Origin of the sequence: Dyella nitratireducens, assembly GCF_014642835.1 — a bacterium.
Lineage (GTDB): Bacteria > Pseudomonadota > Gammaproteobacteria > Xanthomonadales > Rhodanobacteraceae > Dyella_B > Dyella_B nitratireducens.
This window is the reverse complement of the sequence record NZ_BMJA01000007.1, coordinates 113,389-171,059: the sequence shown is the minus strand read 5'-3', so window position 1 is coordinate 171,059 and position 57,671 is coordinate 113,389. Positions and strand designations below refer to the sequence as shown.

Here is a 57,671-nt window from a genome sequence, read left to right as displayed (position 1 = left end):
GAGTGCTATTGAGCAAGATCAAGCCCAACAGCCCCCAGGGGAGGTTGCGCAGGCGCAATCCGTGATTTTAGGGGCAGTTCCTGGCGTTGGAGACATACAAAGTATTCATGATGCTTATCAAGATCCGACAGGCATCAATATATCGGCAGCGATTATTGGACTTGTACCTGATGGCGGAGCTTTGGTCGGTAAGGTCCTGAAAGAGGTAAAAGTAGCAAAGGAGGCGGCACCTCTGATTAAAGCGGGTGCTGCTGGTGGAGATACGGCAGGAAAAGCTTTTCCGCGAGCTGTGAAGAATGCAGCTAAAGCAGAAAACCCAACTGCAACATGCGTTTTTTGTCGCCGAGAAGGGACAGCAACGCAAGTTGATCATGCGATCCCGAAAGCCCGAGGTGGGAATGCGACATTAGAAAATGCGCAGCTTGCATGTTCACATTGTAATGCATCGAAGGGAGCCAGGGATTTACCAGTAAATCCTCCACCGGATTATAAAGGCCCATGGCCTCCTTCGTCACCGCCGCCGCCGCATCAGTAAGGCGAATTATGAAAGCGAAAACTGGTGAATATATTGCAGTGCACCGGGAGCCGGTTTGGCATGAATCAGCGAATTTTGTGTTTCATGCGCATATGGGCGAGGAAGCAGGCAAGAACGAGTGGGAGCAGCTTTGGGGGAAAGCTACTGCTCCTAATCGTGTTGTACTTTGTTGCATCCCGTTTTTCTTGTATGACGTTGCATTGGGCGACGAAGTATTACTGACGCCGGATAATGTGTTGGCAGAGGTGGTTCATCGCTCAGGTCAAGTAACCTTCCGTGTATGGTTTGGTGAACGAGATCAGGCGAATCGAAAAGACAGTATCAGAGAAATCGAGGCGATGAAGCCGCTGATGGAATGGTCATCGGAGAACCTCCTTGCGCTCAGTGTGCCAGAAGAAGAAGCGCAGCGAATGGCGGATTACTTGCAGCTACGTGAGAATGAAGGAGTGCTGCAGTACGAAGCTGGCCGTAGTTGAATCGTCCCGACTTCATCGGAGGCTATTTGGTTTTAATCACGCTGCCCGCTCCGAGATGTTCTGGTGTTCTTCCACCTCGACCACCCGGGTGAGACCAAGCACCTCTTCGATCGCCTTCGAACCACTGGTGTACTGCGCGCGGTGAATCGGCATGGCGGCGACGCGTCTTGCAAATCTTCCCTCAACAGCTCAAGCACTAAGGTGCGCGCTAGATAGAGATCATCTTCACAAGCGACGGATTTCCTTTTCTAAGTCCGTGGTGTACTGGCGTGTCATGGTGTACGTCGGCGCAAAGATGGGGCGATCAGCATCTTCGTGTCGTACTGGTGCGCGCAAGCATTTTGAGGCGGTCGACAACAACCGGAAATGACTTTTATCGAGCGTTATCACACGCGTCTTGCGCCACCGCGTTGCTCAAAATCGTGTGGGTAGATGTGCGGGTAATTCGAGCGCTGGAAACAAAAAAGCCAAGGCTGTTCAGCGCCTTGGCCTTTGCATTTGGTGCCCAGGAGAGGACTCGAACCTCCACGGTTTTACCCGCTAGTACCTGAAACTAGTGCGTCTACCAATTCCGCCACCTGGGCAGGTGTCGCGTTGCCTTTAGGGCTGTGCGAGCCGCGTAGAGTAGGGGTGGGAGCACACATTGTCAACTATTTCTTCATCTTCTACAGCTGCAGTCGGCTATGGCGCACGCAACCATTTATCGAAGACGTACATCGAGGCGATACTAGGGTGTGACCAAGACAAAGAAACCCAAGGAAAAGGTGCCGCGCAAGGCGGCCAAGGCCCCGAAAGTCCGTGCGGGAGTGCCCAAGCAGGGGCGTCGCCGCGGAGCGGAAACGGGTGACATCACAGCGCCCAAGCGGCAGCACGATCCGTTCGCGGAGCGTGAAGCGCAACGCTACGAGAAGCCGATTCCCAGCCGCGAAGCCATCCTCGCGCTGCTGGAAGAACGTGGCGAACTGCTTACCCAGGCGCGCATTGCCGAAGCGCTGCAGCTCTACGACGAATACAGCATCGCAGCCCTCACCAAGCGCCTCACGGCGATGGTGCGCGATGGCCAGTTGCTGCTCGGCCGCCGCGGCGGCTATGCACCGGTCCGCAAGCTGGATCTGATTCCCGGTGTGGTGCTGGCCAATGCCGAAGGCTACGGCTTCCTGCGTCCGGATGAGGGCGGCGACGATCTCTACCTTTCGCCCTACCAGATGCGCAGCGTGCTGCACGGCGACCGTGTGCTGGCCAGCGTCGTTGGCATCGATCGGCGTGGGCGGCGACAGGGTTCCATTGTGGAGGTGCTGCAGCGGCGCTCGTCGCGGCTGGTCGGCCGGGTGGTGATCGAAAACGGCGTCACCCTAGTGGTGCCGGACGATCGCCGCCTGCACCAGGACATCATGATTGCGCCGGGTCAGGAACGTGGTGCGCGCTCCGGGCAGATCGTGGTCGCCGAGATCACCGATCCGCCCACCGCTTATCGTGGGCCGCTGGGCACCATCCGCAGCGTGTTGGGCGAGCGGCTGCAACCGTCGCTGCTGGTGGACATGGCCATCGCCAGTTATGACCTGCCGCACGAATGGCCACCGCAAGTGCTGCGCGAAGCCGAGGAGGTGGAGCCGGAAGTCACCGCCACCGAACGCGAAGGCCGCGTCGACCTGCGCAAGCTGCCGCTGGTGACCATCGACGGTGCCGATGCGCGCGACTTCGACGATGCCGTGTACGCCGAACCGAAACGCGGCGGCGGCTGGCGATTGATCGTGGCGATTGCCGACGTGTCGCACTACGTGCCGGTCGACAGCGCGCTGGACAAGGAAGCCTACGAACGCAGCACGTCCACCTACTTCCCCGGCTTCGTCGTGCCGATGCTGCCGGAGACGTTGTCCAACGGCATCTGCTCGCTCAATCCGAAAGTGGAACGCCTGTGCATGGTCTGCGACATGCAGGTGAGCGAGGATGGTGAAGTCAGCAAGGCCAAGTTCTACGACGCCGTCATGCGATCGCACGCACGCCTTACCTACGACAAGGTGTGGCAGGCGATCGGCCTGAAGCAGGCTGATGCGCGGCATGAAGTGGCGGATGTTTTGCCGCAGTTGGAAAACCTGCACGCGCTGTACAAGGCCCTGGCTGAGCAACGCCGCCGCCGCGGCGCGATCGACTTCGAAACGGCCGAGGTGAAATTCCGCCTCGATGCGACCGGCGAAGTGCAGGCCGTCGGCGCGGTGGAGCGCAACGATGCGCACAAGCTGATCGAGGAATGCATGATTGCCGCCAACGTGCAGGCGGCCATGTTCCTCAGCAAGCGCAAGATTCCCGCGCTGTACCGTGCACATGAGTCGCCGCCGGCGGAGAAATACGAAGATCTGCAGCAGTTCCTGCGCGAATTCAAACTGCGCATGCCGCCGGTAGAAGACGTGACACCCAGCGATTTTTCAGACGTGCTGCGCATGGTGAAGGATCGACCCGAGCGCGAGCTGATCCAGTCCGTGTTGCTGCGTGCGCAGAGTCTGGCGGCCTACCAGCCGGATAATCGTGGCCATTTCGGCCTGGCGCTGGAAGCGTATGCGCACTTCACCTCACCGATCCGCCGCTATCCGGATCTGCTGGTGCATCGTGCGATCCGCTACGCCTTGAAGGGTGGTAAGCCTTCCGCTTATTACTACAGCGAAGCGGCGATGGCAGCGATGGCTGTGCATTGTTCGCAACGCGAACGTCGCGCCGAGGAAGCCGAGCGCGACGTGGATGAACGTTTCCGTTGTGCATGGATGGCCAAGCACATCGGTGAAGAGTTTGATGGTGTGGTGACTGGCGTTACCTCGTTCGGCCTGTTTGTGGAATTGGATGAGTCCAAGGTTTCTGGCCTGGTGCATATCAGCCAGTTGTCCAACGACTATTACCACTTCGATCCCATCCGCCATCTGCTGAAGGGTGAGCGCACCGGTTTGCAGTTCCGGCTTGGCGACCACGTGCGCATCCAAGTGCTGCGTGCAAGCCTGGAGGATCGCAAGATCGACTTCCGCATGGTGCAGCCGAAGAAGAAAAAGGAACCGGAGCCAGCACCGCAGGCCTTTGTGCCGCCGACTACGCCGCGTGCTTACGATTACGCCGCGGCGGGCGAGCGTTATTCGCTGCCCTCAGGACGCAAACCGCTTCCTACGCTTCCACCGTTGCCAGGGCTTGATAAAGCTGGCGAAAAGAAACGCGGCGCGGCCAAGCCGGGCAAGAAAGCGGCGATGGATAAGACTGCGGATAAGCGTAAAACCAAGGTTGGCGGTAAATCGCCAAGCAAGCGCACTACCAAGGCGCCGAAGTCGAAAGGTAAACGATGAGTAAGAGTCTGTCTTCATATTCCAGATACCCCGCGTTGCATCTGAGTAGTTGTCAGGTGGCAGCGCGTGGCGCAGCGCCAGACTGGTTGTCTGGTCAAGCCGCAGGCTGTCGCATGGCGGCTACTCAGATGCAACGCGGGGTATCTGGGGTATGAAGGCAGACTCTGGCAGTTGGATCGTCGGGATCAACCCCGTGGAAGGCGCGTTGAACAACGACGCCGAACGCGTGCGCGAAGTGTTGGTGGAAAATGGTCAGCGCAATCCGCGTGTGCATGAATTGGCGGAAAAAGCGAAGGCCTTGAAGATCCCAGTGCATCATCGCCCGCGTGAGCAGCTCGATCGCGTGGCGGGCGAAGCGCGTCATCAAGGTGTGGTGGCGCTTTACCAGGCACCGGCGCTGGCTGGCGAACAGGATTTGCCCGAGTTGATCGAGGCGGCGGGGAGTAATGCTCTGGTGCTGGTACTGGATGGCGTCACCGATCCGCACAACCTCGGCGCCTGCCTGCGTAGCGCTGCGGCCGCAAACGTGACGGCGGTGATCGTGCCAAAAGATCGTGCTGTCGGCATCACGCCGGTGGTGCGCCGTGCCTCTGCGGGCGGCGCGGATCGTGTGCCGCTGGTGGCCGCCACCAATCTTGCGCGTGCCCTGCGCGTACTGAAGGATGCTGGCGTGTGGATCACCGGCCTGGCCGGCGACACCGATCAGTCCATCTACGATATCGATCTCAAAGGCCCGGTTGCCTTGGTGCTAGGCAGTGAGGGCGAAGGCATGCGCCGACTGACGCGCGAGACCTGCGATTTCACAGCAAAGATTCCCATGCCAGGTACCATGGAAAGCCTCAACGTATCGGTGGCTACCGGTATCGTCTTGTTCGAAGCGTTGCGTCAAAGGAGTGTGCGATGACGTTGCATTGGCATGATTGGACAGGCTACATCGGTGTAGCCTTGATGCTGCTGGCCTATTTGCTGCTGCAGGCTCACAAGCTGCACGGCAATGGCTTGATCTACCAGTTGATGAATGTGCTGGGCGCGCTTGGCGTGATGCTGTCGCTGCTGTTTGGTGCGTTCAACGCTTCGGCGTTTTTTATGGAAGTGGCGTGGCTGTTGATTGGCATCTACGGTATTGCGCGTAGTGCGCGGGTGCGTAAGCAGGCGCGCGAGGCTGGGCATAAGGTGGGGCTCGATTAATCCGTGTGGATTATTGGGAGTGGATGCGACGAACGTCATAAGTTGCCGTTGACGGATTGAAGGTCACCACGATCCGATCACCCAACGAATGCTTCCGGTCGCTATCCGTCCCATCAGACAATGTCGCCGGCGTGTCGATCGCTGCCGGGGTCGCCCGCAAAAACACAAACGCGCTCGGCGCCGGTTTCCAGCGTAGCCAGCTCAAATCGTAGGTCACGAATTCCTGTATCACCACTTGATGGTTGGCGATGCCTGGCTGGCTTACGAATTGTTTGGCCAGCGCCAACGCGCGTTCTTCGTCGGATAAATCGTGCAATACCCAGCCGAGCACGGGGCAGGGGCTATCCGTCTGCAAGGCTTGGGCCGCTTGCTTCAACCAGTCGTCCGGAAAGTAGGCATAAGGCCGATAGGTGGGCGGCAGGTAGTAGCCGTAGTAATTGCGCTCGATCATCGCGTGCACACCAGGGTTCATCCCCAGGCCATAGGTGCCGGGATAAGCGATAACCGGTAACGTGGCGTCAGCGCAGCCTGGCAATCCCTTTACGTAAGCTGCCGAAGCGCGCCAAGGTTCATTGGAAGGCAGCAAGCGGCCGCGCATCAGTGCGATCTGTTGCGAACCAAGCAGCACAACGATGGCTGCTGCAGCGATGGCATCCAAGCGGGTTGTGGCATGTGGGCTGGCCGCGTCATACAACCGCGCGAGCAGAAACCAGCCGAATGGTGCGCACACCAGCACATTGCGATAAGAGAACGATGGCACCACCAGCAATGACACGGCAATGCCACTGACGATCACACCCACGCATACGAAGCCGCAGAGCTTGGTTGCCCAGCCAGTCAGTGGTGGTGCGTCGACACGCGTTGGAGCCGCACGCGAACGGCGCAGCCACAGCACCAAAAGCATCACTACCACCACCAATAGCGCCTGCCGGCTCATGAAATGAAAGACGACGCGGCGCAGATGGGAACCGAAAAATTTCGCGCTGTTAACGAACCATGCACCGTGGAAATTTTGCTTGCCGGCATGCGTCATCAACCACAGCAGGCCTACATAAAGCCCCAGCACGATCAGTCCTGATACGCCTACCGCGATACGCTGTGGCCAGGTACGCGACGTGATCAGCAAAAACAGCAGCAGCATGCCTACCGTGAGCAACATGTAGGGATGGGATTGGCTGCCGGCGATACCGAGCAGCGTGAGTCCCACCCATTCAGCGACGGGCACGCGTCCACTGGATTGCATGCGCTGATGGAACGCGATGGCCGTCACCAGCAACGCCGAGGAGAAAGTAATAGCCAGCGGGTAATCGCGCGCGTTCTGCGATTGCGAATACCAGAACAGCGAAGTGGTGGCCACGGCGCAGGCGAAAGCGATGGCAGTGGGAGTGAGTCGGCGACGCGAACCCAGCGCGAAGATAATGACGCTCAGTACTGCCAGGATCGCGCTGAGCAGGCGTACTGCTCCTTCGCTCGTGCCGAACAGTTCAATCCAGCCGTAGAGCAGAAAGTCATACAGCGGCGGATGCACGTCGGCCAGTACGCGGTGGAACACTTCGCCCAGGCCAAGATGGTGATCCACCACCTGCATGGTGAACAACTCGTCGGCCCAGAAGCTGTTGGTGGAGAGGCCGACGAAGGCGAACAGGCAGGCGGCGAAGGCGATGAGGGCGTAGAGCTTGCCGGGCCAGCCGAAGGTGGCGCTGTTGGGGATGCTTGGTCCGGTAGCGTGGGGCGCAGGCGTCACTCAGAGGGTCCGTGCGGATGGCGTAGGCGGTGAGCGTACGCGAACCTTTGCACGGAATGCACGTGTGCAGGTTGGGGTGTAAACCCCAACATGGCATGTCGATCAAGGATGGCGGCGTTGGGGTTTACACCCCAACCTACGGCTTCCGGCGGATTTTGACCCTGGACGAAATCAATCCGGCCGATTGCCCAACTTCACCGGCTCCGGGCTGGACGTCAGGTCACGCTTGTCGCGCTGCCCTGTCAGCGGCTCGCCCTTCACCAGGAACCACACGTTCTCGGCGATGTTGGTGGCATGGTCGCCGATGCGCTCGATGTTCTTGGCCATGAACAACAGATGCGTGCAGGGCGTGATCACGCGCGGATCTTCCATCATGTACGTGAGCAGTTCGCGGAAGTAAGCCGTGTAGGCTTCGTCCAGCTCCACATCGTCCTGCCATACCTTGTAGGCCAGTTCGGCATCGCGGTCGCGATAGGCGCGCAGTACGCCACGCACTTCCTCAGCCGCAAGTTCAGCGAGGTGGGCAAGGCCGCTGGTCGGTTTCAGCGGGGCAGCCATCGATAGCGGAATCGAGCGCTTGGCTACGTTGGCAGCGTAGTCGCCGATACGTTCGATATCCGCGGCAATGCGCAGCGCGGCAAACACATGGCGCAGGTCGCCAGCGATCGGCGCACGCAGGGCCAGCAGGCGCACCACGTCGTGGCTGATTTCCTGCTCTAGCTGGTCGATGGCGTCGTCGTTGTTGACGACGTGCTGGGCGGCGCGCTCGTCACGACGGTCGACCACGTCGATGGCCGCTTCCAACTGGCTGACCGCCAGCTCGCCCATGCGAACCAACTCGCCGGTCAGGCGCAGCAGTTCGTCGTCGTAGCTCTTGATGATGTGTTCCTTGCTGCTGCCGCTCATGGGATGGCCTCTGCTGTTCTGTAGTGGGGACGGGGACTCGGCAGGTTTTCCGCGAGGTTGGCCCTGACCCTGCCTCTGCCCCGTTTACCAAATGTGTTTACGGGGAAGAGGGGAATTAAGTGGGGCGTTCCGCCCCGGTTATCCGAAACGACCGGTGATGTAATCCTCGGTCTGCTTCTTGCCAGGTTTGGTGAAGATCTTTTCGGTGTTGTCGAACTCGATCAGGTCGCCCATGTACATGAAGGCGGTGCGGTCGGACACGCGTGCCGCCTGCTGCATGTTGTGGGTAACGATCACGATCGTGTACTCGTGCTTGAGCTCTTCCACCAACTGCTCAATACGGCCGGTGGCGATGGGGTCGAGTGCGGAGGTCGGCTCGTCGAGCAGCAACACCTCCGGGCGCAACGCAATGCCGCGTGCAATGCACAAGCGCTGCTGCTGGCCGCCGGAGAGACCCAGCGCGCTCTGCTTGAGCTTGTCCTTTGCCTCATCCCACAAGGCGGCGCTGCGCAGCGCTTGTTCCACACGGATTTCCATGTCCGCACGCGACAGCCGCTCGTGATGGCGAATGCCGTAGGCGACGTTCTCGAAGATCGTCATCGGGAATGGCACCGGCTTCTGGAACACCATGCCGACCTTGGTGCGCAAGCGGTTCATCGAGTAGCTGGGGTCGAGGATGTTCTCGCCGTCCAGCTCGATCGAGCCTTTCGCTTCCAGCTTGGGATAGATCGCATAGATGCGATTGAAGATGCGCAGCAGGGTGGACTTGCCGCAACCGGATGGACCGATGATGGCAGTGACCTGCTTCTCCGGAATATCCATGTTGATGCCTTTCAGCGCATGGTATCCGTTGTAGTAGAAGTGCACGTCGCGCACTTTCAGCTTGGCAGGCGCGTTGGCGCCGGTCAGGGGAGCCGCGGTAGCGGCGGCGAGGTCATTCATAACTCACCTTCTTGCGCGAAAACATGATGCGGGTCAGCAGGCTCAACGCCAGCACGAACAGGGTGATCAACAGCGCACCGGCCCAGGCGATCGCATGCAGCGTCGGATTCGGATCGTTGGTGTACTGATAGATGGTGACCGGCATGCTGGCCATCTTGTCCAGCGGATGCGCGGTCATGAAGTTGTTGCCGAACGCGGTGAACAACAACGGTGCGGTTTCGCCAGCCAGGCGGGCGAGCGCGAGCAGCACGCCGGTGAGAATGCCGGAGAACGCCGCGCGCATCAGCACCTGCATGGTGAGCTTCCACTGCGGGATGCCGAGCGACAGCGCCGCTTCGCGCAACGTGCCGGGCACCAGCTGCAGCATTTCATCGGTGGTACGCACGATCACCGGCAGGCCGATCAGCGCGAGCGCCACGCTGCCGGCGAAGCCGGAGAAGCTGATGCGACCGTCAGTGAGTTCCGTGGTAGGTATCACCACGATCACGTAGACGAACAGACCGAGCACGATCGAGGGTGCCGACAGCAGAATATCGTTGAGGAAGCGGATCGTTGCGCCCAAGCGCGTGGAACTGGCGTACTCGGCCAGATACGTACCGGCCAGCACGCCGATTGGCGCGCAAATCAGCAACGCCATCAGATCCATGATCAAGCTGCCGACGATCGCATTCGACAAACCACCTTGGTCGGCATACGCCGTGATCTTGGTGAATAGCGAGAGCTTGATGGCGCCCAATCCGTTCTGCGCGGTGACCCACAGAATCCATACGAGGAAGATCAGGCCGATCAGCGTGGCCAATCCGCTGAGTGTCAACGCAACGATGTTGACGACGGAGCGGCGTGCGTAGACGGCAGACATCAGCGACCCTCCTTGCGTTGCAACTGGCGCAACATGAAACGCGCGATCAACAGCACGATGAAGGTCACGACGAACAGCAGGAAGCCGAGCGCGATCAGCGCAGAACGGTGCATGCCGACCGCTTCATTGAATTCGTTGGCGATGCTGGAGGAAATCGACGTTCCCGGCATCAGCAGCGATGCCGTGAGGTTGTACGAATTGCCCAGCACGAAGGTCACTGCCATGGTTTCGCCGAGCGCGCGCCCTAAGCCCAAGAAGATACCGCCGATCACCGCCGAGCGGGTATACGGCAACACGATGTCCCACACCACTTCCCACGTGGTGGAGCCCAGCGCATACGAGGATTCTTTCAATCGCGCCGGTACGGTCTGGAACACTTCACGCATCACCGAGGAAATGAACGGCAGGATCATCACGGCCAGCACGATGCCTGCGGTCAAAAGGCCAAGGCCCAGTGGCGGTCCTTGGAACAGCGCACCGATCACCGGAATGTTGCCGAGCGTGTCGCTGAGCGTTGGCTCGATGCTGGCCATGAACGGCACGAACACGAATAAGCCCCACATGCCGTAGATGATCGAGGGAATCGCCGCCAGCAGTTCAATGGCGGCACTAACCGGACCGCGCATCCAGCGTGGCGCAATCTCGGTAAGGAAGAGGGCGATGCCGAAGCTCACCGGCACCGCAAGAAGCAGCGCGATCAGCGACGTGACCAGCGTGCCGACGATGGGGGCAAGTGCACCGAATTGGTTCTCGACCGGATTCCAGTCCGAGCTGAACAAAAAGCGGAAGCCATCCTTGAACAGCACCTCGCGTCCACCCCACAGCGTGGAGAGGGCCGCGCCAAGCAGCGCCGCCAGCACCAGCATGGCGCAAAAGCGCAGGAGGAAACGGAAGAAAAGATCGTGGCGGGCATCGGTGCGCGAACGATGTTCAGTATCGCGGGGGATCGGTTCGGCACTTGTGGCTGACATGTCTGGCGTGATTTTTTGCGATGGTTTCAGTCAGCACGACGCGCGCAACGTAAGACGTTGCGCGCGTCGCAAGAGTCGCTTGAGCTGCGCATCCTTGCGACAGTACTTAAGCTTACTGCTTGTATTCGCTGGACCAGTAGGCTTCGATCTGCTGCACCAGCGAGGCGGGCAGGGGCACGTAGTCCAGTGCACGCGCGGCGTCCTGGCCTTGTTCATAAGCGTACTTGAAGAAGTCGAAGGCAACCTTGGTGTTGGCGGCGTTCTTCGGCGTCTTGTACATGATCACCCACGAGGTAGCGGTGATCGGCCATGCGTCAGCGCCGGGAGCGTTAGTCATCAGCAGGTTGAAGTCTTTGGCGTTCTTCCAATCCGCCGTGTTGGCAGCAGCCTGGAAGCTGGCGATGGTGGGTTCCACCACGGTGCCGGCCGCGTTCTTCATCTTGGCGTAGCCGAGCTTGTTCTGCACCGCATAGGCATATTCCACATAGCCCAGCGAGTTCGGGATCTGCTTGATGTAAGCGGATACGCCTTCGTTGCCCTTGCCGCCGATACCGGTCGGCCACTGCACGGCGGTGCCTTCACCGACCTTCGATTTCCAATCCGTGCTCACCTTCGAGAGGTAGTCGGTGAAGTTGAAGGTGGTGCCCGAACCATCCGAACGATGCACCACGAAAATCTTGGAGGACGGCAGGTGCACGCTGGGGTTGAGCTTGACGATGGCAGGATCGTTCCACATGGTGATTTTGCCCAGGTAGATGTCGGCCAGGGTGGGGCCGTCCAGCACCAGCGAACCCGCTGCAACGCCGGACACGTTGAACGCCGGCACGATACCGCCGATCACGTCAGGGAACTGGCCCAGGCCGAACTTGGCGAGATCTTCTGCCTTCAACGGCATGTCGGAGGCACCGAAATCCACCGTGCCGGCCTTGATCTGCGCGATACCGCCACCGGAACCAATCGACTGATAGTTGATGTGATTGCCGGTTTTTTCCGCATAAGCGGCCGACCATTTGGAAATGACCGGATAGACGAAGCTGGAGCCCGCACCAGTGATATCGGTGGCCTGGGCCGTCATGCCAAACAGGGACGCGGCAACCGCGAAGGCGAGCGTGCCGAGGCGAGACGGAAGTTTCAGTGAGGTCAACACAGTGGCTCCTTGAGGGAAGTGGCTAGGAAATGCCTACGACCCGCGTATTGCAGAGGGAAGGTGTTGCAATGAGATGAGACAAATGTGTCAGCTTGATGACAATCGTAAAATCTTGTGGATAAACGCGATCGTAGGTTGGGGCGCAAACCCCAACTGCTCTATGTGCACACACGTCTCAATGTCGGGGTTTGCACCCCAACCTACGGCAGGGCCGTGCCCACTCGCTCAAGCTCCAGCACTTCCAGCGAACGCAAGCGATTCACAATGCGACAAAACAACAAGGCAGTGCGCTCGGCGTCATACACCGCTGAATGTGCTTCGCGCGAATCGAAGCTGTAGCCGGCAGCCAGTACTGCCTTGCTCAACACGGTTTGTCCGTACAGCAGGCCACTCAGGCTGGCGGTGTCGAAGCAGCTGAAAGGGTGAAAAGGGTTGCGCTTGTGGCCAACGCGGTGCACCGCGGCATTGAGAAACCCCAGATCGAATGCGGCGTTATGCCCTACCAGGACCGCACGCTGACATTCGTTGGCACGCACTGCTGTGCGCACTGCCTGAAAGATATGGTCCAGCGCAGCGCGCTCTTCCAATGCGGCGCGCAGTGGATTGTCCGGATCGATGCCGGTGATCTCCAAAGCGCGCGGATCGATGTTTGCGCCTAGAAAGGGTTCCACATGGGTGGACACCACCGGGTGCGGGTAGAGGTTGCCCTCCTGATCCATGCCTACTGCAACGGCCGCGATTTCCAGCAAGGCATCACGGTTGGCATCGAAACCACCGGTCTCTACGTCCACGATCACCGGCAGGAAGCCGCGGAAACGGTCGGCCATGCGGACCGCCAAGCTGTTGTTGAGTTGCTCCATCGGACAAGCATATCAGCCGGATACCGGTACTGCCGTTTGCCGGAGCGTCTTGCCTCATCAAGAAGATAATGGGTTATTCAATAAGCATCTTCGTCAGCTAGAAGCAGGGTAAGGCGCCTACGGTTGTAAGTTTTGCCGTCAAGAATCGCGCCACCCTGGACGGCAAACCGTACGGTTCGTCATCGTTTTGTCACATAACATCCATCTAACGGTAAAGCTGCCGCTCGATCATGCCGCCAGCCCGCAGGCCGCTCCAGGGGAAGGACTGTGATGCCGCGCGGTTTCTATTGATCTAGCGGAGATAACAATATGCGTTCCAAGATGCTCACGGTGGCCATCGCTGCCGGTTTGGGCCTGACCAGCGTTACGGCGCCGGTGTCAGCTCAGTCGTCGAACAAGAAGGTGACTGTCAGCGCCTCTGAACTGGCGCAGATGAAGGCAGAGATCCAAGCACTGGAGCAGAAGGTTCAGGACCTGGAGTCGCAGCAGCAGGCTCAGCAGCAGGCCCAGGTCGAGACGGCGCAGTCCGTGCAGGCGACACAGGCTCAGGTTCAGGCCACGCAAAAGCAGGTTGCTGCCACCACGACGATGGTGCAGGAACACAAGGGTGACATCCTGGGCGGCACCGGTGGTGTGAAGTGGACCTTCGGCGGCTTCCTGGCGGCTGAAACGGCGTACCGCTCGCGCGATACCGCGGATGATATCGCCACCAAGTTCACCGCCATTCCGTTCATGGGTGGTACGAGCACCGCGCCGATCAATACGAGCAGCGGCGCCACCACCACCTATCCGGTCACCAATGCCCGCAACAACCAGTTTGTGTACAGCGCGCGCCAGAGCCGCCTGTCGATCAAGGCCGAAGGCGACATCAACGACTCGACCCATGTGACCGGCTACTACGAGACGGACTTCCTCGGTGGCGCCCAGACGGCGAACATGAACGAGAGCAACTCGTTCAACATGCGTATCCGCCAGTTGTGGACCAGCATCGACTGGAACGACTACGGTCTGCATGCATTGGCAGGTCAGGCTTGGTCGTTGATGACCCTCGACAGCGTGGGTATCACGCCAGGCAAGGAAGTGCTGCCGCCGACCATCGACGCGCAGTACGGCGCGGGCTTCAACTGGGCTCGCCAAACGCAGCTGCGCCTCGTGAAGGATTGGGACAAGAAGTGGTGGTTGGGCGTGTCGGTGGAAAACCCGCAGACGGCCGGTATCGGCGCCACGGCGGGTACGGGCACCAAGGGCTATGCGACGACGACCGCCACGGTTGGTGCCGGCTCGCTGTATGACACCCTGAACTCGGTGTCGCTCAACCAGATTCCGGACATCCTCGTGAAGTTTGCGGCTGATCCGGGTTGGGGCCACTACGAACTGTTCGGCATTTCGCGCGAGTTCACCACCCGCGTGACGCCGACGACTGCCAACGGCGGTCCGGGCGGCACCACCAACCAGACCGCACATGGTGGCGGCTTTGGCTTCGGCATGGTGCTGCCGCTGGTTCCGAAGGTCCTGGACCTCCAGGTTTCGGGCATGAGCGGCAAGGGTATTGGCCGTTACGGCACGGCCGGCCTCAACGACATCACCTACACGACCAGCGGCGCTCCGCATCCGCTGAAGGAAAACATGGCGCTGGGCACGCTGACCTGGCATGCCTCCGATACGTTTGACCTGTACGTCGAAGGTGGTCGTGAGCAGCAGGACAGCTACCAGACCGTGGGCGTGAACGGCTTGCCGCTCGGTTATGGTGCTGCCGCCCTCGGCTACAACAACGCCAACTGCGGCATCTATGGTGCGGCCACCGGTTGTACGGGCCAGAACCGCGCCGTCTCCGAACAGACGCTCGGCTTCTTCTGGAAGTTCTACCAGGGCAAGTTCGGCCGCGTGCAGTTCGGTACACAGTTCTCGCATCTCTCGCGTCAGCTGTTCACCGACAGCAAGGGCAATGCGCCGACCGCGTCGGACAACATGTTCTTCACCAGCATCCGCTACTACCCGTTCTAATCGGTGGGAAACGGATAGCTGTAAGGGTTATCGGAAAGGAGTTCGACCCAGGGATGGAAAAACGGCGGGCCTTGCCCGCCGTTTTGCTTTTTGTGGACATGCCATGCACGCCCGCAAACGAGCGATATGGTTCGCGCATATGAACTTGTATTTAGCTAACGACTTGCGATGCATGTGCGCGATCCGATATTTTTTGCATCATGCTTCGCGTTCACCGCTATCGTTTGCTTCTGTTGGCGTTTTGCGCATTCGCTCTGTTGTTGCTGACTAGCATCAACGTGGCGGTTGATTCGCATCTTCGTCACGGGCTTTCTGCACACGGCGCGGCTTCCTCGTCGATGAGGTTTGCGGGTGATGACCTCGCCGTGGCGCTTGGCGCGCAAAGTCATTTGAGTTCCACGACGGACGACTTAGCTAGCAGTGGCAACCCATTGCAAGACGACTGCGACATGGACGAGGAATTCCTCACGCCGGAACTCGTGCATGTCATGCCAGACCCGAGGCGCTCGGGCGTTCCTTTAGACAGCACATCTTTGCTGCGGTCGGCTCCTCCCGCCGAGCTGTTGCGGCCACCACGCGCCGCCTGATCGCATCCTCTGCGGCGTGTCCGCCGCATGCATCCCTTGAGTTTTTCTTTGGCTTCGGAAGCGCTTGTTCGCGAGCGTAGGCGTGTGTCGATTCCGTATGCCTGCCGATGCCCTACGTGCCTGTTCAATTATCTCATGGAGCATCCCCATGCAACGTCTGATCGAAGGTTTCCAGTACTTCCGCCAAGAGGTTTTCCCTGCGCAGCGCGCCCTGTTCAAGCAACTGGCCGCAGGTCAAAGTCCCAGCACCATGTTCATCACTTGCGCTGACTCGCGCGTGATGCCTGAAATGATGTTCAACACACAGCCGGGCGAATTGTTCGTCTATCGCAATATCGGCAACATCGTGCCGCCGTACGCACAGCACGTAAGCGGCGTGGTCGCGGCGATCGAGTACGCGGTGCGCGTGCTCAAGGTGAAGCACATCGTGATATGCGGTCACTCCGACTGCGGTGCGATGAAGGCGCTGCAGAAGCCGGAGCTGATGAAGGAGATGCCATCCGTTGCGGCGTGGATGAAGCATGGTGACGTGGCCCGGTACGTGGTCGCGCAAAACAACCAGGGACTGACCGAACACGAAACACTGGCCTGTCTGACGCGCGAGAACGTGGTTGGCTCAGCTTGAGCATCTGCGCACCTTGCCGGTGGTGGCCGCAGGCATGGCGCGCGGCGATCTCAGCATTCACGGCTGGGTGTATGACATTGCGCATGCAGAGATCGAGACGTTCGATGCCGAGCGTGGCTGTTTCGTGAAACTCGATCCGAGTGCCGGCAAGGTACCCGATGCAACACCGCACGTGCGCTTTGCCACGATGGCGGCAGCCTGAGGAGCGAATCATGCGATCTTATTTTTCTCAAGGATTATTCGGCCGGGATCTGCTCGGTTCGATCGTCGTGTTCCTGGTGGCGTTGCCGTTGTGCATGGGTATTGCCATCGCATCGGGCATGCCACCTGCGGCGGGCCTGATTACCGGTATTGTCGGCGGCATCGTAGTTGGCGCCATGGCCGGTTCGCCCTTGCAGGTGAGCGGCCCTGCAGCAGGCTTGGCCGTGCTGGTATTCGAGCTGGTGCGCGAGTACGGCGTGGTTGCATTGGGGCCGGTGGTGATGCTTGCCGGTTTGATCCAGGTGATAGCCGGGCTTGGCCGTACGGGCGTGTGGTTCCGCGTGATTTCGCCGGCGGTGGTCGCGGGCATGTTGTCGGGCATCGGCATCCTGATCGTGGCTTCGCAGTTGCACGTGTTGATCGATGCCTTGCCCAAGGCCCGAGGTTTGGAAAATTTCGCGGCCTTGCCGGGTGCGTTGATCAGCGCCTTCAAGGGCGAAACCGGTAGCGTGGCTGCGTTGATGGTTGGTTTGTCCACCATCGCCATCATGCTTGGCTGGGAAAAACTCCGGCCGCAAGCCTTGCGTTTCGTGCCGGGTGCTTTGTTAGCCGTAGTGATCGTTACGGCCACCGTCGGCGTGCTCGGCACGCCGGTGAACAAAGTGGATATCCAGGGAAATCTGTTTGCGACGTTGGAGCTGCCGACGTTTGGCGGTCTGGCTTCATTGGCACAGCCGCCGTTGCTCGTTGCCGCACTCACTTTCGCGCTGATCGCCAGCGCAGAAACGTTGCTATCCGCTGCAGCGGTGGATCGCATGCACAACGGCGTGCGCACCAACTACAACCGCGAGCTGACTGCGCAAGGCGTGGGCAACATGCTATGCGGCATGCTGGGTGCCTTGCCGATGACCGGCGTGATCGTGCGCAGTGCCGCCAACGTGCAAGCGGGTTCCGCCACACGCATGGCGACGATCCTTCACGGCGGCTGGCTGCTGGTGTTCGCGATGCTGCTGCCGTGGTTGATCCGCATGACGCCGGTGGCGTGCTTGGCGGGCATCCTGGTGTTTACTGGCGTGAAGATGGTCAACGTCAAGCAGATGAAATCGCTGGCGGAATATGGCCGGGGTAATTTCGTGGTGTACGCTGCGACGACGCTTGCTATCGTGGCGACCGATCTTCTGACCGGCGTGTTGGTGGGCTTCGCTTTGTCGGTACTCAAACTTGCACTGCAGTCTTCGCGTCTGCAGGTGGACCTTGCCGATCACGAAGAACCTGGCATGACCACGCTGGAACTCGACGGTTCAGCCACCTTCTTCAAGGTGCCTGTACTCGCACGCACGTTGGAACAGGTACCGCCAAATACCCGCGTGCTGCTGAACGTGGATCGTCTGCGCCATGTCGACCAGGCGTGTCTGGAATTGCTAACCGAGTGGGGACGCAATGCCAAGGCGCGTGGTTGCGAATTGGTGGTGGATTGGAAGGCGCTGCATACGCGTGTGGAAGGATTGCGCCGGGCAGCGTGATAGCGATCGTTAGCTCGTCGCCCCGGCGTTCGCCGGGACGGCGAATCCTAACGCAGTCGTGTAGGTTGGGGTGCAAACCCCAACATCGCCATGCTTGGACACTTGTCATGTTGGAGTTTGCTACGCACGCGTCTGTACCTTCACCCTTAGCGTAAGCGCTGCCGCAATCAGCAACATTCCCCCCGCAAGCCGAATCACATTTTCCGGATTGCTTGCCAAAACGCGTTCGTACATCAGCGGCACAGTAAGAATCTGCAGCAGCATCGGCAACACAATGAACACGTTGAACAAACCCATATACACACCCGCACGTTCCGGTGGAATGCTGCTTGCGAGCATCGCATAGGGATTGCCCATCATGCTTGCCCAGGCGAGGCCGACACCGAGCATCGGCACCAGCAACATGGCACGCGAATGCATGCCCGGCAGCAACAGCATGCCGGCGCCGCCGCACAGCAGGCACACGACGTGAATGGGTTTTGCACCGAGCTGGCGGGCCAGCGGCATCATCGCAAAGGCAGCGAGCATTGCGACGAAGTTATAGAAGCCGCCCATCTGCCCGCTGATCAGCGCAGACTGCGCGAACGCAGGATTGGCCGAATCCGTGGTCCGAAAGAGCGTGCGCGCAATCGACAGCGTGATGTATTCCCAGTAGCAGAACATCGCGTACCACTGGAACAGCATCATGACCGCGAGCTGCCGCATGGTGGCTGGCATGTCGCGGATGGCATCGACTATTTCGCCCAGCGTGGCGCCCAGGTTGCGTGGCGCATGGCGCATGCGGTCTTTTTCCTGCTCCGACAGCGGCAGCTCCGGTGTGGTCCATGCCGACCATGCCACGCTGGTGATCGAGCACACCGCGCCGATGATGAAGGCAATCAGCACGACATCCGGAATGCCATGAGTGTTGACGGCACCGGCTTGCATGCCCAAGCCCACCAGGATGGATGGCGTGAGGTAGGCCAGCGTTTGCGACAAACCTGTAAACGCGCTTTGCGCCAGATAGCCAACCGCGTGTTGCGTGGTATCCAGGCGGTCGCCGACGAACGCACGATACGGTTCCATCGTAATGTTGTTGGCGGCATCCAGAATCCACAACAGGCTGGCTGCAATCCACAGTGCGGGACTCAACGGCATGGCGAACAAACACACGCTGCAGATCAGTGCGCCGATCAAAAAATACGGCGTGCGACGGCCAAGGCGGCTTACCGTGCGATCGCTCAAGGCACCGATCAATGGTTGCACGATCAGCCCGGTGATCGGGCCGGCCAACCACAAATACGGCAGGCTGGCGTCATGGGCTCCCAGGTATTTGTAGATGGGGCTCATATTGCTTTGCTGCAGGCCGAAACTGAACTGGATGCCGAAGAAACCGACGTTCATGTTGAGGATCTGCCAGAACGACAGACGCGGCTTGCGCCCAGAAGGCGCTGCGCCTTCCGCATGGCCGGCCTGGACTGCTGCGTGCATGCCTGTCACGGTTTCTTCCGCCATACCATCGCCCATGCCGGCAACATGCCTGTGTCGTCGCCGGCATCGTCGGCCGTTTGCAACAGCGTTGTCCAGCCGTCGCCGGCATGCAGTCGGCTCCAGTCGACAGACTGCGGTTTATCGCTGAAGTTGAACACCGCCATGAAGCGTTCGCCGCGCCGAATGGCCAGGAGTGCCTCGTTATCGCAGGCAAGCGTTTCGACCGATGCCTGGGGATCAAACGCTGGATCGTGGCGGGCCGCAATCAAGGCTTTGATGGCCGCATTGGCTTTGCCGGCGATCGTGCTCGGATCGAGCTGTTGCTGGAGGCGTGCCAGATCCAGCCGAGGACGTTGCACCCAGCGGCTATCGAGTGCGATCAAGGCGGCATCTTCATCCGCTTCATTGTTGGGCTGGGCCAGTTCGTCGCCCATGTAAAGCAATGGCACGGTGCCCACCGCGAACGCCAATCCGTACATCAACGCAAAGCGGCGCAAGGCGACAGCGTTGCCGGCTGAATCCAGACCTACGAGTGCGGATGCCATGCCATTGGTGCCATGGACTGCATGGCCGTCGGCCGATTGAAACGCAACGCCGTGCCCGAAACTGCCGGGCCGGCGTCCTTCCAGAAATGCGGCGGCAGCACCGATGCGCTGAGTAAAGTCATCGCCGGCCGCTTCGACGTCGGAACGCAACACGCCCCACACAATGTCGTCGTGGCAACGCACGTACGTCATCCAGCCTGTGTGCGCGGGCAGGGGAGGCGTACTGTCCAACAGTTGCCGCAGCAGCGTCGTGCGCCCTTCGCTGAGAGCTGTCCAGCTCGCCGCCATCAGTCCGCTGTGATAAGCCAGATGGCATTCGCTGCCCAGCGTTTCGCCCACGCCGAGGTAAGGCAACAGATCCGTCGATGCAACGATGGCCTCCGCCTTCAGCAAGACGCCCGGTGCAACCAGATCCACCATGGCACGCAGCGCCGACAGGATCTGATGTACTTCCGGCAGGTTCGTGCACGACGTGCCCAAACGTTTCCACAAAAACGGTGCCGAATCCAGACGGAAGATTTCCACGCCGCGATTGGCAAGTTGCAGCAAGGCGGAAGCGATGGAGGCGAAGACCGGCGGGTAGGCGTAATTCAGATCCCACTGATAGGGATAGAACGTAGTCCATACCCAGCTGCGCAATACATCGTTATGCGTGAAATTGCCGGGCGCGGTTTGCGGGAAAATCTGGGCGACCGTTTGTTCGTAGCGATTGGGCACGCGACGGTCGGAAAACAGGTAGAAATACGAACGGTAATGCTGATCACCCTGTGTGGCGGCGAGGGCCCATGGGTGCTGATCGGCCACGTGGTTGAGTACCAGGTCCGCGCACAGGCTGATGCGCGCTTCGCGCAAACGTGCTGCCAGCCGTTCCAGATCACCCATGCTGCCGAGCGCGGGTTCCACTTCCTCGAAGCTGGCTACGGCAAATCCGCCGTCGCTGTCGCCGCTACGTGCACGCAGAAACGGCAGCAAGTGCAGATAGCCGACACCCAGGTTTTCAAGATAATCCACGCGATCAGCGACGCCGTTGAGATCGCCACCGAAGCGATCGACGTAAGCGCAATAACCGACCCGCTTTTCATGGATAAACCAGTCGGGATCGCGTTCGCGCTCGCGATCCAGTTCGCGCAGTGCGGGTGGCCGGGCACGCGCAAGCGTGCCCAGCGTGGTGCATAGCGAAAGCAGCCATGCGTCGAACATCGGTTGCCTGCCGTACAGCGCGGTCAGCCAGTGCAGCAGCCGGGGAGCATGACGGTCAAAGCGCCCCGTGGCTTCGGCCTGCACGGCCGGATCGGCTTCGGCGAGGAAACATTGGCGCGCTCGTGCCAGCAAGGAGGTATCCATGGAAAGTGCGGCTACGTCCGATTTGCTCACAGGTGGTACTGCCAGTTGACATAGATGGTGCGGCCGAGAATCGAACGCGCGGTGTTGATGCCGTTGGCCGTCACCGTTTCAGGACTCGAGTCGATCTCGGTGAGGCCGATGGCATTGAACAAATTGTTGACGCTGAGCGATGCCGTCATCCGATCGTTGATGTCGTAGCTGACGTATGTATTTACCTGCGTGTAACCCGGCATCACCAAACCATTCGGGTCGGAGGCGTAGGACTTGGTGGTGCCGATCACCGTGGCGCCGACATTGAAGGCGTGCCAGCTGTAGCTCGGGCTGAACTGATACACCCAGTTCGCCTGGCGCTGCGGCACGTTGCCCACGTCGGCTGGTGTGATGGCGTCGGACACGATGCGCGAATGCGTATAGGTCATGCCGCCGGCAAGCGAGAAATGACCGTAGTTGTAGGAGCCCTCGAATTCAACACCGCGCGCGTGATAGTGGCGGCTGATGAACGGCTCGATCGTGGAGGTGACGTCCTCGTTCTGCTCCTGCGTATTGGCCATGAAGCCGGTGACGAACAGGCTGGTGTGCGCGGTGTTCCATTTCACGCCGCCTTCGTATTGCTTGACCACATTGACGCCGATGCCCTGCGGCACGCTGCCGTCGGAGAGAATACCGCCGCCGAACAACAAGCGATCTGAGTTGAAACGAGCGCCGCTGCTGGCGCGAAGGAACAGGGCAAGGTTCGAATCGATGGTGTAGTTGGTGCCAAACGAATACTCCAGGTGCGACTTGCTATAGTCGATCGGCGAGGTGGCGCCGCCGTACACCGGCACACTTTGCTCAGGTACGGAAATCACGCCGTTACCGTTCACATCGACCGTGGCGAGCTGGTTGGCGGCAACGTAATAGCCACTGCCGGTGATACGGTCGAAGCGCAAGCCGCCGTCGAAACGCCAAGGCCCGGTTTCCCAGGTCATGGATACGAAGGGCGCATCCATCATGTACTTGGCGTCGTAGTAGCGGTTGCAGGAGCCGCAGAAGCCAGGGGTGCCATAGGCCACCAGGCCGTTGTCGGTCATCAGCTTGCCGCTGGCGCTGTATACGTTCAGCAGTGCCGAATCCTGGCTTTGCACCGTTTGCAGGTACATGTTCCAGTGCCAGTCCTGCACCACGTTCTGTTGCGAGTGGTAGTAGCCGAATTGCAAGGTGCCCTTGCCGAAGTCCGTGTCGAAGGTGCGCGACAGGCTGATGTTGTTGGTGAAGTTGTCCATGTTCGGCAACGACACGTTGAACAGCGCCGTCTCGGAGGCAAGACCGTTGCCGCCCAGTGCAGCAGGATTGGTAACGCGTTTGCCCGCATTCGGACCGGTGGCATAGGTAAGGTAGGAACCTGCACCACCAATGCTGTCGGCGAGGGTCTGCGCACTTTCCACCGCGGTCGGATAGGGGCCGGTGAAGGCGCCGTAATTCTCGGCTGCGCGGAATTGCTCATGCAGCGTCCAGTCGTCACCCAGGGAAAACTTGCCTTCGCCGCCGATCGCATTCACGCGCGTGTGGTAGCCATCGCGAATATTCGTGTGGATCGTCTGGCCTTGTGCATTCAGCGCCGTGTCGCTGGTGAAGTAGGGTGACTGCAACACGCCGCTCTGGAGGTTGAAACCGGGAATGGAGCTGACATGAGGATCGCTGTTGCTGCCGGTGATCATGACCGGTACAGGCAGGTAGACCGGATCGTAGGTATCCGTGAATTGCAGATTCAGGCGCAGAAAGCCGCCGTCGATATCGTGGGTGATGTTGCCCATCAACTGGCCGCCGGACGACGACGTGTAGTCCGTATTCTTCTGGCCGTTGCCGTGCTGGATGAAACCACCGAAGTGATAGCGGGTGGACGCTGATAGCGGGCCACCGTAATCGAAATCGAGACGTTGATCATCGTACTGGCCCAGTCCGACGGTAAGCCCGATGTTGCCGCCTTGCGAGCTGCCATCCTTGGTGATGAAGTTGATGATCGCCCCCGGTGCATTGCTGGCAAACACCGACGAAGAGCCGCCGCGTACGGCTTCCACGTGATCGATGTTGTAGTCGGTGCGCAGGAAGGTATCGGGTGTGGCGAACGCCGTGTCGCCGAATTCCAGCACCGGCATGCCATCCACCTGGAACTGCACGAACTTGCTGCCGCCGGAGGCAACGGGAAGGCCGCGCACGGATACGTTCGCGTTACCGGCGCCACCCGACGATTCGGAGCGGATGCCTGGAATGGTGCGCAGCAGATCCGCTGCGTTCTGCACGCCGCTGGTCTGGATTTGTTCGCCATCGACCGTGCTGACCGAAATGCTGGAGTTCATTTCCGTGGATGGCAGCGGCGAACCGGTTACGACGACCTGTTGCAGGTTCACAGAGTTCTGCTTTTTGCCATTGTCCTTGCCGGATGCGTCGTTGCTGCTCGTTTGAGGGCTCGATGCCGTGGAGGCGGCGGCTTGCGGTGAGCTTGTATCGGTGGTGCCGGCCATGGCCTGAAACGATGCCGTGCACATCAGTGCGATAGCGACCGTCAGCGTGTTCCTGCGGAAGGTGGACAACGGATGCATGGTTTTCTCCCCAAAATTTTTGCACAGGGCGGCTCGCGCGGCCCTGGAGTGAATGCGTGGCCACGTTCGGCATCCCCGACCCATTGGCACGGAACGTCCCCGCGCCGTGCTGCCGGTGAAGGCAGTGGAGCCATTTTTATGCTTTTGCAATCGATTGCAATTTGCAGTGCAGCAAAAATTTCCAAAAAAATAGCGGTTTTATGCGTTATGGGTGACTAAGATGACATCGATTGCAAAAATTAGTCCTTTGGCTACTCGCCCCGGATACCTGGGTATCTATGTCTCGCCGAATGACGATGCGCTTTGAAATGGCATGGATGTGCAGCGCGGATTTGCGCTTATGTAGGTTGGGGTGCAAACCCCAACATCGTGCTCTATGCCTGCATGGCAATGTTGGGGTTTGCACCCCAACCTACTGGGCGCGTTGGCTGCTCTCGCGAACGATCAACTGCGTCGGCAGTTCATGCCCATGCGCTTCCGAAGTAGGCTCAAGCAGATCCAGCAAGGCATCGACCATGGCTTCCGCGCCCAGCTGAAACGGCTGGCGCACGGTGGTGAGCGAGGGATGGAAGTGTGCGGCGAAATCGACATCGTCGTAGCCAACTACCAGCACGTCCTTGGGTACATCGAGCCCGCGTTCACGCAAGGCACCGATGGCAGCCATCGCAAGCAGATCGCTTGCCGCGAACAGGGCATCAAAGGTGATGCCGCTGTCGATCCATTCCAGCGTGGCACGTCGTGCATCAGGCGCGAGAAACGGAACATCCTTGCGTAAAGCGGCATCGTGCTTGATGCCTTGCTTGCGGAGCGCGGCCGTAAAGCCGCGATAACGCTGCGCGACTTCAGGCAGATCGCGGTCACCGAGAAAGGCGACGCTGCGGCAACCCTGTGCCAGTAAATGCTCGCCGACCAGGCGCCCGCCGACCAGGTTCTGTCCACCCACGCAGCTATAGCGCTGATCCGGAAGCTGCGCACCCCATACCACCAGCGGCAGCTTGCGGTCTGCCATCGCGTTGAGCTGGTCGTGGTGGTGCCATTGGCCGACCAGGATGATGCCGGCGGTGCGCCCGCCGTCGACCAGGGTGCCAAGGGTGGTCAGCTGCTCGGCATCCATGCGCACCAGCAGCATCTCGTAATCGCGTTCGGTCAGTACGTCTGCCAACGCGCCGATCATTCCGTGCAGGAACGGGTCGGAGAAATTCTGCCGGCGATGTTTCTCATAGGGCACCACCACGGCGACGGTGCGATTGGTGCCGGAGCGCAAGTTCATCGCCAGCTGGTTGACGGTGTAGTTGAACTGGCTGGCGATCTGCTCGATGCGTTGCCGTGTTTCGTCATTCACCAGCCTGCTGCCCTTGAGGGCGCGCGACACGGTGGAGGTCGATACGCCGGCAAGACGGGCGATGTCGGCCATTTGCAGGCGGCCGGGGTGTTCGTTATCTGGCTTGCGGGATGGTTTGGCGGCCAAGACGGCACCTTCTGTCGCGCTGTTTGTGTGGCTCGTAGGTTGGGGTGCGAACCCCAACATCAGACTACAACGTTGCGATGGATGCGTGTGCGTGCGGATGAGTGCATGGTGATGTTGGGGTTTGCCCCCCAACTTACGCAGGCGTCTTGTCTTTGTACTTGCACAGATCGCGAATCACGCACTGCGGGCAATCCGGCTTGCGCGCCTTGCACACGTAGCGCCCGTGCAGAATGAGCCAGTGATGCGCGTCCTGCTTGAATTCCTTCGGCACCACTTTTTCCAGCTTGTCTTCCACCGCACGTACATCCTTGCCCGGCGCCAGGCCGGTGCGGTTGGAAACGCGGAAGATATGTGTGTCGACGGCAATGGTGTGATGGCCGAATGCGGTGTTGAGCACCACGTTGGCTGTCTTGCGTCCAACGCCAGGCAGCGCCTCGAGCGCGTCGCGGTTATCTGGCACCTCGCTACCGTATTGCTCCACCAGGATGCGGCACAGCGCGATGACATTCTTGGCCTTGGCGTTATACAGGCCAATGGTGTTGATGTAGCGCTTGAGTATCTCCTCGCCCATATCGAGGATCGCTTGTGGCGTATTGGCGATGGGGAAGAGCTTGCGCGTGGCCTTGTTGACGCCCACGTCGGTGGCTTGCGCGGATAGCACCACGGCTACCAGCAGTTCGAACGGCGTGGTGTAGGCCAGCTCCGTGGTGGGATGCGGATTAAGTTCGCGCAAGCGTGAGAACAGTTCGACTACATCCTCTTTCTTCACTGCTTGGGCTCCTGTTTTTTTGCCTTGGCGCGGGCAAGCGCGTCGAGCACGCTCTGGCTGGTGGTGTGCACCTGGGCTTTGCGCGCAGACAATTCTGCGTCGCGCTGCGCACGTTGTGCTTCCAGGCGTGCCTCGCGGCGCTGAAAATGCACACGTGCCATATCAGCATGCGTGGAATCATTCGCCTGCGCGGGCGACATCGGTTCAAGCACGATGCAGTCGACGGGGCAGGCGGGTACGCAGCGTTCACAGCCGGTGCAATCGTCCGCGATCACGGTGTGCATCAGCTTGTTCGCCCCGACGATGGCATCGACAGGACAGACTTGGATGCACTTGGTGCAGCCGATGCAATCGGCTTCGATGATGCGGGCCAGCGTACGAGGCTTTTCAACGCCGTTTGCCGGATTCAGTGGTAGCGGTGCGCGGCCGAGCAGGTCCGCGAGTTTGGCGATGCCGTCACTGCCGCCGGGTGGACACTGGTTGATCTTAGCTTCGCCGTTGGCGATCGCTTCCGCGTAAGGGCGGCAGCCATGGTAGCCGCATTGTTCGCATTGCGTTTGCGGCAGCAGGGCGTCGATGCGGTCAGCGAGAGTGGTCATGGCGAGATCAGCTCTCTCTCCCCTGTGGGGAAAGAGAGTCAATAATTCAGCGAACGGTTGCCCCAGGCTTCGCACCTTGATCTGCATCCAACAGGAACAGATCGCTGCCGCCTTCACCCGCCGACAAAATCATCCCTTCCGACACACCAAAGCGCATCTTGCGCGGCGCGAGATTGGCAATAAACACCACATTACGCCCCACCAGTTTTTCCGGCTCGCCGTACGCGGCGCGAATGCCGGAGAAAATCTGGCGCTTGCCGAGCGGGCCAGCGTCCAGTTCGAAACGCAGCAGCTTGTCCGAACCTTCCACGAACTCGCAGGCCAGCACCTTGCCGACGCGCAGGTCGAGCTTGGCGAAATCGTCGATGCTGATGAGGTTGGATTCGGTCGTGGTGACGGTAGCTTCGGTCATGGGCTTGCTGTCTTTCTTGGCGGGTTTCTTGGTTTCGGGCTCCGGTGCGGAGCCCAGCGATTCTTTCGAGGCTTCGACCATTGCTTCGATCAGCTTGGGATCGATGCGCGCCAGCAGTGGCTCGAAGGTGTGGATGGTGTGGTTGTGCAGCGTGGCGCAGGCTGCATCGAAATCGGCGATGGGCGCGGCGAGGAATTTCTCCGCCGCTTCCACCGTAACCGGCAGCACGGGTTTGAGCAGCCCGCCGAGCAGGCGGAACGCGGCTAGTGCGAACGAGCACACTTGATGCAGTTCGTCGCGCTGCGTTTCGTCTTTCGCCATCACCCATGGCGCCTTGGCGGCAATGTGGCCGTTGACCAAATCGGCAATCAGCACGAAGCGGCGCATGGCCTCGGCGAATTCGCCGGCCTCGTACAAGGCCGGCACGCCTTCGTAGTGCGAGATCAGTACGCTCCACAGTTCGTTCTGCTCCGGCGAGAAGTTCGCGGCCAATTGACCATGGAAGAACTTGTGCACGAAGCCCGCGGTGCGGCTGGCGATGTTCACCCACTTGCCGATGAGATGCGAATTGACGCGCTCCTCGAACGCCTTCAAGTCCAGATCCACATCCACCGGCGCATCGTTGAGCATGGTGGCGAAGTAATAGCGCAGGAACTCCGGATTCAAGCCGGCAGTGAGGTAGGTGCGCGCCTGGATGAAGGTGCCGCGCGACTTGGACATCTTCGCGCCGTTCACCGTGAGATAGCCGTTGACGTGCAGCGCCGTGGGCGTGCGGAACTGTGCGCCGTGCAGCATGGCCGGCCAGAACAAACCGTGGAAGTTGATGATGTCCTTGCCGATGAAGTGGTGCATTTCTGCGCCGCTGTTCGGTGCAAGAAAATCTTCGAACCTCACCCCGGCACGCTCGCACAGGTTCTTGAAGCCCGCCAGGTAACCGACCGGCGCATCCAGCCATACATAGAAAAACTTGCCTGGCGCATCGGGAATGGGAAAGCCGAAATAAGGCGCATCGCGCGAGATGTCCCAGTCTTTCAGGCCGCCATCCAGCCATTCCTTGAGCTTGGCCACCACGCCTGGGTTGGCTACCGGCTTGCCGTCGGTGAGTTTGCCGCTGAACCAGTTGCGCAAGAGTTCTTCGAATTTGCTCAGTTCGAAGAAGTAATGCTCCGAATCGCGCAGCACCGGCGTGGCGCCGGAAACCACCGAATACGGATTGATCAGGTCGGTAGGCGCATAGGTGGCGCCGCAGTTCTCGCAGTTGTCGCCGTACTGGTCTGGCGTGCCGCACTTGGGGCAGGTGCCCTTGATGTAGCGGTCCGGCAGAAACATCTGCTTGTCGGGGTCGAACAGTTGCTGGATGCTGCGCTTGGCGATGTAGCCGCTGTCGCGCAGGCGCGTGTAGATCAGCGAGGCCAGCTCGCGATTCTCTTCCGAATGCGTGGTGTAGTAGTTGTCGTAGCTGAAGTGGAAATCGGTGAAGTCCGCTTCATGGCTGGCGCGCATGTCGGCGATGAAGGCTTCCGGCGAGACACCCGCTTTTTCGGCCGCCAGCATGATCGGCGTGCCGTGCGCATCGTCCGCCGCCACGAAGTACACCTCGTTGCCCATCATCCGCTGTGAGCGGACCCAGATATCGGTCTGGATGTAGCCCAGCATGTGACCCAGGTGCAGCGGGCCGTTGGCGTAGGGCAGGGCATGGGTGACGAGCAGGCGTCGGGTCATGGGCGGCAGTGGCTCGAAATGGGCCGTGCATTATGGCATGCGGCGCCGCTTGCGCTCCGCGACGGCGTGGCATGGTCGCGGTTCCTGTACGTTTGCACGATGTTGCATGTTTGTGTACATTTATCCGCAATGCAGGCAAGACGGGCAAGCTGTGAAAACGACTCCTGAAACCGCCGCCGCGGGCAGCGGCGTAGCTTCGCTTCCCAGCGCACGGCGGGCGACGCGGCTGATCTTTCTGGTTTCCGGTATGGCCATGTCGGCCTGGGCGCCGATGGTGCCGTACGTCAAACTCCGTCTTGCACTGGACGATGCGCAATTGGGCACGGCGTTGTTGGCGTTCGGTGGTGGTTCGATGCTGTCGATGCCGTTCGTAGGTTGGCTGGCGCACCGGCTGGGCAATCGCGCCATGATCTTGAGCGCCGGTTTGTTGATGTGCCTTGCACTACCCGTACTTGCGCACGTGTCCAGTGTGGCGATGCTGGTGGGCACCTTGCTCTATTTCGGCGTGATGCTGGGCGCGGTGGATGTCGCCATGAACGCCTACGCGGTCGAGGTGGAACGCCGTAGCGGCGATCGCCTGATGTCCGGGTTCCATGGTCTTTTCAGCGTCGGCGGCTTGACGGGCGCCGCGTTGTTCAGTGGCTTGCTGGCGCTTGGATTGCCGTTGTCTGGCGCCGCTGTGACCCTCGCTGTTGCGCTCGCGCTGACCGTTCTGTGGTTGCGCGATGGTCTGCGCAGCGATGCGTCTGCACTCGGCATGGACGTCGAAAAGAAGGCCCAGCTCGGCATGCCGCATGCACACGCTTGGTTGCTGGGACTGTTGTGCTTCGTCAGCTTCATGGCGGAAGGCGCCATGCTGGACTGGAGTGCGGTGTTTCTGCGTGATGTGCGTGGTGTTGCGCCAGCATCGGCCGGTTTCGGCTATGCGTGCTTTTCGGTGGCGATGGCGGCAGGGCGTTTTTCCGGGGATCGGCTGATTGCGCGCCACAGTCCGGCGTGGGCTGTGCGTGTCGGCGCGGGCCTTGCCGTTGCGGGATTTTTACTGGTGGCGTGCGTGCCGCTGACGGTGGCCGCCTTGCTCGGCTTTGTGCTGATCGGCCTGGGGGCTTCCAACATTGTGCCGGTGATGTTCAGTGCGGCCGGACGCCTGGCCGGCACGCCGCCGGCCATCGCGATCGCTACCGTAACCACGCTGGGTTATGTGGGCTTGCTGAGTGGTCCGGCGTTGATCGGTTTCGTAGCGCATGCCAGCAGTTTGTCGACCGCTTTCGTCGCGGTGGCCGGCTTGCTGGTGCTGGTGGGTTTGTCGGCGAGGATAGTGCGGTGATGAGCAGACGTATCGATACAGTGATCTTCGATCTTGGGAACGTGCTGATCGGCTGGGACCCTCGGCGGTTGTATCGCCAACTGATTGAGGACGAAGTGCAGATGGAGTGGTTTCTGCGTGAGGTGTGCAACAGCGAATGGAACGAACAGCAGGATGCTGGCCGTCCGTGGGTCGAAGGTACCGCGTTGTTGCGTGCGAAGTTTCCCGAACATGCCGAGTTGATCGATGCCTATCACCTCCGCTGGAAGGAAACCTTGGTTGGCCCGATCGAAGGCAGCGTGGCGCTGCTGGCTGAGCTGAAAGCGCGCGGCGTGCGTCTGCTGGCGCTTACCAATTGGTCGCAGGAGACATTTCCGGTTGCGCAGCAGCTTTATCCGTTCCTGCAATGGTTCGAAGGCATCGTGGTATCTGGCGAAGAGCGCCTGGTGAAGCCCGATCCGCGTATCTATCAGTGTCTGTTGCAACGCTATGCAGTCGATCCTGCTACGGCGTTGTATATCGACGATTCCCAACGCAACGTAGCGGCGGCCGAAGCGCTGGGCATGGATGGTTGGTGGTTCCGCGATCCGGTCGGTTTGCGCGAACGCCTGGTGAAGTTGAGTTTGCTCGAACGTGACACGCGGGCGATCAGTCATGGCTAAGCTTGCGCCGACCATTGATCGGAATGCACTGCCTGAGGAACGTCAGCAGCGCATCCTCGCGCGGTTACGCAACGAGGGACGCGTGGTGGCCGCCGAGCTGGCGGAGGCGTTTGAAGTATCGGAGGATTCGATCCGGCGCGATCTGCGTGAACTTGCAGCGCAAGGCTTGTGCAAGCGCGTGTACGGTGGGGCACTGTTGCCTGCGGTCACTGTGACGCCACTCAAGCAGCGACGCACCGAACATCCGTTGCGCAAGCAAGCATTGGCACGCAAAGCCGTGAGTCTGGTGAAACCGGGCCAGACGTTGTTGATCGACGCCGGCACCACCAATGCTGCCATTGCGGCGGCGCTTCCCGTCGGCGCCGGGCTTACGGTGATCACCAATGCGCCGCATATCGCGCAGCTGTTGTTGGACCGCGAAGGATTTGAAGTGCTGCTGATTGGTGGCCGTGTTGTTCCCTCGATCGGCGGCGCGATTGGCGCGCAAGCCGTAGAGCAGGTGAAAAGAATGCGCGCGGACCTGTGTTTTCCAGGCGCCTGCGCGATTGATGCCGCGCACGGCTTGTGGGGTTTCGACAGCGAGGAAACGCTGTTCAAGCGCGCCATGATCGACGCCAGCGACGAAACCGTGGTGGTGGCTACCGATGACAAGCTCGGCGCGGTGGCAGCGCATCAAGTCGCCGAACTCGCGCGTGTGCAACACCTTGTTGTCGAGCACTCGGCGGACCGCGCGACGCGTGCCGCGTTTGCGGCGCATGGCGTGATGGTGCATCGAGCGGAAGCAGTGTCCGGCTGATAGTAGGTTGGGGTGCAAACCCCAACATAGCGGTCCACATCAACCAATGATGTTGGGGTTTGCACCCCAACCTACGAGTTTTCTGGCAATACTCTATGGCCTAGGCAAGCCAGCTCCCTCTCCCCAAAGGGGAGAAGGAGCGTGTCACTTACGGATTCGTCACCGTCAACGTAACCGGCCCCGCCAACACGGTATAGCCATTGTTGTAGCAGTACCACACGTTGTACGTACCCGGCGAAAGGCTGGAGGTATCGAACGTCACCGTGCCACTGCCGTTCGGCGCGTACTGCCAACTGGTCGACGAGCCATTGCCTGGACTGCTGCCCGGCGCATAGATGCCAATCCAGTTGTCGCCATTGAGTTTGCTGGCTGGCGTGGCGTAGTCGACGTGCACATAAGTGCCCTTGCTCACATTCGGCATGCTGTTGGCGAGGCTGGGCGTGGTGATGGCCTGCGTTGCGACAAAGGCATCGTTGATAGGCTGGGCGTACTGATCGTTGTGCGTGAGCGAGGCAATGCCAAGCACATTCTCGATAGTGCGGCCGACGCTGTAGTGGTTGTAGCTGGTGTTGCTGACGTAGCCGGCCTGCACTGCACCAGGCGAGCCGACCAGAATGGTGGCGATGTGGTTGCCGGTGGAAGATGCCGATTCGTCCCAGGTAAGGATCAGCAGCGAGCGCTGTTGCGTCCACGCAGGCGAGTTGAAGATTGGTTGCAGGGTCTGTTGCAGCCAGCCGTTCTGCACCTGCAGACTTTGAGCGGAACCATCACCGGACGATTCGCCATCGTAATAGTCATCGGCGGCAATCCAGGAGAAATTCGGCGTGGTGGCTGCCGATTGCAGATCGGTAATCAGCTGCGTGGTATCGAACAGATGTGCGGCGCAACGCGTGGGATTGGACGAAATGTTGGTGAAGTTGATGAACGGCGCATCGTCCGGTTCGTAGTAGCTGTCGTTATTGTTGCTGGTATTGCACGGCGTGCCCATGCCTTGTTCGTAGGCCTTCCAGGTTTTGCCGGCCGCTTCGAGTTCATCGCCAATGTGTTGCGCGGTTACCTTGATATTCGGGTAGTAGATGGCGCCCTGCACGAAGGTATTGCCGCCGGCGATCGCCAGATAGTTTTCATCGCTGGGATGGTAGACGCCGCTGTAGTTGTCCAGCAGCGTGCCTTGACTTGCGAGGCTGTTGATGAAGGGTGCATCGGTGGTGTCGCCGATCACTTCGTCGTAGTTGGTGTTTTCCATCATCACCATGAAGACGTGATCGAATGCTGGTACTTGCGAGGCCGGAGCCTGCAAGATGGGTGCGGTGACCGGTGTAGACAGCGTCAGCGAGAGATTGTCGGCATAGCCGATGTTGTACGACGCCGACGTGTCGTTGAACTGCAGCAGCACCGAGATCGTGCGTGTGCCTGACGGCACGTTGCCGGTGGTGGATTTGGCGATGAAGCCAGTCTTATCGCTACGCGCGGACGCATTCACGCCAGCCAGTTGCGTCGGCGAGCCGAGTGGATTGCCGTTGGCGTCGAGGAAGATGGCGGTGACTACGGCTTGCCCGTTGTACGTCGTGTAGCCACCCAGCCAGCCAGAAAGCGTGTAAGTGATGTTGCCGCCGTCGATGGCGTTGGCTGCGCTGGAAACATCCACATTCTGGCGCAGCGCGGAATCCCCATACGGACCATCGGCAATGAACGCATTGCCGCCCGATGCATTGCCTGGTGTGCTGAAGCTGCTGATCGAATAGCAGACCACCGACGGATTGCCTTGCGTCACCGTCCAGCCCGGCACGGTATTCACCGCAGACCAGTCGGTGGTGCAAGTGCCTGCTTCACCATCGCCATTCACCAGCAAGTTACCGCTGTCAGCGGCAAATGCCGGCTTGCTGCACAAGCCGCTCAGACAAGCTGCCGCAAGCATTCCCCATACGATCGATCGACGTGCGTCTCGCATACATCCACCCTTGTTGTTGTGAGAAGGGCGAGACAGTGCAGGGCTGCGATTGCGAATGCGCGACGTTGTGATGACAAGGTGCGAGTTGTTGGTGCGTAGTGCGACGTGCGATGTGACGAAGCTGTGAAGCTGCAAGTTTGACGAAGGTTTGCAGGTTGGTGTTGTGAGCCCTGACATCGCCATCCATGACCGACATGGCCATGTCGGGATTCGCAACCTGCGAGTTGCGCCGAGCACAACAGATGCGACGATGTGCGTGAAGATGCGCACAGCATGTCTTTGTCATCAGATTTTGTGCACAGCATGCTCATGACAATTCTGCGCGAAGCTTGTGAAAGTCTGCACACTTTGGTTTCTCTTCGCTTCTCCATGGCAATGCTGCTGGTTATGCTCCGCCCACGAATGAAGTAGCGCACTTCATCGCCACACAGCTTCAACAGCTCCACTGAAAGCATTCATAGGAACGTCGGCGTCGCCGACGGCGGAATCGTGTACGCGATTGATAGCTTTTCCCACGAAGTGAGGTGTCTGATGGCAACAAAATCGATGGATCTCTGCCAGCGTCGGAGTTGGCACTCCTTGCGTCATCTGTGCATGCCGCTCTGCGTATTCATGCTGGGAGTCGGCAGCATTCCGGCTGCCGTGGCCGGCACGGCGAGCGCCCAGGTGACTGTGAATACGGGCAAGGTGCTCAGCTCCGTGTCGCTTTATGCGCTCGGCGTCAATACGGCGGTATGGGATGGACATTTGCAGGATGCAGGCGTTGCGAATCTGCTGCGTACGGATGGCGTGGGAGTCATGCGCTATCCCGGCGGCTCTACCGCCGACAATTTCCACTGGCAGAGCAACACGCTTGACGATAGCGGCAGCAATGCGGGATCGACGGCGTTCGACCAATTCATGCAAGTGGCGCAACAAGTGGGCGCGTCGCCGATCATCACTGTGAATTATGGTTCCGGCAGCCCTGCCGAAGCGGCGGCGTGGGTGAAGTACGCGAATATCACCAAGCACTACAACATCCACTATTGGGAAATCGGCAACGAGCTGTATGGCAATGGCACCTATGGCTCAAGCTGGGAACGGGATCTGCACGCCCAGAAAGGCCCCGCCGCTTATGCGAGCAATGCGTTGCAGTTCATCCAGGCCATGAAGGCGGTCGATCCATCGATTCAGGTTGGTCTGGTGCTTACCGCGCCCGGCAATTGGCCCGATGGGCAGACCAGTGGCAGCTCGCCCCAGCCCTGGAACGACACCGTGTTGCAAACGGCTTGTTCAAGTGCGGATTTCGTGAGCATCCATTGGTATCCGCAAGGGCCGTGGGGTGAATCCGACGCGGGTCTGCTGACTGCACCTCGCGACGGCGAAAGCACGTCCGTCAGCAGTACGCCCAGCATTCCCTCGATGGTTTCAACGCTGCACTCCAAACTCAGCCAGTATTGCGGTGCGCATGCCAGCAGCGTGCGGATCATGACCACCGAATCCAATGCGGTTTCGTACAACCCCGGCAAACAGACCACCAGCCTGGTCAACGCGCTCTATCTTGCCGAGGACTATATGACCTGGCTGGCGAACGGCGTGATCAATGTTGATTGGTGGACGACCCACAACAGCGAGGCGACCGGTAACAACAACGGCGCCAACCTGTATGGCACCAACAACTATGGCGACTATGGCCTGCTCTCTGATGGCGGCAGCAACGAGCCGTCGGTCAATACGCCATTCCCTGCGTACTATGGCTTGCAGATCGTTGGCAAGGTGGTCGGGCCGCATGACCACATCGTGGCGGCGTCATCCAACCAGGGCCTGGTCCAGGTGCATGCGGTCAAGAAGTTGAATGGTTCGGTGGCGGTGCTGCTGGTCAATACCGACCCAAGCAGCACGTACAACGTTTCCATTACCGGCGTGCCGGGCGGGTTTACCACGGCAAGCATCTATACCTACGGTGAAAACAGTGCGGCGGTAGGTGTTGCGCAAGCCAGTGCGAGCAAGGCCGCCACCCAGGCCGTTGCGCCTTATTCGTTGACCGCGGTGGTGTTCCATTGATGGATTAGACGGCTTGCAGGCCGTGCCCCTCTCCCTTCAAGGGAGAGGGGTTTTACTGCATGCGCTCCCACACTTGGCTACGGCCAAGCAGCGAAAAGCCGATGTACCCGTGCACGTCCAACTTCTGTCCGCCATCGGTCAGGCTCAGCTTCACGCTGTACACCTTGCCGTTCTTCGGATCGAGGATCTTGCCGCCGTCCCACACGTCGCCGTCCTTGCTGACGTTCCACATGACGACCATGCCTTCGATCGGCTGATCTTTACGCTCACCGTCGCACTTCCTGCAGATCGGGTGCGGGCCGTCGTCGGAAAGCAGCACCTGTAGCACCTTGGCTTGCAGTTTGCCGTTGTCGTCGGTGATCTGGATGATGGACTTGGGCTTGCCGGTGACGTCGTCGATCTGCCGCCAGGTGCCCACCGGCGTGTCGTTGGCGGCCCAGGCAACGGCCGAACCCAGCAGCAGACAAGCGGCGACGGCGAACTGCGACAGACGTTTCATGATGAAAGGCTCCCTACGTTGGCGTATGGTGCAGCGTGCCGAGCGCCAGTCGAATCGGTCAAGCTGCATTGCGCAAACGCGCCATGACGACGAGTCATCAGCCCCTGCTGGCATAATTGCACGTCCTCACCATAGCTCCTTTCTTCAATGACGCAGGCGAACGAAGCCCTGGTACGCCAGATTCTTGGCGACCTTATCGACCCCCACACCGGTGCCCCCTTGGCTGAATCCATCCGCGCCGTCGGCGTGGACGGCGCCAGGGTCTCGGTGGATATCCAGCTCGGCTACCCGGCCGTCGGCGCTGGCGAATCGCTGGCTGCGCAGGCCAAGCAGGCACTGGAGGCGGACGCGGCGATCGAGGCAGCGGTGATCTCCCTCTCCAGCCGCATTCATGCGCACAAAGTGCAGGGCACGCTGGCGCCGCTGCCGAACGTGAAAAACATCATCGCGGTGGCGTCCGGCAAGGGCGGTGTAGGCAAGTCCACGGTGGCGGTGAACCTCGCGCTGGCCTTGGTGGCGGAAGGTGCCAAGGTCGGCATTCTCGATGCCGACATTTATGGTCCGAGCCAGCCGCGCATGCTCGGTATCCAGGGCCGGCCCGAATCGCCGGACGGCAAGACCATCACGCCGATGACCGCGCACGGCCTGCAGGCGATGTCGATCGGTTTTCTGGTTGACGAGGAAACACCGATGATCTGGCGTGGCCCGATGGTGACCCAGGCGATGATGCAACTGCTCGGCGACACGCGCTGGGACATGCTCGATTACCTCGTGATCGATCTGCCGCCGGGTACGGGCGACATCCAGCTCACGCTGTCGCAGAAGGTGCCGGTGGCAGGCGCGGTCATCGTCACCACGCCGCAAGACATTGCGCTGCTCGATGCGCGCAAGGCGCTGAAGATGTTCGAGAAGGTGGAAGTGCCGGTGCTCGGCATCGTCGAGAATATGGCGACGCACGTGTGCACGAACTGCGGCCATGAGGAACATATCTTCGGTGCGGGTGGTGGCGAGCGTATGGCGGAGCAGTACCAGGTACCGTACCTGGGGTCGTTGCCGCTGGACATCCGTATCCGCGAACAGGCCGACGGCGGCCATCCCACTGTGGCGGCGATGCCTGATTCGGAGCTGGCCGCGCGCTATCGCGAGATTGCACGCAATACCGCTGGCCGGCTCGCACGCCAGCCGCGCAACAAATCGCTGGGACTGGGCAAGATTGTCGTGCAGGGCCAACCCGCGGCATGAGCGCCGCGCGGCAGGTGCTTTGTCTTTCGGGTAGTCTGCGGCGCGTTTCATCCAATACCGCCGCGTTGCTCGCTGCACGCGAGTTGGCGCAGCCGGGGCTCTCGCTTGCGTTGTACACGGGTCTCGGCACGTTGCCGCTGTTCAATCCTGATGATGAGAGTGAAGGCGTGCCTGTGGTCGTCCAGGAATTGCGCGCGGCGGTCGGGCAAAGCGATGCGTTGCTGATCGCCTGTCCCGAATACGCCCACGGCGTGCCCGGTGCGTTCAAGAATCTGCTGGACTGGCTGGTGGGTAGCCTGGAATTTCCCAATAAGCCGGTGCTGCTGATCAACGCTTCGGCGCGCGGCTCGCATCATGCGCAGGACGCGCTGTGCGAAATCTTGCGAACCATGTCGGCACGCCTGCTTTCGCCGGAGCCGCTGACCGTGGCGCTGCCTGGCAGCGGTTGCATGCCGGCGCAAGTATTGGCGAGCCCGGCACGCTGCATGGAGCTGAGCACCGTGCTGGCCTGCTTGTCCGCGGGGCTGGACGCCTGCCCGGCCCCCGCGCCCTGAGCGGCTTGGTGCCGATCTGGCGCAACGCCCCATTCACCATGTATTTTTGCCGCTTTGCGCCCGGAGCAGCCGGGCGCGGCAGGTAGCACCGGAGTCCGCGTGAGCATCAAATCTGACAAGTGGATCCGCCGCATGGCGGAACAGCAAGGCATGATCGAGCCGTTCGAGCCAGGGCAGGTCAAGCTGCGCGGCGGCAACAAACTGGTGTCGTATGGCACCTCCAGCTACGGCTACGACGTGCGTTGCGCGCGCGAATTCAAGATCTTTACCAACATCAACTCGACCATCGTCGATCCCAAGGCTTTCGATCCGACCAGTTTCGTGGACGTGGAAGCGGATGTGTGCATCATCCCGCCCAATTCTTTCGCGCTGGCACGCACGGTCGAGTTCTTTCGCATTCCCCGGCAGGTGCTGACGGTATGCCTGGGCAAGAGCACCTATGCGCGCTGCGGCATCATCGTGAACGTGACGCCGCTGGAGCCGGAATGGGAGGGCCACGTGACGTTGGAGTTCTCCAACACCACGCCGCTGCCGGCCAAGATCTATGCCAACGAAGGCGTGGCGCAGATGCTGTTTTTCGAATCCGATGAGGAATGTGAAACCAGCTACAAGGACCGTGGCGGCAAGTACCAGGGCCAGCAGGGTGTGACCTTGCCGCGCACCTGAACACGCCGCTTACTCACCTCATCCACCTTCATCCGGCGGCGCTACACTTGCCTGGCTTCGCTGATATTCGCAGGAGATCTAAGCAATGATCCGTCTTTCCACGCTGTCAACCCGTGGTGCCGCCGTCCTTATGTTCGGCAGCCTGCTGGTGCTTGGCGGTTGCCATCGCGGCGCGTCCAAGGACGACACGGTGAAGACCACGCAGACCCAAAGCCAGTTCGACATGACCATGAAGGCTTATAAGAATGGTCAGTTCCTGATTGATGGTGCCGTGGTTTCCGCGCTCGACGCTGGCAGCCATTTCTCGTATCTGAAGGACACGGGCAGGCTGCCCAAGACAGTGCTGCTGCTGCCTAGCGATGATTCGAAGATCCGCAAGCAGCATTTGCAGTACATGGCGCGCTTGCAGCTCGATTACGGCTTCGTCGTTTACTACGACGACGGCGGCAAGCTGGCACGCATCAACCCGGTGGAGACCAAGGCACGCGCGCTGGAGGATTACCATGCGCCAGCCAGCGCTCCGAGCAGCGATACCGCCAAGGATGCCAGCGGCAAGTCCTACGGTGGTGACCAGGGTGGTGGTGACTCATCCTCCGCTTCCGATTCCTCCGGCGGTCACTGATACCGGATCCGGCCATCGATGAAAGATAGAGCGCCTGTCATCGACAGGCGCTTTTTTATGCAAGGCTGGATGAGGCGAGCTGCTGCCGCAGGCGCTGCACGAGCGACAAGAGCTCATCGCCACCATAAGGTTTTGCCGCGCCGCTTCCCCATACCGGTCCTGGCCACGCTGCGTCACCTTCCTTGCGCGCGACGACGTGCACGTGCAATTGCCGCACGATATTGCCAAGTGCGCCGAGGTTGAGCTTGTCGCATGGAACAACCTCGCGCAGCGCCGCTGCGGCATGGTTGATCTCCTGCCATAACCGTTCGCGCGCCCGCTCGGGCAGGTCGAGTATTTCCGCGCAACCGGCGACTCGCGGTACCAGGATCAGCCATGCAAAGCGTGCATCGTTCATCAGCAGCACATCGCACAGAGGCAGCTTGGCGATGTGCTGCGTGTCTGCTTGCAACCTTGGATCGAGTTCGAAACCGGTGCCGCTCATGCGTGGGCCAGATACTTGTCGAAGAACGCCATCGTACGCTGCAGCGCCAGTTCGGCGCTTGGCTGGTGGTAGTGGCTGGGATCGATGTCGCGGTTGAACGCATGGCCGGCGCCGGGATAGCTGTAGACGTCCATCTGCGGGAGCATCTCGCGGTGCTTGGCCACCATCTCGGGTGGAATGGATTTGTCTTCTTCGCCGAAGTGAAACATCACCGGTGCCTTCGGCTGTTCGCCAAGAAATGGCACGTTGCGTGCGCCGTAATAGCTCACGGAAGGCAGTCCCAAGCGGATGGCTGAAAGAAACGCCACCGTGCCGCCCCAGCAATAGCCCACGCTGCCAATCTTGCCGGCGGACTGGATGGCTTCAGCGGCGCTGGCGACGTCTTCCACCGCGCGATCCAGTCCAAGTTCCATCACCAGCTGCCGCCCCTTGGCCATGCTCTGATCGGAGTATTCCAGTTCGACATCGGTCTCCAGGTGGTCGAAAAACGCAGGTGCCACCGTGGTGTAGCCCATGGCAGCAAAGCGATCCGCCACGCTGCGAACATGCGCATTCACACCGAAGATTTCCTGGATGACGACCAAGCCGCCCTTGGGCTTGCCGTGCGCTTCGGCCAGGTAGGCGCCGATGCATTGCGTGCCGCTGGTGGGAAGGTTGATGTGCTTGCCCATGTCGAACTTCCTTGAGCTGGATAGGGATACCGTTACGTGAGGCGCATAGTATGAAGCTTGCGCGCAAGCGGTGCGGGTTTGGCGTGCAATCCGCATGAAGCGGGCATGTTTGTTTTTGCTGGCATGCGTCATGCCGTCATAAGTAAGATCGGCGGCGTTGTGTGTTGTCGCCGATTTATCTTGCGAACAGAGGATGTCCATGCTCCCCAATTCCGCGCTTCAGTCCATGAATGTGCTCTGGGCCACGCCCAGCTACGTATCCGCGGTATCGATGCATTACGTCACCAGCATGTTCGAGCTGACTCATGAATCCATCCGGCTCGGGCTGAAATCATCGCTCAACATGTATGCCGACAGCCTCGTCACGCGCGGTAGAAACGAGATCGTGAAGTTCTTTTTGATGCACGAGGAATACACGCATCTGTTCTGGATCGATGCGGACATCTCATTCAAACCCCAGGCGGCGATCCGCCTGTTGCTGTCCGACTACGACGTGGCGGCAGGCGTATATCCGCTCAAACGCTTCAACTGGCCCGTGGACGGCGTGCCCGCAGGTACCACGCGCGAGCTGTTCGAGTCGCTATACACCGACTACCCCTTGAATGCCGTGGGCCACGGCGCCGAACCGCTGCAGAAGTTCATGAACGACGACGGCTTTGTCGAAGTGGCTGAGGCGCCCACCGGTTTCATGGTGATCAAGCGCGACGTGTTGACCAAGATGATGAAAGCCTATCCGGAATTGAACTATCGGCCGGACGGGCCGCCTGACAACCCGCAGCAACCGTATTACTGGCTGTTTTTCGACTGCATGGTCGATCCGGATTCGCGCCGCTACCTCTCCGAGGACTACGCCTTCTGCCGCCGCTGGCGCGATATCGGCGGCAAGGTTTTTGCGGACATGCAATCCGATCTCGGTCACCTCGGGCAACACATCTTCCGTGGCAACCTGGCTGAAAGTATTCGGCTGCGGAATACCTGATCCGTCGAGATCGCTACAAAACGCCGGAAAGGAAGGCTGACTGAAATAGCTGTTTTTCCAAACGCCTGTTTCGGATGGCAGGCGTCAGCATCAACGGGTGATATGTTGTTTGACCGTTATATCGAGACCGAGAACGTCCAGAACCGAGAGCATAGTCTTGAGAGTTGGATTGCCATCTTCGCTAAGCATCCGATAGAGCGCGCCACGCGCAAGGCCTGTTTCCTTCGATACCTGCAACATGCCCTTTGCACGTGCTGCAACGCCAAGGCAGTAGGCGATGTGTCCTGGGTCTTTGGTCTCGAACGCTTCGGCTAAGAAGAACTCAATAGCCTCATCCGAGGTAAGGAGTTCGGCAAGGTCAAGTTTGGTGAATTTCTCGGTCATTCGTTATGGACTCCATGATTCGGCGAGTTTCTTGGCGAGGGTGATGTCCTTGTCTTGTGTGCTTTTGTCACCACCGCACAGCAGAACGATGATTGCGCTGTCGATACGCTTGAAATAGACGCGATAGCCAGGCCCGTAATGAATGCGAAGCTCGCCGACACCTTCGCCAACTGGCTTTACGTCGCCCGGGAGTCCGTTGACCAAGCGGGCAAGGCGAACAGCAATGACGGCTTCGGCGCGTACATCCTTGAGTCCCTTGCGCCACTTTTTGAAGGTGTCCGTTTCAATCAACTCCATCATGTGGATACTGTCATATATATGTGACATTGTGTCAATGCCAGCGCTCACCGCGGCAAAGCACTGGAAAGGGAGGCAGGCTAAAATGCCGGTTTTTCGGCTTCTGCCCCACCTCTAGGCGCCTGCTCGGCGCTACGGATCGAATAGTGAAAAATTCTTTAAAGTCAACCACTAAACACGTTGACGCGACCAGCGGTGCTACCCCCAAGGTGGGATTTGTTTCGCTTGGCTGCCCCAAAGCATTGGTCGATTCCGAGCGCATCCTCACTCAGCTGAAGGTTGAGGGTTACGAGATCGTTCCCAGCTACGACGCAGCCGACGCGGTGGTGGTGAACACCTGCGGCTTTATCGATGCCGCCGTGCAGGAGTCGTTGGATGCGATTGGTGAGGCCTTGCACGAGAACGGCAAGGTGATCGTCACCGGTTGCCTGGGCAAGCGCTCCGAATTGATCAAGGAAGCGTATCCGGATGTGCTGTCCATCTCCGGCCCTCAGGATTACGCCAGTGTGATGCACGCCGTGCACGCGGCATTGCCGCCGAAGCGTCATCCTCTGTTGGACATCATTCCTGATACCGGTATCAAGCTGACGCCGAAACACTACGCGTATCTGAAGATTTCCGAAGGCTGCAATCATCGCTGCAGCTTCTGCATCATTCCTTCGATGCGCGGTGATCTGGTGTCGCGGCCGGTGGATGAAGTGCTGGTCGAAGCCGAGCGCCTGGTGAAGGGCGGCGTGAAGGAGTTGCTGGTGATCTCGCAGGACACCAGCGCCTATGGTGTGGACGTCAAATACGCGGACCGCAGCTGGCGCGAGAAGCGTTATCGCACACGTATGACCGATTTGTGCGAAGGGCTGGCCGAACTCGGCGTGTGGACGCGCTTGCATTACGTCTATCCGTATCCGCACGTGGACGAAGTGATGCCGTTGATGGCGGAAGGGAAAATCCTGCCGTACCTCGACATTCCGTTCCAGCACGCCAGCCCGCGCATCCTCAAGCTGATGAAGCGGCCCGGCAATATCGACAAGACGCTGGAGCGCATTCAGAACTGGCGCAAGCAGGTGCCGGATCTCACGCTGCGCAGTACTTTCATCGTCGGCTTTCCGGGAGAGACCGATGCGGAGTTCGAGGAATTGCTCGACTTCCTGCGCGAAGCAGAACTCGATCGCGTAGGTGCGTTCACCTACTCACCGGTGGATGGTGCCAAAGCTAACGAACTCCCCAACCCGGTGCCGGAAGAACTGAAGGAAGACCGCCTGGAACAGTTCATGGCGGTGCAGGCTGAGGTTTCCGCGGCGAAGCTCAAGCGCAAGATCGGACGTACCATCAAGGTGCTGGTCGACGGCGCAAGCGCCGAAGGCGCTGTCGCGCGTTCGGCAGCCGATGCACCGGAGATCGATGGTGTGGTCCATATCAGCAATGGGCAACAGCTGAAGCCGGGTCAGTTCGTGGACGTGGTGGTCGAGTCCGCGGATGAGCACGATTTGCACGCGGCGCTCATCAACTGATCTTCATGTAACCATGCGTTATGTCGCGCCAGCGCGGGAGGCGGTCGATCCGGTCGTCTTCACGCATGCGCCATTGAGCGGCTGGTGCGAATACGCCGAATGGCTGCGAGGGTCAGGTTGGCCATCGATCGACGAACTCAATGCACGCTGGCCGAAGGATACTGGCGAGCGCTTCGTTGCGCAGACACGAGTCTTGCTCGAAGACGGGCTGCACTACGAGGAGCGCATTGCGACGCGTGGTCTGATCGCCACGCGCGAAGCCAATTGGCATGACTTGTTCAACGCGATGATCTGGCTGCGCTATCCGCAGCTCAAGCGCGCCCTTAACCGCCAACAGATGGCCGAGATCGCACAGATCGGGCGACGTGAACGTTCGCGCCCGCAATGCGCGCAGACACACTTTGACGAAGCTGGCGTTATCGCGGTCGTCAAAGATCCACAGTTGCTGGAGCTGTGGGACCGGCATGACTGGCATGGCTTGTTCTGGCGTCGTCGTTCGGCATGGTTGGACGGCTCGATCGTGGTGGCGTTGTTCGGCCATGCTTTGCTGGAGCATGCATTGACGCCGGGCAAGCTGCTGGTGGGTAAGGCACTGGTGGTGATGGCAGAGCAAGGAAAAGGTAGCGCAGAGGCGGTTGCCTGCTGCGCGGAGGCCATTGCTGAAGCGCATTGGCTGCGCGATCCGCTGGAGTTGCGGCCGTTGCCGCTGTCGGGTATTCCGGGGTGGCATGCAGGCAATGGAGAGGAAGCCTTTCATCGCCATGCGGCTTGCTATCAACCGTTGCGTGAAGGCCGGCGGTATCCCGCGCCGCTTCGCATCGCGTAGGTTGGGGTGCAAACCCCAACATGACGATGTCGGCATAGGGCGCGACGTTGGGGTTTGCACCCCAACCTACGAGTCGGTGTACTCCACCGCGATCACCGCAAAGCGTGTGCGCCCACCCGGCAACTCCGCCTCGAACTCATCATCCAGCTTCTTCTTCAACACCGCCCTCGCCAATGGCGAATCGATACTGATCCAGCCGCGCTTCGCATCCGTCTCGTCCGGGCCGACGATGCGGTAACGCACGGTCTCGCCGCTTTGGGTGTTCTCCAGTTCGATCACCGCACCGAAGAACACAGTTTCACGGTCGCCGGGTGAACCTTCGGCCACCTTCAGTGAGGGAATCCGCTTGCTGAGGTAGCGCACGCGGCGGTCGATCTCGCCGAGCTGCTTCTTGCGGTAGGTGTATTCAGCGTTTTCCGAGCGATCGCCTTCGGCCGCGGCGGCGGCCAGCGCCTTCACCACTTCCGGGCGCAGGGTGTGCCACAGGTGGTCCAGCTCGCTCTTGAGCTTTTCGAAGCCTTCGCGCGTGATGATCGCGGTGGAGCGTGGAGCAGGGGGTCGCCAGCGGGTCATGGTGATACGGCGTCAGGGATTGAACGGAGCAGGCAGTTTTGCCGCGCACGCTTCGGTGCGAACGGAAAGCGTAGATCGCGTTTGGATGCGGTCGAGCGATGCGGGTTGTAGACAAAGCTCGTTTCTTGCAAACAGTTGTTGCGTTTGTTGCAAATGTCTGGCATGAAGGCCTCCAAAGACTGGGGCTCGATTTTACCGGTGTAGCCGTGCGGTATCGAAACAACCGCGCGACATCGACAAGAACGTGTTTTGAGTCTGCCCGCGCAGCCGGGCCAAGGCTGCGTTCTTCAGTACCGGTGTAACCCGACATGCCTTATCGTGCCGTTCTTCGTTCTCTGCGTCTGGTTTCATTGGTGGCGGCCCTGGTGCTAGTGGCCGCCTGTGCCGCTACCAACGGCAGCGTGACACCCAAGCCGCCGCCGGCCTCGGTCACCTTGTTGTACGGCCAGCTCGATCAGGCCAGCCGCAGTTACGAAACCGCATTGCAGCAGACGCGCGCCGGCGATACCAAGGACGCCCAGAAAACGCTGGATACCGCGCTCGACCAACTGCGCGATGCCGCCGCGCATTGCGGTGCAACGCCGGGCTGTGACTCGCAGCGGTTCTTCTCGGTATTCGATCATCTGCTACGCCTGAAGGACGGCAGCTTCATCGGCGATCAGACGCCGGACGAAGAAACGAACGGCCCACCACTGGCACCCTTGTCCGGTGAGGCCGGCGCCGGCAGCCTGCCGGAAGCACAGCGCAGCGTCACCCTGTTGCGCGGACATCAGCTTTCCGAATTGATCGCCATGAACGGGCCGGTGAAAGCCGCGCTGGAAATGTGGCTCACGCAGTGGCGCGGCAATCTGATGGATGCCTACGTCAATTACCAGTTCCTGCGGCACGAGATGTGGCCGCAGTACCAGAGCGAAGGCCTGCCGGAGGCGCTGCTGTTCGGCATCATGGCCAAGGAGTCCGGTGGCAAGGTGCACGCCGTGTCGCGTTCTGGCGCGGCCGGCCCGCTGCAGTTCATGTACGCCACGGGTTTGCGCTTCGGGCTGACTGAGCAGGATGGTTTCGATACGCGCTTCGATCCGGCCGAGTCGGCGCGTGCGAATGCCGAATACATCAACGAGCAGTTGAAGGCCTTCAACGACAATCTCGAGCTCACCCTAGCGGCCTATAACGGTGGCGAGGGACGCATGCGTCGTCTGGTTGGCGACAACACCTCGGTGAGCTTCTATGACCCGCGCATCTATGCGCAGGTATCGCAGGAAACACGTGACTATGTGCCAGAGGTGCTGGCGGCTGCCTGGCTGTTCCTGCATCCGGACAGCTATAACCTGCGCTTCCCGCGTGTGGATGGCGTGCAGGGCAGCATCACCCTCAAGCGCAGTACGTCCATTTCGGAATTGACCGTGTGCCTGGGCTCAGCTAATGACATGCCCGACGGCTGGTTCCGCACGCTGCGCAATCTCAATCCGCGCCTCGATCCGCAGCAGGAGCAGCCGGTTGGCGCGACGCTGCAGGTACCCAAGCCGTTGGAGAGCGTCTACGCAGCGCGTTGTGTGGATGGTCCGTGGCCGATTCTTGCCAGTGATTTGCACAACGCCGTGGTGCCGGTGTTCCCCAATCCGCCGGCTGCGCCGGATCTGGTGGTGCGCTATACGGTGCGTCGCGGCGACACGCTGGCGACGATCGTGCGCAGACATAGCAGCTGCACCAGCGAAACGGAGGTCGCGCGCATGAACAATCTCAAATTCAATCACGTGAAGGCGGGGCAGGTGTTGAAGTTGCCCAGTTGCCGGTGACCCAAGTGGCTTGCCGATCGAGATGGTTGGCTGGGTTCTCCCAACCTGCAAGGCCGAGTGACGAGTAGCGAGGTTGCTTGAAACGGATGCCGCCTGGAGCAATCCATTTCTCGCCTCGTCAGTCACCGTTCCAATTCCACGGCGGGAGCGAAGGCTGTGACGCCCTCGCTACTCGTCGCTCGCCCCTGTTATGCGGTTAAGCGGCGCGCAGTGCACCGCACCGGCTTTGCATGAGCAGCTAAGCCGGCTTGTCAGGCCATCAAGAGAATGCTCAGGCCGCGGCGCCTGAGCGCATCCACTGCGCCATGGTATCCGGCTGTTCGCCGGTGGCGTCGCGCAGTTCGCGCAGCACGCGCAGAAACTGGCGATGCTGTGGCTGCAGGCTGGTATGCGGCGAATCCTTGGTTTCGTGGTACGCCACTGCCAACCACAGTGCGATGCCGCGCAGGGCGACTTCGGGGTTGTCGGATTGGGCGCGGCCGAAACCGATGTCGGTGCCCTGGCCCCACGGCATATAACGTTGTTCGGGTGCGGTGCCGTACAGGTGCGGGAATTCGCAGCGTGAGGCTTGGCCGATTTCACGGAGCGTCATGACGCCCAGGCGGGCGCGCGTGCGGAGGGGCAAGGCGGAGATGCTGCGTTCGATTTGCCGAAACTGGCGCTGCAACTGCCGGGCGCGATTCATCGCGATTAGGCGGGTGACAATCTGCATGTGACCCCTCGTTGGACAAGTCCGCGAAGGCACGCGGATTGGGCGAGAGGATAGCGACCCATTTCAGTGCGGTGCGCCGAAAACGTCACAAAATGACGACAAATGTCAAAACGATGCATGCCGCGCCTGTCAGCCCGGCTTGTCTTGAGCGTCAAATGTGATGCATATCACCTAATCGCTGGCCCACCTTGATGACCTGTTGCGAAGCGAGCGTATCCAGTTCGCCTGCGCCCTCCGGCAGCAACACGATCACGGTGGAGCCCATGTTGAAGCGCGCCATCTCCGCGAAGCGGGCCAGTTCGATGTTCTGACCTTCGAACGATTTGCGGCGGATCGATGGTGCATACGGCGGGATCACCAGACCGTCCCAGACAGTGGCCACGGATGACACCAGGATCGCGCCCACCATGATCACGGCGAAGGGGCCATGCGCCCCTTCGAAATGACATACCAATCGTTCGTTGCGCGCGAACAGGCGTGGGATCGCGTCCACTGCGAACGGCGCCACGCTGAAGATGCGTCCGGGGATATGCACGGTTTCTTTCAACTTGCCGCGCAACGGCATGTGCACGCGGTGATAGTCGCGCGGCGAAAGATAGATGGTGACGAAGCGGCCATTGCGATAAGGGGCGGCCGCGGCTTCGTCGCCGAGCAGTTCGGCGGCGGTGTACTGCTGTCCCTTGGCCTGAAATATGCGTCCGCCATCAATGGGGCCCGCCTGGCTGATGCGGCCATCGGCCGGCGAAATCAGGGCGCCGGGAGCAGCATCTGCCCGGCGGGCATCGGGGCGCAGTTTGCGCGTAAAGAACGCATTGAAATGGGGATAGGCAAACGGATCCGATTGCGCGGCCTCGGTCATGTCGACCTGGTAGCTGCGGACGATTTTGCCGATCAGGAAATTCTTCCATGGCGCGAAGGTCCAGCGCGTGGCCCAGTAAACCACGCGCGACAACGCCCGATGGGGAAGGATGTATTGCAGGAATACCTTGAAAGTCATCCGGCAAGTATAAGGAATCGGAACGATTCTTGACGAAGCCGGGGGAGGCCAATTCCATGGGCTTGCATGAGCCTCGTGATCTTGAGTCGCTATACTTCACGACCCCTAAGCCGGACCGTGCCCACGTGACTGCCGAACTTGCGACGATCATCGACTTCATCCGCTACGGTGCCAGCCGCTTCTCTGCAGCGGGCCTCACCTTCGGCCACAGCCACGACAACCCGATCGACGAAGCCACCCATCTGGTGCTGGCCAGCCTGCATCTGCCGCCGGACATTCCGCCGGCCTACGGCGCAGGCAAGCTCACCGAAGAAGAGCGTGTACGCGTGCTGCAGCTGATTGAGCGCCGCATCAACGAGCGCCTGCCGGTGGCTTATCTGGTGGGCGAAACCTGGTTTGCCGGGATCAAATTCAAGAGCGATCGCCGCGCCCTGGTGCCGCGCTCGCCGATCGCCGAGCTGATCGAATCGGGCTTCACGCCCTGGCTGGATGGCCGTCACGTGGAGCGCGCGCTGGATCTGTGCACGGGTTCGGGCTGCATCGGCATCGCCATGGCTGCGTACAACCCGCATTGGCAGGTGGATGTTGTCGATATCAGTGACGATGCGTTGTCGCTGGCGCGAGAGAATGTGGCGCTGCTGCATGTGGGCGAACGCGTGGACGTGGTCCGTTCGGATCTGTTCGCAGGCGTGCAGGGCCGCAAGTACGATCTGATCGTCTCCAATCCGCCCTACGTCACCGAAGACGAATACGCCGTGCTGCCGGGCGAATACAGCCATGAGCCCAAGCTGGGCCTCACCTCCGGTGAAGACGGCCTGGATGCTTGCCTGCGCATTCTCGACGAAGCCGCCGATCACCTTACTGAAGAGGGGCTGCTGATCGTTGAAGTCGGTGAGAGCGAGCAAGCCCTGACCGCCTTGCTGCCTGACGTGCCGTTCGTGTGGATCGAGTTCAAGGTCGGCCAGATGGGCGTGTTTGCGCTGGAGCGGCGCGATCTGGTTGAACATGCCGATGCGATCCGCGTGGCGGCACTCGAGCGCAGCCGTAGTTAGTCGGTTGCCGTAGGCATGGCGGTAAAATGTGTGTAGGTTGGGGTGCAAACCCCAACATTGCCATGCAGGTCAAGGTTGTTGGGGTTTGCACCCCAACCTACGCAACGTGCATGGAAAGAGGCTTATGCGCCGACGATTCATAAGCGCAGAGTCTCCGGGCATGGCAAGATGCGAGACCACCCCGGCTGAGGCCAGGTCGATCCCATCGCACATCGGTTTTCCACGTGTCCAGCAATTCCACCGGCAAGCTGTTTACCGTCACCACGTTCGGCGAAAGCCATGGACCAGCCATTGGCTGCGTGATCGACGGTTGCCCGCCGGGCTTGGCGATTGCACCGGAGGAATTTCGGACTGACCTGGATCGCCGCGCCACCGGCCGCAGCCGGCATACCTCGCAGCGCAAAGAGGCGGACGAGGTAGAGATTCTTTCCGGTGTCTATGAAGGCCGCACTACCGGTACGCCGATCGCACTGCTGATCCGCAACACCGACCAGCGCAGCAAGGATTACGGCGATATCGCGCAGACCTTCCGCCCCGGCCACGCCGATTACACCTATTGGCAGAAATACGGCATCCGCGATCCGCGCGGTGGCGGGCGCTCTTCCGCGCGCGAGACCACCATGCGCGTGGCGGCGGCGGTGATTGCCAAGAAGTGGCTGGCCGAGCGTCATGGCGTGCGCGTTCGCGGTTATCTGGCGCAGCTGGGTGAGGTCGTTCCGCAGGGCTTCGAGTGGGAGGCGGTCGAACAGAACCCGTTCTTCTGGCCGCATGAAGCACAGGTGCCGGAGTTGGAGAAATACATGGATGCGCTGCGCAAGTCCGGCGACTCGGTCGGCGCGCGCGTGAACGTCGAGGCCGAAGGCGTGCCGCCTGGCTGGGGCGAGCCGATCTACGGCAAACTCGATGGCGACCTTGCGGCTGCGCTGATGTCGATCAACGCGGTGAAGGGCGTGGAAATCGGCGACGGTTTCGCGGCGGTCACGCAGCACGGCAGCCAGCATCGCGATGAAATGCATATGGACGGCTTTACGTCCAATCATGCCGGTGGCATCCTGGGCGGCATCAGTACGGGGCAGGCGGTACGTGCCTCGATCGCGCTCAAACCCACGTCGAGCATCCTGATTCCCGGGCATAGCGTGAATCTGGCTGGGGAGGCAGTCGACGTGGTGACCAAGGGGCGCCATGACCCCTGCGTCGGCATACGCGCCACTCCCATTGCGGAGGCCATGATGGCGCTGGTGTTGATGGATCATGCCTTGCGCCATCGCGCGCAGTGTGGCGACGTGGGTGAGATAAAACCGCGCATTCCTTGATGGAAGAGGAACCTGCAGGCCCATGTATGGGCAGCAGGCAGCAAGCGCCCCACGGTAGTCATCGATCGGCATGAGCAAGTCACATAACGTCTGGGTTTCCCGCCCATTGTTTCCGGAAGTACTGGACCATCTCGCCCAGTATGTGGGCGTGCAGGCGGAAGCCACCGAGCGTAAGCACACGGCAGCGGAGCTGCGCGAAAAATTAGCCAACGTCGACGGTGCCATCATCGGGCTGAGCGATCGCATCGACAGCGACGTGATCGCCGGCAACCGGCGGCTGCGTGTGATTGCCAATCTCGCCGTGGGCTACAACAACCTCGACGTGCCCGCGCTGACCGCGGCAGGCATTCTCGCCACCAATACCCCCGACGTACTGAATGAAACGACCGCCGATTACGCCTGGGCCTTGTTGTTGGCTGCGGCACGGCGCGTGAGCAGCGCGGAGCGCTGGCTGCGTGCAGGAAACTGGCGCGGCGGCATGCGCTTCGATGATTGGCTGGGTCTGGACGTGTATGGCAAGACGCTGGGCATTCTCGGCATGGGCCGCATCGGCCAGGCGATTGCACGGCGTGCCTATGGCTTCGGCATGCCGGTGCTCTATCACAACCGCTCGCGCCTGCCTGAAGACATAGAGCGTGAATGCCGTGCTGCCTGGGTGGAAAAGGACGAACTGCTCAAGCGAGCAGATCATTTGATGCTGGTGCTGCCGTACAACGCGCAGAACCATCACGCCATCGGTAAGGTCGAGCTTGCACTGATGAAGCCGACCGCCGTGCTGGTGAACATCGCCCGCGGCGGCATCATCGACGATGCCGCGCTGGCTGTTGCCTTGCGCGAAGGCCGCGTCGCTGCGGCGGGGCTCGACGTCTTCGAAGGCGAGCCTGCCGTCCATCCGGCGCTGCGTGAACTCGACAACGCCGTGCTCAGCCCGCATATCGCCAGCGCCAGCGCCGATACGCGCCGCGCGATGGCACAGCTGGCGGCCGATAATCTGCTGGCTGCATTGGGTCATGGGCCTGATGCAGGACATCCTCCTTCATTGCTCAACCCGGAAGTACGGGGCGGGCATGAAACGAAAACGTGATACACCTCACGTCAGCAATGCTGTGCCGTGCCGTTCGCGCGCCGTGCAGGCTAGATTCCCAAGTTGGGTTTAGCCGCGCGGTGATCCTTCAACCCAGGCAATTCCATACGACAAGTGACCTAACGAGATGAGCAAGAAGAGTAGCTACAAGGTAGCGATGGTGGGCGCCACGGGCGCCGTCGGCGAAACCCTGCTGAGCATCCTGGCTGAGCGTGAATTCCCGGTCAGCGAGCTGGTGCCGCTGGCAAGCGCGCGTTCGGCTGGCAGCAAAGTGGAGTTCGGCGGCAAACAGATCACCGTACAGAACCTGGATGACTACGACTTCAAAGGCGTGGATATCGCCTTCTTCTCGGCCGGTGGCTCGGTGAGCCGTGCGCACGCGCCGCGCGCCGCTGCCGCGGGTGCGGTGGTGATCGACAATACTTCCGAATACCGCTACCAGGACGATATCCCGCTGGTGGTGAGCGAAGTGAATCCGCACGCCATTGCGCAGTACACCACGCGCGGCATCATCGCCAACCCGAATTGCTCCACCATGCAAATGCTGGTGGCGCTGGCGCCGATCCATCGCGCCGTGGGTATCGAGCGCATTAACGTCGCCACGTATCAATCGGTATCCGGTGCCGGCCGCTCGGGCATGGAAGAGCTGGGCAAGCAGACCGCTGCGCTGCTCAATTTCCAGGATGTGGAAAAGTCCAAGTTCCCCAAGCAGATCGCGTTCAACGTAATCCCGCACATCGACGAATTCCAAGCCAACGGCTACACCAAGGAAGAAATGAAAATGGTGTGGGAGACGCGCAAGATCCTGGAAGACGAATCCATCCAGGTGAACCCCACCGCGGTACGCGTGCCGGTGTTCTACGGCCACTCCGAGGCTGTGCATATCGAAACGCGCGACAAGATCACCGCCGAGCAGGCGCGCGAGCTGCTGGAGCAGGCGCCTGGTGTGGTGGTGCAGGACGAACGCAAACCTGGTGGCTATCCCACGCCGGTGGGCGATGCAGCGGGGCAGGACCCGGTGTACGTGGGTCGCATCCGTGAGGACATCTCGCACGACCACGGGCTCGATATGTGGGTCGTGTCCGACAACATCCGCAAAGGCGCCGCGCTCAATGCCGTGCAGATCGCGGAATTGCTGATCGAGGATTATTTGTAATGCGACACGTCGGTCTGGTTTTGCTGGGTTGTTTGCTGGCTTCGAATCTCTTTGCTCAATCGTCTGCCGACAGCGCTCGCCAGACCGAGAAGGTCAACCAGCGCGTGATCCAGCACCAGGCCGAAGTACAGCGTTTGCAGCAGGACGTAAACCAGCAGGAATCCGCCAGCCAGCAGGCGGCGGACCGGTTGCAGCAGCAGGACCGAACCATCGCCGAACTGCGCAAGCAGCTCAAGGCGGTCCAGGGCAGCGCCAAGACGCCAGCCGCCGGTCATTGATGGCCGTCACGCCCGGCGAAAAAATCGCCGTGAAACAGGCTTGGCGGATAAATCTGGTATTGTTGATTGATGTTTATCTAACTAAAGTGACGCCTTCCAGGAGGAAGTCGCCGCAAGCTGCGGTGCCTTTTCAGTAAAAGCGTCCGGGGTGTCTCGGGGGAGCCAAGCGATGAATCGTTCGTTGAAGCTGTCGATACTGCTGGCGCTTGCGCTCGGCAGCAGTCAGGCGGCAGCCGTGGAGCTGGGCCAGGCGCATATCAAATCGGCGCTGGGCCAACCCTTGCTGGTCGACATACCCGTCACCCATGCCACTCCGGAAGAGCTGCAGAGCCTGAGCGCCGAGCTGGCCCCGAACGATGCCTTCGTCAAGGCCGGCAGCCAGCGCCCGACCATCCCTTTGCAATTCAATCTGGTGGACGACAACGGCCACAAGGTGATCCGCGTTACCAGTAGCAGTCCGGTCGACGATCCCTACCTTGACCTGCTGGTGGAAGTGAACAGCAGCACCGGGAGCAACGTGCGCGAATTCGCGATCTTGCTCGATCCGCCAACCAGGGTGCAGCAGGCGGCCAGCAGCGCACCGGCCCGTCGCCGAGCGCCGGCCAGCGGCACCTCGGTACCGAGCAGTGAAAGCGCCGCCACACCGTCGCGCCGCTCCAGCGTGGCGGCACGCAGCGCTGCCGCATCGGAAGTGAAGAACGGCCAGTTCGGCCCGGTGGAGAAGGGCACCACGCTCTCGCATATCGCGACCGAGGTTGCACCATCCGGCGTCGACACCAATCAGATGATGCTGGCGTTGAAGTCCGCCAATCCGGATGCCTTCTACCGAGACAACATCAATGCCCTGAAAGCCGGTGCGATTCTGCGCGTGCCCTCACGCGATGACGCCCTGGCCACGGCTGTCGCCGCGGCTGCGGCGACCGTGCATCAGCAGAACGCCGATTGGCGCAACGGCACCACCACGCCGGTGGCCGTTGCGGCTGGCGGCACGCGCGAAAACGCCACGGTTGCACCGACCGCCACCAGCAATGCCGATCGCCTTGCGCTGGTGCCGCCAGGCAGTGAAGGCCAGGCTGCTGGCGGCACGAACGGCAAAGGTGGCGCCAATGCCGCCGTGCGCCAGCAACTGCAGCGCAGCCAGGAGACGCTCGCCTCCCTGCAGCAACAGAGCAGCGAGTTGAAGTCGCGCCTGAAAGACCTGGAAGACATCAACACCAAGAACCAGCGCCTGTTATCGCTGAAAGACAACGAAATCGCCGATTTGCAGAAGCAGTTGGCCGATGCGCGCAAGGTTGCCGGCAAACCCGTCGCGCCGGTTGCCAGCCCGGCGCCAACGCCAGCACCCGAGGCTGCCAGCAAGCCGGTCACGCCAGCGGCTCCCGTTTCAGCACCGCATCCGGCTGCCCCGGCTTTGGCCGCCGAAGCAAATGCTTCCAAGCCGGCTGCCGCTTCCTCCGCGCCGCACAACGTGGTGACCACGCCTCTCAATGCGCCGGCCAAACCGAAACCGGTGGTTCAACCACATCACGTGCCAACGCCAGCACCGGAGGAGCAGCCCTGGTTCATGCAGCCCTGGGCTTGGGCGGCAGGTGCCGCGGTGGTCGTGTTGGGTCTGTTGGGCTTGCTGTTGTCGCGTCGTGGCAAGTCCGGCGCGAAGCCGCCTAAGGCCGCTGCGTCGAGCAAGGGTGGTTCTCTGGCGGATCGCTTCGGCACGGCGGACGAGGGCGAACACGCCCACGGCGGCTCCGATCCGGATCAGGACGAACTGCTCGACCAGCTCGCTGAACAGCCTGACGATATCGGCCTTCACCTCGAACTGGTCAGCCTGTATTACACCCGTCGCGACGTCGAGCATTTCGAAGCTGCGGCCGAAGCCATGCACGCGCACATCACCGATCCGAACCAGCCGGAGTGGCAGGACGTGGTGCACATGGGGCGTGATCTCGCACCGGGTCATCCGTTGTTTGCCGAACCGGGCGCGGATCTCACCACGATGCGCGAGCCGGCACCGCATCATTTCGACCTTGACAGCTACGGCAATCCGCCGGCTCCCGAACCTGTTGCTCCAGCTCCCGCCAAGAGCCCCGCTGCGCAGCCTTCCAAAGTCAGCGAATACCATTTCGATTTCGATCTGACCCCGCACCATCCCGAAGCGCTTAACCGCGCTGCCGCACCGGCGCCTGCGCCGGCGGTGAAAGAGGTTGTAGAGGAAGAGCCGCTATCCACCTGGAAGTTCGACGAGCCGCTCGACGAGCCGCATACGCAGACGGCACATAGCGATCACGACAACTTCGGTGAACTGCACGACGATCCGGTCGACACCAAGCTCGACCTGGCCCGCGCCTATCTCGACATGGGCGATCCGGATGGTGCCCGCGCCATGTTGGAAGAAGTCATGCACGAAGGCAGCCAGATGCAGAAGGAAGTCGCGAAGCAGCTGCTGGAAAAGATCAGCTGACCTGCTTTCAGTGCGAAACACCTACCCACCGGGCCGGCTATGCCGGCCCGGTGCTTTTGGGGCACCTGTTACTCTTACGTACTCTTGAACTTCACGATCACGCATGCGCATCGCCCTGGGCATCGAATACGACGGCACCGATTTCTTCGGCTGGCAGAGGCTGAGTCACAGCGCCAGTGTGCAAGCCAGTCTGGAGCGGGCGCTTTCGTTCGTTGCTGCCGAGGCCATCGAGGTGACGTGTGCAGGCCGTACTGACGCCGGCGTGCACGGACGTTGCCAAGTGGTGCATTTCGACACTGGTGCGCAGCGCGATCTGCGTGGCTGGGTGCTGGGTGCGTGCTCCAATCTTCCGTCGAGCGTGGCCGTGCTGTGGGCCAAAGTAATGCCGGATGATTTCCATGCGCGCTTCTCTGCACGCAGCCGTCGCTATCGCTACACCCTGCTCAATCGAACTATTCGCCCCGCACTGGATGCGCGCTACGTCGCCTGGGAGCGCGTGCCACTGGATGCAGAGCGCATGCATGCCGCCGCACAAGTCTTGATCGGCGAGCACGACTTCTCCGCGTTTCGCGCAGTGTCCTGCCAGGCCGCACACGCTCGCCGTGAAGTGAAATACTTGCGCGTACACCGCGAAGGCGAGCAGGTGGTCGTGGACATCGAGGCGAATGCATTTCTGCACCACATGGTGCGCAATATCGTGGGCTCGCTGCTGCTGGTCGGGCGCGGCGAACAGCCAGTGGCGTGGATCGCGGATTTGCTGGCCGGCCGCAATCGCGAAGTAGCTGGGCCGACCGCAGCAGCGTCGGGTCTAACATTCATCGGCCCGCGTTATGAAAAGCATTGGGGTCTACCTGAGGAGGTCAGCGAATGACTCGCATCAAATGTTGCGGCATGACTCGCGTCGAAGATGCCTTGCTCGCCGCCGAACTGGGCGCCGACGCCATTGGCGTGGTGCTCACCACGCACAGCAAGCGGCAGGTGTCGCTGCAGCAGGCGCGCGCCATTGTTGAGGCCATGCCACCGTTCGTTACCACCGTGGCGCTATGCATGGATGACGAAGCGAATGTCGTGCAGGAAATCATCGATACCGTGCGCCCCTCGATGCTGCAGTTCCATGGCAATGAGATAGACGAATGGTGCAAGCAATTCGGTCAGCCTTACTTGAAGGCCATCGCCATGGGCGAGGGCGCCGCTGCGCTCTATCAGCTGCATGATCATCCCCATGCGGCGGGGCTGCTGCTCGACGGGCATGGTCTGGGCGAACCTGGCGGTACCGGCAAATTGTTCGACTGGTCGTTGATGCCGCACGATTTGAAGCAGCCATTGCTGCTGGCCGGTGGTTTGACGCCCGAGAATGTTGCTGCGGCGATTCGCATGGCGCGGCCGTGGGCGGTGGACGTGTCGAGTGGTATCGAATCGGCGCCGGGGATCAAGGATCACGGCAAAATGCGCGCTTTTATCGCGGCTGTACGTTCTGCCTAAGCTTCGCGGAATCCTATCGACGATTCACGCGTTTAATGCATGGCGCATCCACGCCGCCAGCGCATCAACCCGACCATCAACCCTGCGCCGCGGCGTCGCCAAAATCCAACTCGCATCCGTCTGCTGAAATCCCCACGGCGCAAGCAGGCGCCCCGCATCGATATCGTCCTGCACCAGCTGCGCTGGGGCGATCGCTACGCCAAGCCCCGCCACGGCGGCTTCCAGCAGATAGAACAGATGCGTAAAGCCCTGCCCGTAATGGAGTGATTCAACCGGTATTCCATTCGCGCGCGCCCACGCGGGCCACGCTTGTGGACGTGAGCTGGTGTGTAGCAAGGCTTCGTTGCTCAACGCGGACGTGCCGTGTTCCAGCAAACGCTCAAGGCCTGCATGGCGCGGGCTGACTACAGGACCAATGCGTTCGGGTGCCAACACATGCACTTGCCAGCCGGCAGGCCAGGGCGGTGCTGCCACGGCCAGCGCTGCA

The 57,671-nt window shown here is 60.6% G+C and carries 52 protein-coding genes, 1 tRNA gene and 1 pseudogene (2 of these 54 only partly in view); 29 read left to right on the top strand and 25 right to left on the bottom strand.

Translation table 11 applies throughout. The features are described 5' to 3' along the window. On the top strand, positions 1–535 hold the 3' portion of the coding sequence (locus IEX75_RS23875) for an RHS repeat-associated core domain-containing protein (protein WP_188798533.1). The gene continues 464 nt to the left of window position 1, outside the view; the window shows 535 of its 999 coding nt (coding positions 465–999); the start codon falls outside the window, past its left edge; it ends in the stop codon at positions 533–535. Continuing rightward, positions 499–1,011, top strand: a complete 513-nt coding sequence (locus IEX75_RS23870; protein ID WP_188798532.1) for a DUF4265 domain-containing protein — start codon at positions 499–501, stop codon at positions 1,009–1,011. Before IEX75_RS23875 ends, IEX75_RS23870 begins: the two co-directional genes overlap by 37 nt. A gap of 499 nt (positions 1,012–1,510) precedes the next feature. Here the strand turns inward: IEX75_RS23870 and IEX75_RS23865 are convergent. Then, positions 1,511–1,595, bottom strand: a tRNA-Leu gene (locus IEX75_RS23865). A 150-nt stretch (positions 1,596–1,745) separates the two neighbouring features. Between IEX75_RS23865 and rnr the strand changes: the two genes are divergently transcribed. From rnr to IEX75_RS23850, 3 genes are all read left to right on the top strand, one after another. Next, a complete protein-coding gene (gene rnr / locus IEX75_RS23860; RefSeq protein WP_188798530.1) occupies positions 1,746–4,331 on the top strand; it encodes a ribonuclease R in 2,586 nt (861 codons plus the stop codon). A gap of 151 nt (positions 4,332–4,482) precedes the next feature. Further along, a complete protein-coding gene (rlmB, locus tag IEX75_RS23855) occupies positions 4,483–5,235 on the top strand; it encodes a 23S rRNA (guanosine(2251)-2'-O)-methyltransferase RlmB (protein WP_188798528.1) in 753 nt (250 codons plus the stop codon). Then, a complete protein-coding gene (locus IEX75_RS23850) occupies positions 5,232–5,519 on the top strand; it encodes a CBU_0592 family membrane protein (protein WP_188798527.1) in 288 nt (95 codons plus the stop codon). The genes rlmB and IEX75_RS23850 overlap by 4 nt, the downstream gene beginning before the upstream one ends. Positions 5,520–5,529: 10 nt before the next feature. Here IEX75_RS23850 and IEX75_RS23845 read toward each other — a convergent pair whose 3' ends face one another. The 7 genes from IEX75_RS23845 to rnt form a co-directional block, all read right to left on the bottom strand. Continuing rightward, complete coding sequence (locus IEX75_RS23845) at positions 5,530–7,263, bottom strand: glycosyltransferase family 39 protein (protein ID WP_188798525.1); 1,734 nt, start codon at positions 7,261–7,263, stop codon at positions 5,530–5,532. Between the two features lie 171 nt (positions 7,264–7,434). Continuing rightward, a complete protein-coding gene (gene phoU / locus IEX75_RS23840) occupies positions 7,435–8,169 on the bottom strand; it encodes a phosphate signaling complex protein PhoU (RefSeq protein ID WP_188798523.1) in 735 nt (244 codons plus the stop codon). 138 nt (positions 8,170–8,307) lie between these two features. Continuing rightward, positions 8,308–9,111, bottom strand: a complete 804-nt coding sequence (pstB, locus tag IEX75_RS23835; RefSeq protein ID WP_188798521.1) for a phosphate ABC transporter ATP-binding protein PstB — start codon at positions 9,109–9,111, stop codon at positions 8,308–8,310. Further along, a complete protein-coding gene (pstA, locus tag IEX75_RS23830) occupies positions 9,104–9,970 on the bottom strand; it encodes a phosphate ABC transporter permease PstA (RefSeq protein ID WP_188798519.1) in 867 nt (288 codons plus the stop codon). Before pstA ends, pstB begins: the two co-directional genes overlap by 8 nt. After that, entirely contained in the window at positions 9,970–10,941 is a 972-nt protein-coding gene (gene pstC, locus IEX75_RS23825) for a phosphate ABC transporter permease subunit PstC (RefSeq protein ID WP_188798517.1), read from the bottom strand. The genes pstA and pstC overlap by 1 nt, the downstream gene beginning before the upstream one ends. Before the next feature lie 112 nt (positions 10,942–11,053). Then, on the bottom strand, positions 11,054–12,085 hold the full coding sequence (gene pstS, locus IEX75_RS23820; RefSeq protein WP_423373294.1) for a phosphate ABC transporter substrate-binding protein PstS: 1,032 nt from the start codon (positions 12,083–12,085) through the stop codon (positions 11,054–11,056). A gap of 203 nt (positions 12,086–12,288) precedes the next feature. Further along, the gene (rnt, locus tag IEX75_RS23815; protein ID WP_188798515.1) at positions 12,289–12,948 is read right to left on the bottom strand and encodes a ribonuclease T; all 660 of its coding nucleotides are present in this window, start codon (positions 12,946–12,948) and stop codon (positions 12,289–12,291) included. Between the two features lie 309 nt (positions 12,949–13,257). On the opposite strand from rnt, the gene IEX75_RS23810 reads away from it, so the two are divergent. The 4 genes and pseudogenes from IEX75_RS23810 (at position 13,258) to IEX75_RS23795 (ending at position 17,888) form a co-directional block, all read left to right on the top strand. Next, entirely contained in the window at positions 13,258–14,952 is a 1,695-nt protein-coding gene (locus tag IEX75_RS23810; protein ID WP_188798513.1) for a coiled-coil domain-containing protein, read from the top strand. Positions 14,953–15,152: 200 nt separating this feature from the next. Next, the gene (locus tag IEX75_RS23805) at positions 15,153–15,539 is read left to right on the top strand and encodes a hypothetical protein (protein ID WP_188798511.1); all 387 of its coding nucleotides are present in this window, start codon (positions 15,153–15,155) and stop codon (positions 15,537–15,539) included. A gap of 148 nt (positions 15,540–15,687) precedes the next feature. Next, positions 15,688–16,366: pseudogene (locus IEX75_RS23800) on the top strand (carbonic anhydrase). 10 nt (positions 16,367–16,376) lie between these two features. After that, positions 16,377–17,888 carry a SulP family inorganic anion transporter gene (locus IEX75_RS23795; protein WP_188798510.1) on the top strand — a complete coding sequence of 504 codons (1,512 nt, stop codon included), beginning with the start codon at positions 16,377–16,379 and terminating at the stop codon, positions 17,886–17,888. A gap of 120 nt (positions 17,889–18,008) precedes the next feature. Here IEX75_RS23795 and IEX75_RS23790 read toward each other — a convergent pair whose 3' ends face one another. The 7 genes from IEX75_RS23790 to metG form a co-directional block, all read right to left on the bottom strand. Beyond that, positions 18,009–19,358 (bottom strand): MFS transporter, encoded by a 1,350-nt coding sequence (locus tag IEX75_RS23790; protein WP_188798509.1) that lies wholly within the window; start codon positions 19,356–19,358, stop codon positions 18,009–18,011. A 5-nt stretch (positions 19,359–19,363) separates the two neighbouring features. Continuing rightward, positions 19,364–21,247 carry an alpha-amylase family glycosyl hydrolase gene (locus IEX75_RS23785; protein ID WP_188798508.1) on the bottom strand — a complete coding sequence of 628 codons (1,884 nt, stop codon included), beginning with the start codon at positions 21,245–21,247 and terminating at the stop codon, positions 19,364–19,366. 26 nt (positions 21,248–21,273) lie between these two features. Next, positions 21,274–23,826, bottom strand: coding sequence for a TonB-dependent receptor domain-containing protein (locus IEX75_RS23780; protein ID WP_229721065.1), 2,553 nt, complete (start codon positions 23,824–23,826; stop codon positions 21,274–21,276). A 412-nt stretch (positions 23,827–24,238) separates the two neighbouring features. After that, positions 24,239–25,294, bottom strand: coding sequence for a LacI family DNA-binding transcriptional regulator (locus IEX75_RS23775; RefSeq protein WP_229721064.1), 1,056 nt, complete (start codon positions 25,292–25,294; stop codon positions 24,239–24,241). 133 nt (positions 25,295–25,427) lie between these two features. Continuing rightward, positions 25,428–26,063: an endonuclease III gene (nth, locus tag IEX75_RS23770; protein WP_188798507.1), complete on the bottom strand. Its 636-nt coding sequence runs from the start codon at positions 26,061–26,063 to the stop codon at positions 25,428–25,430. Then, entirely contained in the window at positions 26,060–26,662 is a 603-nt protein-coding gene (locus IEX75_RS23765) for an RnfABCDGE type electron transport complex subunit B (RefSeq protein ID WP_188798557.1), read from the bottom strand. Before IEX75_RS23765 ends, nth begins: the two co-directional genes overlap by 4 nt. Before the next feature lie 46 nt (positions 26,663–26,708). Further along, entirely contained in the window at positions 26,709–28,796 is a 2,088-nt protein-coding gene (metG, locus tag IEX75_RS23760) for a methionine--tRNA ligase (RefSeq protein ID WP_188798506.1), read from the bottom strand. Between the two features lie 151 nt (positions 28,797–28,947). On the opposite strand from metG, the gene IEX75_RS23755 reads away from it, so the two are divergent. From IEX75_RS23755 to IEX75_RS23745, 3 genes are read left to right on the top strand one after another with little or no spacing between them, the layout of a single operon-like run. After that, positions 28,948–30,123: an MFS transporter gene (locus IEX75_RS23755; protein ID WP_229721063.1), complete on the top strand. Its 1,176-nt coding sequence runs from the start codon at positions 28,948–28,950 to the stop codon at positions 30,121–30,123. Then, on the top strand, positions 30,123–30,764 hold the full coding sequence (locus IEX75_RS23750) for an HAD family hydrolase (protein WP_188798504.1): 642 nt from the start codon (positions 30,123–30,125) through the stop codon (positions 30,762–30,764). Before IEX75_RS23755 ends, IEX75_RS23750 begins: the two co-directional genes overlap by 1 nt. Then, a complete protein-coding gene (locus IEX75_RS23745) occupies positions 30,757–31,560 on the top strand; it encodes a DeoR/GlpR family DNA-binding transcription regulator (protein WP_188798501.1) in 804 nt (267 codons plus the stop codon). The genes IEX75_RS23750 and IEX75_RS23745 overlap by 8 nt, the downstream gene beginning before the upstream one ends. Positions 31,561–31,708: 148 nt before the next feature. On the opposite strand, the gene IEX75_RS23740 is transcribed toward IEX75_RS23745, so the two are convergent. Then, positions 31,709–33,511 (bottom strand): alkaline phosphatase family protein, encoded by a 1,803-nt coding sequence (locus IEX75_RS23740; protein ID WP_188798499.1) that lies wholly within the window; start codon positions 33,509–33,511, stop codon positions 31,709–31,711. Between the two features lie 531 nt (positions 33,512–34,042). Between IEX75_RS23740 and IEX75_RS23735 the strand changes: the two genes are divergently transcribed. Continuing rightward, on the top strand, positions 34,043–35,554 hold the full coding sequence (locus tag IEX75_RS23735; RefSeq protein WP_229721062.1) for a hypothetical protein: 1,512 nt from the start codon (positions 34,043–34,045) through the stop codon (positions 35,552–35,554). Positions 35,555–35,606: 52 nt separating this feature from the next. Here the strand turns inward: IEX75_RS23735 and IEX75_RS23730 are convergent, their stop codons facing one another. Beyond that, positions 35,607–36,053 (bottom strand): DUF2147 domain-containing protein, encoded by a 447-nt coding sequence (locus IEX75_RS23730; RefSeq protein ID WP_188798497.1) that lies wholly within the window; start codon positions 36,051–36,053, stop codon positions 35,607–35,609. A gap of 147 nt (positions 36,054–36,200) precedes the next feature. Here IEX75_RS23730 and apbC point away from each other — a divergent pair, with 147 nt between their 5' ends. The 4 genes from apbC (at position 36,201) to IEX75_RS23710 (ending at position 39,137) form a co-directional block, all read left to right on the top strand. Further along, positions 36,201–37,295 carry an iron-sulfur cluster carrier protein ApbC gene (gene apbC, locus IEX75_RS23725; RefSeq protein ID WP_188798495.1) on the top strand — a complete coding sequence of 365 codons (1,095 nt, stop codon included), beginning with the start codon at positions 36,201–36,203 and terminating at the stop codon, positions 37,293–37,295. Next, positions 37,292–37,849, top strand: coding sequence for an NADPH-dependent FMN reductase (locus IEX75_RS23720; RefSeq protein WP_188798493.1), 558 nt, complete (start codon positions 37,292–37,294; stop codon positions 37,847–37,849). The genes apbC and IEX75_RS23720 overlap by 4 nt, the downstream gene beginning before the upstream one ends. A gap of 99 nt (positions 37,850–37,948) precedes the next feature. Then, positions 37,949–38,515 (top strand): dCTP deaminase, encoded by a 567-nt coding sequence (gene dcd / locus IEX75_RS23715; protein WP_188798491.1) that lies wholly within the window; start codon positions 37,949–37,951, stop codon positions 38,513–38,515. A gap of 85 nt (positions 38,516–38,600) precedes the next feature. Further along, the gene (locus IEX75_RS23710; protein WP_229721061.1) at positions 38,601–39,137 is read left to right on the top strand and encodes a hypothetical protein; all 537 of its coding nucleotides are present in this window, start codon (positions 38,601–38,603) and stop codon (positions 39,135–39,137) included. A gap of 55 nt (positions 39,138–39,192) precedes the next feature. On the opposite strand, the gene IEX75_RS23705 is transcribed toward IEX75_RS23710, so the two are convergent. Beyond that, a complete protein-coding gene (locus IEX75_RS23705; protein WP_188798489.1) occupies positions 39,193–39,621 on the bottom strand; it encodes an HIT family protein in 429 nt (142 codons plus the stop codon). After that, a complete protein-coding gene (locus IEX75_RS23700) occupies positions 39,618–40,292 on the bottom strand; it encodes a dienelactone hydrolase family protein (protein WP_188798487.1) in 675 nt (224 codons plus the stop codon). The genes IEX75_RS23705 and IEX75_RS23700 overlap by 4 nt, the downstream gene beginning before the upstream one ends. 199 nt (positions 40,293–40,491) lie before the next feature. Here IEX75_RS23700 and IEX75_RS23695 point away from each other — a divergent pair, with 199 nt between their 5' ends. Then, on the top strand, positions 40,492–41,271 hold the full coding sequence (locus IEX75_RS23695; protein ID WP_188798485.1) for a hypothetical protein: 780 nt from the start codon (positions 40,492–40,494) through the stop codon (positions 41,269–41,271). 90 nt (positions 41,272–41,361) lie between these two features. Here IEX75_RS23695 and IEX75_RS23690 read toward each other — a convergent pair whose 3' ends face one another. Both IEX75_RS23690 and IEX75_RS23685 read right to left on the bottom strand, forming a co-directional pair. After that, positions 41,362–41,655: an addiction module antidote protein gene (locus IEX75_RS23690; protein ID WP_188798483.1), complete on the bottom strand. Its 294-nt coding sequence runs from the start codon at positions 41,653–41,655 to the stop codon at positions 41,362–41,364. Between the two features lie 3 nt (positions 41,656–41,658). Beyond that, positions 41,659–41,955, bottom strand: a complete 297-nt coding sequence (locus IEX75_RS23685; protein ID WP_188798481.1) for a type II toxin-antitoxin system RelE/ParE family toxin — start codon at positions 41,953–41,955, stop codon at positions 41,659–41,661. 143 nt (positions 41,956–42,098) lie between these two features. On the opposite strand from IEX75_RS23685, the gene rimO reads away from it, so the two are divergent. Next, positions 42,099–43,460 (top strand): 30S ribosomal protein S12 methylthiotransferase RimO, encoded by a 1,362-nt coding sequence (rimO, locus tag IEX75_RS23680; protein ID WP_188798479.1) that lies wholly within the window; start codon positions 42,099–42,101, stop codon positions 43,458–43,460. Between the two features lie 13 nt (positions 43,461–43,473). Further along, the gene (locus tag IEX75_RS23675) at positions 43,474–44,286 is read left to right on the top strand and encodes a DUF3025 domain-containing protein (protein WP_188798477.1); all 813 of its coding nucleotides are present in this window, start codon (positions 43,474–43,476) and stop codon (positions 44,284–44,286) included. Between the two features lie 66 nt (positions 44,287–44,352). Here the strand turns inward: IEX75_RS23675 and greB are convergent, their stop codons facing one another. After that, positions 44,353–44,859 carry a transcription elongation factor GreB gene (greB, locus tag IEX75_RS23670; protein WP_188798475.1) on the bottom strand — a complete coding sequence of 169 codons (507 nt, stop codon included), beginning with the start codon at positions 44,857–44,859 and terminating at the stop codon, positions 44,353–44,355. A gap of 308 nt (positions 44,860–45,167) precedes the next feature. On the opposite strand from greB, the gene IEX75_RS23665 reads away from it, so the two are divergent. After that, a complete protein-coding gene (locus IEX75_RS23665) occupies positions 45,168–46,652 on the top strand; it encodes a transglycosylase SLT domain-containing protein (protein ID WP_188798473.1) in 1,485 nt (494 codons plus the stop codon). Positions 46,653–46,923: 271 nt separating this feature from the next. On the opposite strand, the gene IEX75_RS23660 is transcribed toward IEX75_RS23665, so the two are convergent. Further along, entirely contained in the window at positions 46,924–47,364 is a 441-nt protein-coding gene (locus IEX75_RS23660) for a hypothetical protein (RefSeq protein WP_188798471.1), read from the bottom strand. Between the two features lie 151 nt (positions 47,365–47,515). After that, positions 47,516–48,361 carry an archaetidylserine decarboxylase gene (asd, locus tag IEX75_RS23655; protein WP_188798469.1) on the bottom strand — a complete coding sequence of 282 codons (846 nt, stop codon included), beginning with the start codon at positions 48,359–48,361 and terminating at the stop codon, positions 47,516–47,518. A gap of 125 nt (positions 48,362–48,486) precedes the next feature. Between asd and prmB the strand changes: the two genes are divergently transcribed. From prmB to IEX75_RS23615, 8 genes are all read left to right on the top strand, one after another. Continuing rightward, entirely contained in the window at positions 48,487–49,413 is a 927-nt protein-coding gene (gene prmB / locus IEX75_RS23650) for a 50S ribosomal protein L3 N(5)-glutamine methyltransferase (protein ID WP_188798467.1), read from the top strand. A gap of 224 nt (positions 49,414–49,637) precedes the next feature. Further along, on the top strand, positions 49,638–50,726 hold the full coding sequence (aroC, locus tag IEX75_RS23645) for a chorismate synthase (RefSeq protein ID WP_188798465.1): 1,089 nt from the start codon (positions 49,638–49,640) through the stop codon (positions 50,724–50,726). 70 nt (positions 50,727–50,796) lie between these two features. Continuing rightward, a complete protein-coding gene (locus IEX75_RS23640; protein WP_188798463.1) occupies positions 50,797–51,810 on the top strand; it encodes a 2-hydroxyacid dehydrogenase in 1,014 nt (337 codons plus the stop codon). Positions 51,811–51,937: 127 nt separating this feature from the next. Further along, entirely contained in the window at positions 51,938–52,966 is a 1,029-nt protein-coding gene (locus IEX75_RS23635) for an aspartate-semialdehyde dehydrogenase (RefSeq protein WP_188798461.1), read from the top strand. Next, positions 52,966–53,244 carry a hypothetical protein gene (locus IEX75_RS23630; RefSeq protein WP_188798459.1) on the top strand — a complete coding sequence of 93 codons (279 nt, stop codon included), beginning with the start codon at positions 52,966–52,968 and terminating at the stop codon, positions 53,242–53,244. Before IEX75_RS23635 ends, IEX75_RS23630 begins: the two co-directional genes overlap by 1 nt. Positions 53,245–53,413: 169 nt before the next feature. Continuing rightward, complete coding sequence (locus IEX75_RS23625) at positions 53,414–55,702, top strand: motility hub landmark protein FimV (RefSeq protein ID WP_188798458.1); 2,289 nt, start codon at positions 53,414–53,416, stop codon at positions 55,700–55,702. Positions 55,703–55,805: 103 nt separating this feature from the next. Continuing rightward, a complete protein-coding gene (gene truA, locus IEX75_RS23620; protein WP_188798456.1) occupies positions 55,806–56,573 on the top strand; it encodes a tRNA pseudouridine(38-40) synthase TruA in 768 nt (255 codons plus the stop codon). Further along, positions 56,570–57,184 (top strand): phosphoribosylanthranilate isomerase, encoded by a 615-nt coding sequence (locus IEX75_RS23615; RefSeq protein ID WP_188798454.1) that lies wholly within the window; start codon positions 56,570–56,572, stop codon positions 57,182–57,184. Before truA ends, IEX75_RS23615 begins: the two co-directional genes overlap by 4 nt. A 24-nt stretch (positions 57,185–57,208) precedes the next feature. Here the strand turns inward: IEX75_RS23615 and IEX75_RS23610 are convergent, their stop codons facing one another. After that, on the bottom strand, positions 57,209–57,671 hold the 3' portion of the coding sequence (locus IEX75_RS23610) for a LysR family transcriptional regulator (RefSeq protein WP_188798452.1). 422 nt of this gene lie beyond the right edge of the window; the window shows 463 of its 885 coding nt (coding positions 423–885); its start codon lies off the right edge, out of view; its stop codon occupies positions 57,209–57,211.

Excerpts from the sequence above, each read along its gene's own strand:
- IEX75_RS23870 (WP_188798532.1), top strand. The coding sequence starts at position 499 with ATGGCCTCCTTCGTCACCGCCGCCGCCGCATCAGTAAGGCGAATTATG.
- rlmB (WP_188798528.1), top strand. The coding sequence starts at position 4,483 with ATGAAGGCAGACTCTGGCAGTTGGATCGTCGGGATCAACCCCGTGGAA.
- IEX75_RS23850 (WP_188798527.1), top strand. The coding sequence starts at position 5,232 with ATGACGTTGCATTGGCATGATTGGACAGGCTACATCGGTGTAGCCTTG.
- phoU (WP_188798523.1), bottom strand. The coding sequence starts at position 8,169 with ATGAGCGGCAGCAGCAAGGAACACATCATCAAGAGCTACGACGACGAA.
- pstB (WP_188798521.1), bottom strand. The coding sequence starts at position 9,111 with ATGAATGACCTCGCCGCCGCTACCGCGGCTCCCCTGACCGGCGCCAAC.
- pstA (WP_188798519.1), bottom strand. The coding sequence starts at position 9,970 with ATGTCTGCCGTCTACGCACGCCGCTCCGTCGTCAACATCGTTGCGTTG.
- pstC (WP_188798517.1), bottom strand. The coding sequence starts at position 10,941 with ATGTCAGCCACAAGTGCCGAACCGATCCCCCGCGATACTGAACATCGT.
- rnt (WP_188798515.1), bottom strand. The coding sequence starts at position 12,948 with ATGGAGCAACTCAACAACAGCTTGGCGGTCCGCATGGCCGACCGTTTC.
- IEX75_RS23810 (WP_188798513.1), top strand. The coding sequence starts at position 13,258 with ATGCGTTCCAAGATGCTCACGGTGGCCATCGCTGCCGGTTTGGGCCTG.
- IEX75_RS23805 (WP_188798511.1), top strand. The coding sequence starts at position 15,153 with ATGCTTCGCGTTCACCGCTATCGTTTGCTTCTGTTGGCGTTTTGCGCA.
- IEX75_RS23795 (WP_188798510.1), top strand. The coding sequence starts at position 16,377 with ATGCGATCTTATTTTTCTCAAGGATTATTCGGCCGGGATCTGCTCGGT.
- IEX75_RS23790 (WP_188798509.1), bottom strand. The coding sequence starts at position 19,358 with ATGCACGCAGCAGTCCAGGCCGGCCATGCGGAAGGCGCAGCGCCTTCT.
- IEX75_RS23785 (WP_188798508.1), bottom strand. The coding sequence starts at position 21,247 with ATGGATACCTCCTTGCTGGCACGAGCGCGCCAATGTTTCCTCGCCGAA.
- IEX75_RS23780 (WP_229721065.1), bottom strand. The coding sequence starts at position 23,826 with ATGCATCCGTTGTCCACCTTCCGCAGGAACACGCTGACGGTCGCTATC.
- IEX75_RS23765 (WP_188798557.1), bottom strand. The coding sequence starts at position 26,662 with ATGACCACTCTCGCTGACCGCATCGACGCCCTGCTGCCGCAAACGCAA.
- metG (WP_188798506.1), bottom strand. The coding sequence starts at position 28,796 with ATGACCCGACGCCTGCTCGTCACCCATGCCCTGCCCTACGCCAACGGC.
- IEX75_RS23750 (WP_188798504.1), top strand. The coding sequence starts at position 30,123 with ATGAGCAGACGTATCGATACAGTGATCTTCGATCTTGGGAACGTGCTG.
- IEX75_RS23745 (WP_188798501.1), top strand. The coding sequence starts at position 30,757 with ATGGCTAAGCTTGCGCCGACCATTGATCGGAATGCACTGCCTGAGGAA.
- IEX75_RS23740 (WP_188798499.1), bottom strand. The coding sequence starts at position 33,511 with ATGCGAGACGCACGTCGATCGATCGTATGGGGAATGCTTGCGGCAGCT.
- IEX75_RS23735 (WP_229721062.1), top strand. The coding sequence starts at position 34,043 with ATGGCAACAAAATCGATGGATCTCTGCCAGCGTCGGAGTTGGCACTCC.
- IEX75_RS23730 (WP_188798497.1), bottom strand. The coding sequence starts at position 36,053 with ATGAAACGTCTGTCGCAGTTCGCCGTCGCCGCTTGTCTGCTGCTGGGT.
- apbC (WP_188798495.1), top strand. The coding sequence starts at position 36,201 with ATGACGCAGGCGAACGAAGCCCTGGTACGCCAGATTCTTGGCGACCTT.
- IEX75_RS23720 (WP_188798493.1), top strand. The coding sequence starts at position 37,292 with ATGAGCGCCGCGCGGCAGGTGCTTTGTCTTTCGGGTAGTCTGCGGCGC.
- IEX75_RS23710 (WP_229721061.1), top strand. The coding sequence starts at position 38,601 with ATGATCCGTCTTTCCACGCTGTCAACCCGTGGTGCCGCCGTCCTTATG.
- IEX75_RS23705 (WP_188798489.1), bottom strand. The coding sequence starts at position 39,621 with ATGAGCGGCACCGGTTTCGAACTCGATCCAAGGTTGCAAGCAGACACG.
- IEX75_RS23700 (WP_188798487.1), bottom strand. The coding sequence starts at position 40,292 with ATGGGCAAGCACATCAACCTTCCCACCAGCGGCACGCAATGCATCGGC.
- IEX75_RS23695 (WP_188798485.1), top strand. The coding sequence starts at position 40,492 with ATGCTCCCCAATTCCGCGCTTCAGTCCATGAATGTGCTCTGGGCCACG.
- IEX75_RS23690 (WP_188798483.1), bottom strand. The coding sequence starts at position 41,655 with ATGACCGAGAAATTCACCAAACTTGACCTTGCCGAACTCCTTACCTCG.
- IEX75_RS23685 (WP_188798481.1), bottom strand. The coding sequence starts at position 41,955 with ATGATGGAGTTGATTGAAACGGACACCTTCAAAAAGTGGCGCAAGGGA.
- IEX75_RS23675 (WP_188798477.1), top strand. The coding sequence starts at position 43,474 with ATGCGTTATGTCGCGCCAGCGCGGGAGGCGGTCGATCCGGTCGTCTTC.
- greB (WP_188798475.1), bottom strand. The coding sequence starts at position 44,859 with ATGACCCGCTGGCGACCCCCTGCTCCACGCTCCACCGCGATCATCACG.
- IEX75_RS23665 (WP_188798473.1), top strand. The coding sequence starts at position 45,168 with ATGCCTTATCGTGCCGTTCTTCGTTCTCTGCGTCTGGTTTCATTGGTG.
- IEX75_RS23660 (WP_188798471.1), bottom strand. The coding sequence starts at position 47,364 with ATGCAGATTGTCACCCGCCTAATCGCGATGAATCGCGCCCGGCAGTTG.
- asd (WP_188798469.1), bottom strand. The coding sequence starts at position 48,361 with ATGACTTTCAAGGTATTCCTGCAATACATCCTTCCCCATCGGGCGTTG.
- IEX75_RS23640 (WP_188798463.1), top strand. The coding sequence starts at position 50,797 with ATGAGCAAGTCACATAACGTCTGGGTTTCCCGCCCATTGTTTCCGGAA.
- IEX75_RS23635 (WP_188798461.1), top strand. The coding sequence starts at position 51,938 with ATGAGCAAGAAGAGTAGCTACAAGGTAGCGATGGTGGGCGCCACGGGC.
- IEX75_RS23630 (WP_188798459.1), top strand. The coding sequence starts at position 52,966 with ATGCGACACGTCGGTCTGGTTTTGCTGGGTTGTTTGCTGGCTTCGAAT.
- IEX75_RS23625 (WP_188798458.1), top strand. The coding sequence starts at position 53,414 with ATGAATCGTTCGTTGAAGCTGTCGATACTGCTGGCGCTTGCGCTCGGC.
- truA (WP_188798456.1), top strand. The coding sequence starts at position 55,806 with ATGCGCATCGCCCTGGGCATCGAATACGACGGCACCGATTTCTTCGGC.
- IEX75_RS23615 (WP_188798454.1), top strand. The coding sequence starts at position 56,570 with ATGACTCGCATCAAATGTTGCGGCATGACTCGCGTCGAAGATGCCTTG.